This window comes from Halostagnicola sp. A-GB9-2 (genome assembly GCF_030068615.1).
Classification (GTDB): domain Archaea; phylum Halobacteriota; class Halobacteria; order Halobacteriales; family Natrialbaceae; genus Halostagnicola.
In genome coordinates this window covers 390,096-445,595 of the sequence record NZ_JASJOC010000003.1, presented here as the reverse complement: position 1 = coordinate 445,595, position 55,500 = coordinate 390,096, and the positions used below count along the sequence as shown (strand labels likewise).

Sequence of the window (55,500 nt, the reverse complement as noted above, 5' to 3'; positions counted from 1 at the left end):
TACGACGGGCAAGAAGACGTAAAGATGATGCAAGCGACGATCGACGTCGGTGACATCATCGCCGAGCGCGCGGGCCACGACCCGACCGACTGCTACGTCTACTCGGGGAACGACGACACCGACTTCTCCTCGAACCAGCATCAGGGACTGACCCTCGAGGACGAGGAGTTCGTCTGGGAGTGCCAGCAACTCCTCCGAAACGGGAGCTTCGATATCGTCATCTACTACGAAGCGAGCGCGGATCACGAGGCGATCCTCGAGGACGTGCGCGAGCTCGGCTTCGACGCGACCGGCGTCGAAGGCGAGTAGCTACCGGGCATAAAACACCAGTAGCGACTCGACTTCAACGCCAGATTTCGTCGTTTTCGACCGTTCGGTCCGTTTTCATGTGTGGCTCGTAGCCGAACACGCGGTCCCGATTCGCTTATGTGACGCGACTCCTGACGAACCAGTATGAACGCGGCTTCGGGCGTCGATCTGTCGGAACGCGAGCGAGCGGTCGTCAACGCCTTTCAGGGCGGGTTTCCGGTCATGGAACGACCGTTCGAACCGGCCGCGAGCGCGATGGGTGAACGAGGCGTCGATATCACCGCGGGCGAACTTCTCGAGACGATCGCGGATCTCGACGAGCGCGGCGTGCTCTCGCGGTTCGGACCGTTGGTCAACGCCCAAGAGATTGGCGGCGCGGCGACGCTGGTCGCCATGCACGCCCCAGAAGATCGGTTCGAAGAGGTCGTCGAGGCCGTCAACGATCACCGCGAAGTCGCCCACAACTACCGACGCGAGCATCCGCATCTCAACGTGTGGTTCGTCGTCAGCGTCGCTGACGAGGACCGTGTGGAGGAGGTGCTCTCCGAAATCGAAGCCGAAACCGAGCAGGAGACCTACAACCTCCCGAAACAACAGGAGTTCCGCGTCGAAGCGAAGTTCTACGTCGACGGGCCGTTCGGCTCGAGTGCAGACGGCTCGGGCGAGACAGCCGCAAACACCGCATCCGCCGGCGTCGACTGTTCCGATCTCGGCCCGGACGTTACGCCAGCCGACCGGGACACGCTCTCGCCGGACGAACGGGATCTGCTCCTCGAGGTGCAAGACGGCCTGCCGCTTACGGAGACGCCCTACGCGGATGTGGCCGAAACCATCGGTCAGGAGACGGGCTGGGTCCTCGAGACCGTCAAACGGTTCGATCTCGAGGGGAAGATACGCCGAATCGGCGTGGTTCCGAACCACTACAAACTGGGTTACACGGAAAACGGGATGACTGTCTGGGACGTTCCCGACGATCTCGTTTCGACCGTCGGTCCCGAAGTCGCCGGCCTGTCGTTCGTCACTCACTGTTACGAACGGCCGCGCCACGACGACGTCTGGCCGTACAACTTCTTCGCGATGACCCACGGTCGAAGCGAAGCGGAGAGCCAGCGACGGATCGAACAGGTCAGGGAGACGATGAACGAACACTGGGCGGTCGAGGAAGACGACTGGGATTCCCTGTTCTCGACGGAGATCCTCAAGAAGACCGGCATTCGGTTGGCCGAACGCGCCGACGCGAACACGACGACTCAGTAGGGAAGGCGCGAAGACAGTTTCAACTCACATATCGATGATTCCACTGCTACACGACTTTACGAACGCTCCCGTGCTCGTCTTCGGCGGTGGACCCGTCGGAGCGCGCAAATCACGCCGGTTCGCCAGAGAAGCAGACGTTACCGTCGTGAGTCCCGAATTCGTCGACGAATCGTTCGGTAGCTCGGACGAAGAGGGCGACGACGAAACAGCGAACCTCAGCGATGCGGAAACCGTGGGAAGCGTCGAACTGGTCCGCGCCGCACCGGAACCCGAAGCGGTCGAGGAGTGGATCAAGCGAGTCGATCCGGCGCTGGTCGTCGCCGCGACCGATGACGAGGCGGTCAACGAAGCCGCCGTCGAGGCGGCTCGCGACCGAGGCGTCCTCGTCAACCGCGCGGATCGGTCCGGCGAGCGAGCACCCGGAAGCGTGGTTGTCCCCGCGACGGTTCGAGACGATCAGGTCGTCGTCTCGATTTCGACGGGTGGAACCGCACCCGTCCTGAGCAAGTATCTCCGGCAAGAACTCGAAGGGACGCTCGAGGGCGCAAGCGAGATGGCGACCGTCCTCGGCGAGTTGCGAACGGAACTCAAAGATCGGGAGGTTCCAGCCGACCGACGACGAACCATCGTCTCGAACGTCGTCAATTCTTCGTCCACTTGGACAGCTTTACGTACTGGCACTTCGAACTATGGGCAAGTGATTGAGGACGTGCTGGACGAGGAATATGCGACAGAAGGTGAGCCGTGATGATGCCAGCAGGTGTCGTCACCGGCGCGCGAGTAACCCACGAAAGCGGGACCGTTGACGATCTCGCAACGGCAAGTCCCGAGAGCCAACGCTCCAGTGTCGCCGAGTTTCTCTCGATACCGGAGGTCGAAGAGGCGATCGTCCTCTCGACGTGTAACCGCGTCGAGGCCTACGTCGTCACGGGAGACAGCGCGGTCGGCCAGGCGGTACTCGAGGAATTCTTCAACGAGACCGACGAGGACGCACTCGTCAGAACGGACCACGAGGACAGTCTCAAACACCTGCTTCGAGTCGCGACGGGGCTCGAGTCGGTCGTCCTCGGCGAGGATCAGATCATCGGACAGGTTCGAACGGCCTACGAGGACGCCCGGACCGCCGGCGGCATCGGTCCCCTGCTCGAGATGGCCGTCACGAAGGCGATCCACGTCGGCGAACGCGCAAGGACGGAGACGAAGATCAACGAAGGCGTCGTCTCGATGGGGTCGGCGGCGGCCAGACTCGCGACCAGAGAACGGTCGCTGGAGGGAACGACGGGGCTCGTCATCGGTGCCGGCGAGATGGGGCAACTCGCCGCCCGAAGTCTCGCAGAAACCGGCATCGAGGAGCTCGTCGTCGCGAACCGAACCGTTTCCCACGCAGAGCATCTGGTCGAGGAGTTCGACATCGACGGACGTGCCGTCCCCCTCCATTCGCTCGAGACGGTCACCGAACAGGCGACCGTCATCGTCACCGCAACCAGTAGCGACGATCCACTACTCGAGCAACGGCATCTCGGTGATCGAGAGCAGATCGTCGTCGACCTCGGACAGCCACGCGACGTCCGCCCGAACGCGGGCGCACTCGAGTCGGTGACGGTCTTCGATCTCGACGACCTCGAGACCGTTACCGAACGAACCCGCGGCCAGCGCGCCGAGGCCGCCTCGAAGGTCGAAGCGATGATCGAGCGAGAGTTCGACCACCTTCGGAGTCAGTACAAGCGAGCGCGGGCGGACGACGTCATCGGGACGATGTACGAGTCCGCAGAGCGGATCAAGGCCCGCGAACTCGAGACGGCCATCTCGAGGCTCGAGGACGACCGCGGAGAGGGGTTGAGCGACGATCAGCGCGAAGTCGTCGAGTCGATGGCCGACTCGCTGGTGAGTCAACTGCTCGCGCCGCCGACCAAGAGCCTACGAGCAGCCGCCGAGGAGGACGACTGGCGCACGATCAACACCGCATTAGAGCTGTTCGATCCGGACTTTGGATCGGACGAGCGAGAACGCGGTGAGACACCGGATTCGCTGTTCGGGAACGCATCCCCCAAAGCGATCGGTGCAACGGACGACGACTAAGCGGTTTCTCTGCCGGTCGCCGGGTTGGCACAATCATTATTTTACTGCGTTCCGTTCGACCAATATGGCAGATCTCTTGTCCGACGACGAAATCAACGAGGAACTTCCCGAGGAGTGGGATCGCGAGGGCGACGAAATCGTCCGCGTCTACGAGTTCGACGACTACCTCGACGGCGTCAACGCCGCCCAGATGGTCGGCGAAATCGCCGAGTCGCAGTTTCACCACCCCGAGATCATCATCAGGTACGAAGAGCTCGAGGTGCGGCTGACGAGCCACGAGGAGGGCGGAATCACGGACGCGGACATCGAGATGGCCGAGCTGATCGAATCCGAGCAATCGGCGTGAGTTGGTCGAGGAGACGGCCACTGCAATTCGGACCGAGAATCCACAGATGAACGCCCGCTACGTCTTCCGCGTTCGACTCCGCCTCGAGCCCGACCGGCCCGACGTTTCCCTCGAGCCGGCGACGGTCGAGACCGTGCTTTCGCTTGAGGCACCCGAACCGGGAACCGACGGCTGGCGCTTTTTTCGAGACACGCTCTGGCGCGGCGAACTGTCGGACCAGCAGTACGGACGCCAACTCGCCGAGGAGTGGCTCGAGCAACCGGTCGACGTCGAGGAGGTCGACTTTCGCGAACTGCAGACCGACGAGGCGTACTTCGAGGCGCTAAAAGAGGAAATCGCGACCGATCTCGAAGCGTTCAACGCCGAGAACGTCTCGGAAGTCCTTTCGAAGTACCTCGGCTCGAGCATCCGCGTCGTAGGAAACGGTTCGTAGCCGCGCGAGATGCGGGTACACTAGTTCACTGCTATCGAACGGTCACGTGAGTTTCCCGACCAGTCCGTGCGGGCGACAAACTCTTACTCGAGAGTCTCGTAAGACACCGTCCAGATGGTCTCCGAATACGATTTCTGGCTCCTCGATCTCGATGGGACGCTGGTCGACGTGGAGTGGTCTTACACCCGCGACGTTTTCGATCGCGTCGGCGATAGCATCGGCCGCGAGTTTTCGGACAAAGAGGCGGACATTATCTGGAGCGGGCTCACCGGCTCGCGCGATCGACAGCTGCTGGAGTGGGGGATCGAACCGACGGCGTTCTGGAAGGCGTTCCACGCCGAGGAAGATCCGCTCGTCCGAGCCGAACAAACTTACCTCCACGAGGATGCCGAGTTCGTCGCCGAACTCGAGGAGCCGGTGGGACTGGTCACGCACTGTCAGGAGTTTCTCGCCGAACCGGTCCTTGAGCACGTGGGGATCGCGGACTGGTTCGATACGACGCTCTGTTGTACAGAACAGACGGGATGGAAGCCGGACCCGACGCCGGTCGAGCGGGTGATGAACGATCTCGGCGTCGCGAAAAACGGACATGCGGGCGTTCTCGCGGGCGACGGAGCGAACGACGTGGGCGCGGCCTGGAACGCCGGCCTCGACGCCATCCACGTCGAGCGCGTCGGTCACGATCGGCGCGGGCGGTGCGTGCTGGGCGATTACCGAGTCCAGTCGTTCGACGAACTGTTTTGATCACTCAAGCGGTGTTCGTGGTCGGGATCCGCCGTCGAATCCCCCCGGTTACTGGTTCGAGGTCGGGGGTTCGCCCGCGGGCTGAAGCTCCTCGTTGACCAGCGTCTCGTAGGCTCGCCGCAGTCGTTCGGAGAGCGCCTGATGAGAGATATCCAGCGTCGCGGCGAGTTCTTCCATTGAGATCTGGCGAGGGATCTCGAAGTAGCCCTCCTCGAGTGCGGCCTCGAGCGCCTCCTGTTGTTCGGGCGTGAGTCGCGTGTCCCGGGTCGTTTCGGAGGTGACGTCGGATACCCGGCGCAAATCGGCGGAAACGTCCTCCTCGAGGAGTCGATCCCTGATCGTCCAGAGCTCGTCCCGATCCTGCACGCGGACCCTGGCTTGCCACCACCCGTCGACCCCCCAGACTGCCAGTAGCGAGCAACTCGCCTCGAGGAACTCGTCGGAGAGGATAGGTGTCGTCCCGGCGAAGGTGACGTCGTAGAGGAGTCGGTCCCCCGCCGCGACGAGGTGCTCGAACCGTTCGACCGCCGGATCGGTGTCGAACGACGCTTCGATATTCTCGGGATCGGCCCCGATAACCCACAAACAGGGACGATTCTGCGAGACGGATGACTCGAGTTCGAAGCGAACGTCGGGGACTCGTTCGAACGTGGTTGCGAGCATCGTCTCCGTCGCTGGGAAACGGAACTCGGCAATCGTCGACATCACTACTGGTACAGCAGAGAGCGGTAAAACTCCTATTCCGAACTGACTGACAGTCTTCCCGAGTGGTTTCCAACGATGCCGTGAACGACAGCGAACGCGGACTGTTCAGACGAGAGGTGTCGTTCGACAGCTGTCGAATCCGTAATCAAGCAGTTCAAATCAACTTCACTCCTCGAGGCGCTCGACGAGTGCGCGGACGCCGGGTTTTTCGAGCCGATCCGGATCGCCCAGCACGCGAACGGGTTGGTCGCCGAGGGAGACGAACTCGAGATCGAGGTGCTCGGCCGTCTCGCGAAGGCCGACGGCGGCGTCCGCCGAACCGGCGATGACGCGTCGAGCCGGACTCTCGTGTGCTCGGAGTCCGAGATCGAATCCGTCGATCGCCTCGGTGAGTTCGCCTCGCGACGCGTCGCGTTCGTCGGCGAGGTCGTCGATCGCGCGCTCGAGACTCGTCCGAAGCCCCGAGTCAGTCGTCCGATTGACGAAACTGAGATCGCGATCGACGAGATCCGCCAGTCCCTCGATCTCTCGCGGATTGCCCGGTTCGACGATCAGGCCCCACTCGCGAGTCCAGCGGCCGAGTTCGGACGCGTCGACGTCTCGCTCAAGCGGTCCGGCGACGACGGCGAAATCCGGAACGCCGTTTCGAAGCCGCCTGAGGCCCGGTCGCGTCCCGACTGGGAGATATCGGGGATTCTCGAGGTCGTCGAGCAGGCGATTGAGCGACGGGTCGTCTTCGCCGACGCCCAACAGCGTCGGCGGTTGAACGTCCGGCGAAAAGAGCTGGACCGTGACGGATTCGCCGGCCTCGAGGTAATCCATGTCCGCCGGGACCTCGACGACGCCGTCGGCTTCGGAGAGGCTCGTCGTCGCGCCGCTTCCCTTGTCGACTGGATAGACGAGGCGCTCGCCGTCACCGTTGGTCGTGACGCCGACGGGCATGAGTCGGAGTCGACCCTGTTCGGAGCGCTCTTCCGTTGCCATGGCTCCCGAGACGGTTGCGCTCGCGGGCTCCGGAACGCCCGCTGCCTCCCGGATCGCCGGCGCGACGAACGTTCGAAAGACCATCATCGCGGAGACGGGATAACCGGGGAGGCCGACGTAGGCCGATTCACCTTCGGACGGGTTCGACCCACCTTCCGAGTCGCCAGAGCGCGGTCCGGCGTCCGCGAGTCGGCCCACGAGCATCGGTTTGCCGGGTTTGACGCCGACGCCGTGCAAGAGAAGTTCGCCCTGTTCTTCGATGACGCGGTAGATGACGTCGACGGCGCTCGCGCTCGTCGAGCCGGAGGAGAGGACGAGGTCGCACTCGGCAGCGGCCTCGCGAAGCACGCGCTCCATCTCCTTTTGGTCGTCGCCGGCGTGGGGGTAGAGAACGGGTTCCCCACCGGCGTCTTCGACACCCGCGGCGACGGTGTAGCTGTTCACGTCGTAGATCTCTCCACGAGCGCTCTCGACGCTTTCGCCCGGCCTGACGAGTTCGTCGCCGGTCGAGACGATGCCGACTCGAGGCTTCGCCCGAACCGGGACTTCCTCGCGACCGAGCGCGGAGAGGAGGCCGATATCCCGCGGCGTCAGTCGCGTTCTGGGCCCGAGCGCCCGTTCGCCCGCGGCGACGTCCGCGCCGGCGAACATCACGTTATCGCCGGGTGCGACGCTCGTTCGGACGAGTACCTCGGAAGCGGTATCCGCAGTATCGCCGTCGTCGCCGCCAACCCCCGCACCCGCCTCGTCCGTCCGCTCGACGGGAACCATCGTGTCGGCACCCTCGGGCATCACCGCACCGGTCGAGATTTCGACGGCTTCGCCCTCACCGACCGTCACGTCGGGTTCCTCGCCCGCGTGTACCGTCCCGACGAGATCCAGACGTGCCGGATCGGCCTCATCCGCGCCGAACGTGTCCCTCGCCCGAAGCGCGTAGCCGTCCATGTTCGACCGATCGAAGCCTGGAACGTCGAGTTCGGCGTCGATCCGTGCGAGGAGCACGCGGCCGCGAGCCTCCTCGAGCGGTACCCGTTCGACGCCGCCCTCGAGCGATAGCGAATCGATGGCCTCGCGCGCCGCTGCTGGCGACGCGAGGTCGCGAAATTCCTTGCGGTCCATAGCGGGTGTTTGGTCTCGGGGGCTAAAAACGTCGGTCGATTGCAGCTCCTGTCTGGAGTATCTCACTCACCGGTCAAAATGCTCGAGGAGCAACGCCGTCACCGCCTCCGGCTCCTCGTGAGGAACCCAGTGGCCGATATCGGGGAACCGCTCGAGACGGCCGTCGTCGCAGTAGGCGATGCTCTCGGGAGCCATCTCGGGCTCGAGTGCGAAGTCCTGTTCTCCCCACACGATAAGCGTCGGAGCGGAGACGATCTCGCGAGGCGGCGAGGCGGCGTGACGGACCGCGGCGCGGTACCAGTTGATCGTCGCCGTCAGCGCGCCCGGTTGGCTCCACGCGGCGCGATAGCGCTCGAGATCTTCGTCGGTGAACGTTCCCGGCGACGCGTTCGAGCGCAACGCTCGCACGAAGTATTCGAAGTTGTTCCGGCTACTGGACCACTCGGGAATCCGCGGGAGCTGGAAGTAAAAGACGTACCAACTCTTCCGTAGCTGGGAGGGGTTTCGCAGGATGTGATGCCGGAGGACGGACGGATGGGGAACGTTGACGATCCCGAGGCGATCCACGGTTGACGGGTAGCGAAGCGCGAGTTCCCAGGCGACCGACGCGCCCCAGTCGTGGCCGACGACGTGGGCCGAGTCGCGGCCCTCGCTGTGGATCAGTTCCACGACGTCGCGGGCGAGTTCGCTCTTTCTGTACGCCCGGACCCCGTCGGGTTTCTCGCTCAGGTTGTAGCCGCGCTGGTCCGGAACGAGCACGCGATACCCCGCCTCGACCAGCGGCTCGATCTGCTCGCGCCAGCTGTAGAAGAACTCGGGGAAGCCGTGGAGCAAGACGACCAGTGGATCGGATTCGTCGCCTGCGGCGACGACGTGTAGTCGAACGCCGTTTACGTCGCGATACGTCGATTCGGCGGTCGGAGCGGACAGAAGTGAGGCGTCAGTGTGCATAGGCGAGTCGGTACCGGATATCTTGGATAGGAATAGTTATGAAATTGCCAGTTGAGTCGATGATATGTCTCGATTGAGCGAGGGGGATCGACAGCGGATCGGGGAACTCTTCGACAGACAGCTCGAGGTCGGCCTTCACCACGGCGCACAGTGTGCGGTGTACGTCGACGGCCGACTCGAGATCGACCTCGCAGGCGGAGTGATGGGACTGAACAAGGACGACGCCTGCGACGTAGACGTCGAGCCGACGACGCCGGAAACGCGCCACGTCCTGTTCTCGTGTACGAAACCGTACGCGGCGACGGCGTTGCACGCCCTCGTCGACGACGGCGAACTCGAGTACGACGACCCCGTCGTCGATCACTGGCCGTCGTTCGCCGAGGAGGGTTCGGCGAAGGCGACGATAACCGTCCGGCAGATCCTCAGCCATACGGCGGGGCTCCCCTACGGCGAAATCGATCAGCGTCCCGACCTCTGGGGCGACTGGGACGCCGTCATCGAAATGCTCGAGGAGATGGAACCGATCTTCACTCCCGGAACACAGCCGGCTTACCACTCGCTAACCTTCGGCTGGCTCGTCGGCGAACTCGTCAGGAGAGTCTCTGGTCGGCCGATCGAGGCCGTCGCTGCCGATCGGGTCTTCGAACCGCTCGAGATGGACGACACCGGGATCGGGCTCCGGGACGACGAGGACGATCCAGTCGCGACGCTCACCGGATTCGCGCCGTTCGATAGCTGTCGCGAACTCGAGGAAGGACTGGGCAACCACGCCGAAGTCGCGGAGTCGTTCAACGACGAGGCGATCCATCGATCCGTGATCCCCGCCGCGAACGGGATCGGCACGGCTCGGGACATGGCTCGTTTCTACGCCTGCCTCGCGAACGGCGGCGAACTCGACGGAACACGCGTCCTCGAGCCAGACAGCGTCGAGGCGATGACGACACTCTGGGCCGCGACGGACGAGGACGGCACGCTTCACCGGCCATCGCGGTACGGCCTCGGCGTCTGGAAGGGCGGAACCAGTGCGGATCCGTTCGGGTCGCTCACGCCGTCGCGCGTGTTCGGCCACGCGGGGCTTGGCAGTAGCGTCGGCTGGGCCGACCCGGAGCGAAACGTCGCCTTCTCATACGTGACAAACGGCGTCCGAGAGGAAACCTACGAACACATCACTCGAGTGAGCACGCTCGCGGACGCGGTTCGATTAGCGCTCGAGCAGTGACCGATCGGACCAACGGATTTTCGAGCCAACCGGTCGTGGAACCCGACTAACACTCCCTCTCGATGACGGTGAGTTGCCCCGTATCCTCGTACTCGCCGTCGATCGGACTGGGCTGATAGAACCGGTACACCGTCACCGCTTCGACCGACTCGTCGTGATTCGCGTTGGCCTCTTCGCACGCCCACTCGGCATAACTTCGGGAGATCACGCCGTTCGAATCACCCTGTCCGGAGTCGCGAACTGATTCCATGAACTTCCGATCGCGGAAGGTATCGTACTCCTGCGAAGCGTCCGGCGGGCGATCGGCGGTGACGTTTCCACCCCCGAACGCGTCGACCTGCGAGCCGGACTCGAGTTCCGCTTCGACGCTGTACCAGCTGTAGGCTTCCGACGGATTCGGCGAGTACAATCCCCAGTGTTGTTCGTTGAGGTAACTCGAGTCGAGTTCGTCCGGCACGTCGTGTCCCGTCACGTAGGTCGTCCCGTACAGCAGTATCGACGCGAGAACGATAACGCCGAGGACGGTCAGCAACGCGCCGCTGTACGCGCGGACGAACGACGTTTTGGACTCGTACCCACGCCGGTCGAGCGCGTCGAGAACGCGGCGCTCGACGGGCGGTCGGCCGAGCGGCCCGAGCTGTGACGCGGACGGTCGCCGGTCCGTCAGCGCGGCAGGTGCCAGACGGGAGAGGGTCTCCCAGAACGGGGCCGTGAGAAACGGGAGCATGGTTGCCGACAGGACAAACGGGAACAGCCCGACCGACATCGTAGTCACCATCCCCGTGAACGCACCCATATAGACGAGCGCGAAAAACGCCCGGAGCCGCCCGTCGGTCAGGAGAAGGAAAACGACGGACCCGGCGAGCAAACCGACCCAAATCCAGTTGAGTACCTCGAGGAGTCCGGGATACGAGACGAGGTAGTTGCCCAGAAATACGGTCATCACGTCGTTCGAGAGCGCGATCTGGACCGCTTCGCCCTCGTACCAGGTGTCCCCTTCGTACTTGAGCACCGCGTTCTGCGAGAGCACCATCAGCGGCTGGATGAGGAGCGCGGCGGTTCCGAAGCTAAGGGCGGTCGACCGGGCCGAACCGCGACGAAGCGCGTCGATCGACCACCGCTCACCCAGCGGCGTCAGGAGCGCGACCAGCAACATGACCCGGAGCAGTCGGTCCGCGCCGTTGAGAATCGTCGGGTTTCGCGCCTGCAACGAGAGCAAGAGAAGCAACGAGACGACGCCGACCAGCCTCGTCCGATAGCCGAGCACGAACGCGATGGCGAACACCCCTGCGATACCGAACAGCAGCTGTTGCACCCACAGCTCCCCCGACATCGCATGAAGCGAAAAGTCGATGACCTGCCCGTAGGTCCCCTCGTAGGCCGCGAGGGGATAGGCCCCGTCGTCGGTGTAAAACCGCTCTATGTTTCCGGCACGGTAGAGCAGGTCGCCCAGAAGAATGAGCCCGAGCGAAATTCGAAGGGCGGCGAGTGCGCGCGTATCGATCGAGAACCGAGATCGAATCCGCCGGCGAACCGGCTCGAGGTGGGTGAGAAATCGCTGGTACCGTTCAGTATTCGGCCCGATCTGTCCCAACTTCGACGCGACGCCCATGTTAGGCGCTCCCGGTAGACGCGGCCGAGTGGCTCCACGTCGATTGTGTGCAGGCTACTCCGTTCAACGGCTCGATCATTCGTGGAATCTGATCGTTTCTGTGTCCGACTCTGAAATAAGTTTTGTGTGTAGCAGAGTACACAGACAATCCTCGAGAACCGTCGCTCGGGAGGTTTCTGACGCTATTCCCCCAACCGACCGTATCAGAGAGGGCTGCAGACAGTTATCGCGCGCAGGCAGACGGCGGCCTTCCAAACGTCGTGTCGTTCGAGCGCGAGACGGCTCGCGTGGGTTACTCCCAGCGCTGTACCGCGACGGTTTCGCCCGCCGGAATCCCCTCGCGGTCGTCGTCGACGACGACCCATCCGTCCGCGAGCGAGACGCTCGAGAGCACGCCCGAGCCGCTGGCTCTCGTCGGCACTGCGTCGAAATCCGGTTCGTTCTTGGAAGCGGTATCCGCCGCGTCGTCCGCGTCGCGTTCCTCGAGTGTGACCCGCGCGAAGGTCCGCGTCGCGGGTTCGCTGGGAATCTTGCGATCGAGTCGGGCCATCGTCGTCGGGTGGGGTTCGGGTTCGGTGCCCTCGAGCCAGCGCATCACCGGACGCAGGAACTGGACGGCGTTGACGATACAGGCGACAGGATAGCCCGGCAGGGCGAGAACGGGGGTCTCTTCGACGACGCCGAGACAGACCGGGTGGCCGGGTTTGAGCCCGACGCCGTGGACGATGACCTCACCGATGTCGTCGATGACCTCCGGGATCAGGTCGCGTTCGCCGACCGACGAGCCGCCGGACGTGACGACGACGTCTTTGGTCAGATCCCGTTCGATGGCGGCCCGGAGCGCGTCGTGATCGTCGGTCACGATGTTTCGATAGGTCGCTCGTCCGCCCCAGTCTTCGACCAACCTCGAGACAGTAAGACCGTTGGTTTCGATGACCTCTCCGGGGTCGGGATCGTGCTGGACGAGTTCCTCGCCCGTTGGGATGACGCCCACTCGAGGTTCCTTGGCGACCAGGACGCGCGCGAGTCCGACGGATTTGAGCAGGCCCAGATCCGACGGCCTGAGGCGGTGTCCCGGTTCGTAGAGCACCTGTCCCGATTCGACGTCTTCGCCCACCGGCGCGACGTTTTCCCCTTCGGCGACCGCGTCGGCGACCTCGAGTTCGCTCGAGGAGTCGAACTCTTCGACGTGTTCGATCATCACGACGGCGTCGCTCCCCTCCGGGATCGAACTCCCGGTGTGGACTCGGACGGCGGTCTCGGGGGTGACAGACTCGTCGTCGGCGATCCGGAGAACGGCGGGAGACCGGTCGCTGGCTCCGAACGTGTCCGCCGCGCGGACCGCGTAGCCGTCCATCGCCGCGCGCTGGTAGTGCGGGACGTTTCGCGACGCCGTCACCGATTGGGCGATTACGCGTCCGCTGGCCTGTTCAATGGGGAGCGCTTCGGTATCGGGTTCGCGCTCGTCGAACTCGAGAGCGTCTTTCAAAACGGTGCGCGCCTCGTCAACGGGCGTGCGTACCTTGAACCCCGCTTCGGTTCGCTCGTGGTCGGCACCTTTCATACTCGAAAACGCGCGGGCGGAGGGGAAAAACGTGCGGGACCGTCGCGGTCGCGTTTCGTGGGGCTATCGAGGTCTCGAAAACACCCTAACTCCGGAGCAAGCCGCCGTCGATCGGGATCTCAGCTCCGTTGACGTAACTTGCACGCGGACTCGAGAGATACGCGACGGTCTCGCCGAGTTCCTCGGGTTGACCGATTCGGTCCATCGGGATTTCATCGGAGAGATCGGCGAGTCCCGCCTCGTAGTCCTCGTAGGTTCCTCGCTCGATTCCGGTTTCGATCAGCTCCTCGATTCGGGGCGTCTCTATGGTCCCCGGAAGCACGGCGTTGGCCCTGATTTCGGGTGCGAACTCTCGAGAAACAGTTTTGATGAGTCCGATGACGCCCCGGCGAACCGCGTTCGAGAGGAGGAGCCCGTCCGCGACCTCCTGGACCGTCCGCGACGTGATCGAGGTGATCGTGCCGTATTCGGACTCGAGCAGGTGCGGGTGTGCCTCCTCGATCGTCCAGACGACGCTCATCACGAGCAGGTCGTAGGCCTGATACCACTCTCTCTGTTCGGTCTCGAGGAACGTCGTGCTCGGCGGGCCGCCAGAAGAGGTTACCAGGTGGTCGAGCCCGCCGAACGCGTCGACGGTCTCCTCAACCAGATCGGCGATGTCTTCGGGTACCGTGAGATCGGCCTGCACCGCGAGGACGTCTCCGGACGCTCCATCTGCGGACTCGCGGGCGTCCTCGATCGACTTTTTGGCGCTCTCGAGTTTCTCCTCGGTGCGGCCGCAGATAGCGACGTTCGCTCCCGCTTCGGCCAGTGCCGTCGCGCTCGCGAGCCCGAGACCGCTCGAGGATGCCGTTACCAGTGCCGCGTTACCGTCTACGTCCAGATCCATGCGGGGGCAAACGAGGTGGGAGGACAAAGGCTTCAGGGAAGCCGACCGAGCGCAATCGAAGGGGCGCAGCCCAAAAGGGTAGCGAACAGATTATTCCCGATGTCGAACCCGAACGAGCCCGTTCGAGGTCACACCGACGATGAGCGGGGTGGAAATCTTCCGACCTTTCACCGCCGGTCCGGCCGCATCGCTGACAACCTTCATCAGATCGGGGGCGGTGTGATCGACCTTGACGCCGTTTTCGTCGCACGCGTCGTAGACCAGCTGCGGCACGTCGTACAGGTCCGTTCCGGACGGAACCCGAACCCGCACCGGCGCTCGAAGCGCCTCTGCGAAGGCGACGGTCTCGCGGGCCTTGTTCAGGTTCTCTCGAGCGCTCGACTCGATCGAGGAGACGTTCGCCCGCGAGGTTCCCAGGGCATCAGCAATGTCGGCCTGAGAAACGTCTCGCTCCCGCAAGGCGAGGACCTGTGCCTGTCGGTGGGTCAGAATGCTCGTCTCGGACTCGAACCCGATATCCTCAAGCAGCTCCTCGATGTCGTCGATCACGACGATGGCCTCCCGAGCAGGTTCGTGAGCGTGTTCATATGGTCTACTACGTGTCGGCGGGCTCAAAGCGTCTACGATCGAATCGGGTGGCCGAACCGTATTTGGGGAGCGTGGGCGAGTGAAACGAGCATGAACGTTTCGGCGGCTACGCATACTACTAGAACCGCCTCATCTAAACAATGCCCGAACGACTCGAGAACGAACGGTGGCTGTCAGCACCTTCATAAAAACTGCCAGACGAACATCCAGAACTGTCCAATCGATCTCCGATACCGACTCCATGGAAGCAACTGTCCACGGTAAACGGCTGTCGCTGCGAGAGCGTTACGATCCCCAGAAGTTGTCGCGACTTCCGAGTCGCTCACGGTCCGGCTGCCCACTTCGGTTGTCGTCAGTCGTCTCGCTGTCAGCGCCATCGGCGCGTTCGCCGTCGCTCCCGTCCGACTCGCCGTCCTCGTCCGAGTCCATCGGAAGCCGTTCGATCTCTTCGGCTCGAGCGTGGCTGCTGTGGACGCGCTGAATTTCGACCCGAGAACGAGCTTCGGGGAGCACGCCGTCGACCATCACGATAAAGCCGTCTTCGGTTCGCCCAACTCCGGCACCACTTTCGTGCATATCGACGATGTCGACGACGACCTCTTCCCCGCGCTTGATCGGTTGGCTCTTCAGATCGTCGATCGGCTGGTTGTAGTGTTGACACCACTCCTTTCCACCACGGTCACCGTAGTGTTGACACCCCATACCCGAGATCCGCTCCGAAAAGCTCGGACAGTCGTCGGCAAGTGGACAGTCTGCCATATGATTCCCTATCAGCGGCGGCGTTAAACCGCTTGCGTCTTGGAAACGACGTTTGCTCTCGATAGCGAACTCCCGGTTTTTCCGGCGAATGACTCGAACCGAGCCGCCGAAACGGGGAGCCGTTACGATTGTCGCCGACCAGTCCAACGAACGTCCTCGCCCCCTCGAAAAGATATCGAGTCAACTGCTTGTGTATGAAACAGGGTTTCGAAAACGTTTACGGGGATGGCAACGCACGAAACAATGATGAAGATTCTCGTTACGGTCAAGGAAGTCGCGACCGTCGAAGACGAGTTCGACATCGACGGTACTGCGATCGCCGACCAGTACCTCGGTGCCGATCTCAACGAATGGGACGACTACGCCATCGAAGAGGCCGTCCAGCTTCAAGAGGACGGCGTCGCCGACGAGGTCGTCACGGTCACGATCGGCCCCGAGGACTGCGAACAGACCATCCGCCAGGCGCTCGCGAAGGGTGCCGACCGCGCCATCCGCGTCTGGGACGACTCCCTCGAGGGCGTCGACCTGCTCGACGTCGGTGCGAAAACGGATATCCTCCGAGCCGTCGTCGAAGAAGAAGACCCGGACCTCGTTCTGTCGGGCGTTCAGTCCGGCGACGACAGCTTCGGTGCCACGGGCGTTTCTCTGGCCGCGGACCTCGGCCTCCAGTGGGGAGCCGTCGTCAACGACCTCGAGCACGACTTCGAGGACGGCACCGCCTCGGTTCGACGCGAACTCGAGGGTGGCGTCGAGGAGCTGACGAATATCGAACTGCCAGCGGTCCTGACGATCCAGACCGGGATCAACGAGCCCCGGTACGCGAGCCTTCGGGGCATCCGACAGGCCCAGCGAAAGGAACTCGACGTACAGAGTCTCGCCGACCTCGGCGTCGACGAAGGCGTCGTCGAGGGCGACCTGACGCTCACCGGAATGTTCGAACCGGAAACCGAGAGCGACGTCACCGTCTTCGAAGGCGGTGCAGACAACACTGCCGGACAGCTCGCTGATCTCCTCCGCGAGAAGGGGGTGGCGCCATGAGCGATATCCTGGCCGTCGCCGACCACCGACGCGGCGAACTGCGAGACGTCAGCTACGAGATCATCACTGCCGGACGGGAACTCGCCGACCAGACCGGCGGCGAACTCCACCTCGTGATCATTAGTGGCACCGTCGACGAGTTCGCCGAGAAGGCAAACCGCGATGGCGTCGACGTCATCCACACCGTCGACCACGGCGAGGAGTTCAACCACGACGTCTACACGCAGGCAATCAGCCAGCTCTACGACGAGTGCGGCCCACAGTTCGTCCTCGCACCCAACAGCGTCAACGGACTCGACTACGCACCCGCCGTCGCGAACGAACTCGACCTCCCCATCGTCACCGACACGGTCGGACTCGAATCAGACGGCGAAACGCTCGTTGCCAACCGCGAAATGTACGGCGGAAAGGTCGAAACGACCGTCGAGGTCGATTCCGGTCCGGCCGTCGCCACCATCCGAAGCGCCGAGTGGCCCACCGCAGAGGGTACCGGCGACGCTTCGATCGAAGCCTTCGACGCCGATATCGACGAGGACGCGGTCGGCTCGAGCGTCAACGGCTTCGAGGAGGTCGGCGGCGGCGACGTCGACATCAGCGAGGCCGACGTGCTGGTCTCAGTCGGCCGCGGGATCGAAGAGGAGGAGAACCTCGACATCATCCGCGACCTCGCGGACGCGCTCGACGCGACGCTGTCATCGTCGCGCCCGATCGTCGACAACGGCTGGCTCCCGAAGAATCGTCAGGTCGGCCAATCCGGCAAGGTCGTCACGCCCGACGTCTACATCGCTATCGGTATCTCCGGCGCTGTTCAGCACGTCGCCGGGATGAAAGGCTCGGACACGATCGTCGCGATCAACACCGACGAGAACGCGCCGATCATGGACATTGCAGACTACGCGATCTACGACGACCTCTTCGACGTCGTGCCGGCGTTGACCGAGGAGTTTCAGTAGGAGCGTGGTTCGAGCGAAGCGAGAACCACGATATAGCGAGCGGGGAGGAACGACCCGCGAGTTGCGTGGTTCGAGCGAAGCGAGAACCACGATATAGCGAACGGGCGAACGCCCGTGAGCCGCGTGGTTTGACCAAAGCGAGAATCACGGTATAGCGAACGGGCGAACGCCCGTGAGCCGCGTGGTTTGACCAAAGCGAGAACCACGGTATAGCGATAAACGAGCGCTATTTTCACTGTCCGGCCGTTTGCCAATTCGTGCGAACAGTCTCGAGAAACCGAACAGCTTCGGCCACAACCGTCACGTACTTTTTTCCCCCGTCCAAAGCGCTGGCAATGGAACTTCTCGAGCGCCGCCGGGCGCTGATCGAGGAGCGTCTCCTCGAGGTCGTCGACGGCGTCGACCCCGAGACGCTCAGGTCGGAAGTTCGCCACGTGACGCTCTCGGGGGGGAAGCGAGTGCGGCCGATGGTGACGATACTGGCATGTGAAACCGTCGGCGGCGATCGGACGGACGCCGTCGACTTCGGCGTCGGCATCGAACTCGTCCACAGCGCGTCGCTCGTGATCGACGATATCATCGATCGCTCGGAACTTCGCCGGGGGACGACCAGCGCCTGGGCCGAGTTTGGCCACGGGCCCGCAATTATCACCAGCGACGGGTTGCTCGGCGAGGCGTTCGCGCTCTTTTCGGCGGATCCCAAAGCGACGCAGGTCGTCGCCGAATCGATGGTCGAACTCGGCGTCGGCGAGGCGACCGAGCTCTCCTCACAGCCATCGAACGAAGCCGAGTACATGACCCTCGCGCGACGAAAAACCGGCGCGCTCTTTCGCGCCGCGGCCGAACTCGGTGCGATCGCGGCCGACTCCGACCCATTCACGGTCGAAGCGCTCGGGGAGTACGCCGAACGCGTCGGCGTCGCCTTCCAGATCAGAGACGACGTGTTAGACGCCACGGCCGACGCGTCGGAACTCGGGAAACCGACGGGCCACGACGCCGCCCTCGAGCGACCCTCCGTCGTGCAGGTAACCGATCTGACGCCCGAAGAAGCGAACACGCGTGCACGCACGGAAGCGGATCGGGCGATCGACGCCCTGGGAACGGTCGATGTCGTCGATGCGGAGGCACGAGACTACCTGCTCGAGCTGGCGGAGTTCGTCGTCGAGCGCGAGCGGTAGTCGCTGGCCCATCCGTGGATATCGGGCTCACTCTCCTTGCCAGTAGTCGACGTCGCCGTTCATCGGATAGTACCCCTGAACGGACCGTTCCTCGCGTCCGCCCGGCGGTGCGCCGACGAACACGCCGAGTTTTTCCGAGTCCGGGTAGACGGAGACATCGGGTTCGTTCATCGTCGAGAACAGGAGGTACCGGAGGGGACCGCCCGAGTCGTTGATCACCTTGTGCCCGCCCGTTTCGTCGGCCGGGAAGGAGACGTAGTCGCCGTCCTCGAGGTCGTACATCTCGTCCGCGAGTCGAAGCGTTCCGGTCCCCGCGAGCACGTACATCGCTTCTTCGTTTGCTGTGTGGTAGTGGTACGGCCACGATTCACTCCCGGATGGGATTTCGTAGAGACTACATCCGAGCTGGTTGCCGTCCGCCGCCTCGCCCAACTGTTTTCGTCGGACGTTCATCGTTCCCTGGTTCAGGTTCGTCCACTCGAGGTCGTCCGCGTTTATCGGAGCCATAGCCGACGTACAGAAGGGAGAGAAAATAGTTTTTTGCGAACCGTGTTCGTGCCGATATCTCGGGTTCCTACGCGCTATCCGCCCGCCGGGAACCCTCCGAGAACCTCGATTCTGCGACCGCGAACGCGAGCGTGCTCACGATACCGAGCAGGGTGCCCGCGGTGAGTGCGGTCGCGAGCGTCGCGATCCCGAACTCGTCGAGGAAGAACCCGCTGACCGCATAGAGAACGACCGCGATCGCGATCACGTAAAACGGCGCGTTGAGGTATCGCCACTCGAGCCGGCCGGCGATGTACTCGTCGGTGATCTGGCCCAGGCTGGTCGTTATCCCCGCCGCTGCGAACCACTGAACCGAGCCGTAAACCAGCGCGGCGAGCATCATGGGGATCCCGAGCTCGCTCGAGGACGCCGCTCGAGTGTCCTCGAGCATGTTGACGCCGCTAACGCCGCCGAGGACGAACAACGCGGCGGCGACGACGTACGCGAGCAGGGTCGTTCGACCCGCGTACAGCGATCTGCGGCCATACTCGACGGTCGCATCGAGGTACTCGCCCAGCCCGAGACCTCGGGAGATGAGATACAACCCGAGCAACGTCGAGGTGACGCCGAGGACGAGCCCCGGGAGCTCGAGGAGCGCGCCGATCAGCGCGAGCGGGTAGATCAGCAGGAGGATCCCGATCGGAATCAGGACGGTTCCGCGCGTCTCGGGGTCGTTTAGCACCTGCTTGATTGTGTAGTACATCGACTCGAGGTTCTGTGCCTGGCGGACGACGACCCGCCGAACGCCGTCGATGGGGGCCCTCGAGCGGATGATCGGGATAACGGACTCGTCCTGTGCGCCGTCGGTGATGACCAGCGTCGTGACGTCCTCTGCAGTCGAGAGGCTCGCGAGGACTGTATCGACCTCGTCGCCGACTTCTCGGTTCGCGTCGACGTCGCCGCCATCGTTACCCGTCACGACCGCGACCTCGACGCTCTCGTCGCGCTCTGTGAGGTCGTCGTAGACGTGGATCCCCTGAAAAATGACGTTGACGTCCGAGTCCTCGGGATCGGCGGTCGCCAGCGCGACAGCCGCCTCCTCGACTGGCTCGCGGCCGATAACTGGCGTCGAGAAGCCGGTCTTGCGGCCGAGATCGTCGTCGAGATCGACGCACAGGACCAACAGCATCGCCTCGGGGTACGGGGGCGTGGTATTTCCATCTTCGGGGTACGGCCCCTCGAAGGGAGGTGAAGCGACGGACCGCCAATCGATCGAACCACGGTCGAAAAGACTCCCTCGAGGGGCCGGCGATCGGGCAGACAGCAGCCGATCGGGCGAGGGCCCCCGGTCGAAGCGTTCAACCCATCGACCCGCCAAGAGCCGGTATGAACCTATTCGCGAGCGACCGGCCGGTCGCACTCCTCCTCATCGACGTGCAGAAGGGATTCGACAATCCCGTCTACGGCGAGCGGAACAATCCCGACGCCGAGGCGAAGATCGGGGAGTTGCGCTCGCGGTGGCGCAAGGCCGAACAGCCGATCGTCCACGTCAAACACAGCTCGACCGAACCCGAGTCGCCGCTTCGACCGGACGAACCCGGCAACGCGTTCAAGCCAGTGGGCGAGCCTCGAGATGACGAACCCATCGTCGAAAAGCGGGTCAATTGCGCGTTCGTCGGAACGGAACTCGAGTCGTGGCTCCGAGAGCGCGACATCGAGACGATCGTCTGCTGTGGGTTTACGACAGACCACTGCGTGTCGACGACGACCCGGATGGCCGAGAACCGCGGTTTCGACCCAATCGTCGTCGCGGACGCCACCGCGACGTTCGACCGCGAAGGGAACGACGGAACGACCTTCGACGCCGAGACGACCCACCAGCACGCGCTGGCACATCTTCGAGGCGAGTTCGCGACGGTTCTCGAGACCGCCGCCCTCCTCGAGTAACGACCCGCCCAGAGCGGGAATCGACGGCCGCTTTCGGACGCGAGCGACGACCGCGGCGTGAACATGCAACACACCCATTGCACGTTTCGCACGGCTTTTGACCCTCGAGACAGTATGAAGAGTCGAATGATTTCGAAGGGCTGTGAGCAGTGTGCGAAAGGCGGAAAGATGGTGCTGTTCGTCTACGGCTACTGCGACCAGCGCGACTGCTTTTACTGCCCGCTCGGCGAGAACCGCAAGAACGTCACGGACGTTTACGCGAACGAACGGCTCGTCGAGGACGACGAGGACGTGCTCACCGAAGCCCATCGGATGGACGCGCTCGGAACGTCGATCACGGGCGGGGAACCCCAGGAAGCTTTAGAGCGCACCTGTCACTACCTCGAATTGCTCAAAGACGAGTTCGGTGAGGACCACCACACCCACCTCTACACCGGGATTCCGGGCGGCCGAGAGAACATGCGCCGACTCTCCGAGGCGGGTCTCGACGAGATACGGTTCCACCCGCCGCTCGAACAGTGGGGCGACCTCCACGGGACTGAATGGGAGGATATTCTCCACATCGCGCGTGAGGAAGGACTCACACCCGCCTTCGAGATTCCGGGCATCCGCCCCGAACCGGAGTTCCTCGAGTTCCTCGACGAAGGCGCGGCCGAGTTCTGTAACATCAACGAGTTCGAGATGAGCGACGGGAACTTCCGCCGGATGCAAGAAGAGGGGTACGAACTCAAAGAGGATCACATGAGTGCGGTGGACAACGACCGCGAGAAGATCCTCGACGTAATGGGCGATCACGAACGGACCTACTTCTGTACCTCCGTGTTCAAAGACGCCGCCCAGCACCGACGGCGACTCAAACGAGTCGCACGGAACGTTCGCAGGGAGTTCGACGACGTCACCGACGACGGCACGCTCGTCTACGGAAAAACGTACGCCGAACCGGATCGACTCGCGGATCTCGGCGTTCCGGAGGAGTTCTACACCGTCAAGACGAACCACGTCGAAGTCGCCTGGTGGCTCTTAGAGGAGATGATCGACGAGGGCGACCTCGAGGACGGGGAAATCGTCGAGCAGTATCCCACGTATGACGGACAAGTGGTCGAACGAACGCCGCTCGCGTAGTGTCTTGGACCGCGACCGGCCGGTAGACGAGCAACTTTTTGTCGACGGTTGGATGTGATAGTTGGGTAAAATTCCGTTCGAAGCGCCAGCCGTTCGTCAGTCGATCTCGGTTGGGTCGACTTCAGGATGCGTGATCAGGTTCTCGCGACCGATTCGGAGTTTTTCGATCTCCTCGTCGTCGTCCATCTTCGAGAGCAGTTGGGAAACCTTCGCGTTCGACCATCCGGTTTCTTTGACGATCGTCGCCTGTTTCATTCGACCGCCGTTATCACTGAGCATTCTGTGGACGCGTTCCTCGTCACTCAACAGCGACGGATCGACATCCTCGACCTCGTCAAACTCGAGTTCGGCGTCGCGACGGCCGTCAGAAACCGGAGTCTCGCTCGCTGGCGGAACCGAGCGATTCGTCCCGAAAGAGTTGCCCTCCGCACCGGCATCACCGTCCGCGCCGCCCGCAGTTCCCGGCAGTGAAGCCCACGGAACGCGTTCGGAAAGCTTCTCGAGATCCGAGCGGCGCTGAGCGAGAAGATAACCGCCGATGCCGAACACGAGCGCGAACAGGAGGAGTCCACCCCCGATCCATCCGACGTCGAAGCCACCACCGTTCGTACCGACCGACGACAGGAAGACGAGGTCGGGTTCGTTGTCTAATTCCGTGGGACCGGTCCAGGTGTAGACACCGTCGTCCTCGCCCGGGGTCGCCCCTTCGTAATTTGGCGGGACCTGAATAACGAGTTGTTGGTTGCTGTTGAGGAAGGAGAACAGACTACCGTCATCGTTCTGGAACACATCGTCGACGTAGATACGGTCACCGTCGACCTTCCCGAAATTCGTCCAGGTAAACGAATAGGATATGACTCCGATTTTCGCGTCTTCGACATCGAGGTCGTCATCGGCCTCGATCGTGTCGTGTTCGTCTTCTGTCGGTGCCTCGGTACGGGGCTCGTTCCACTGGTCGTCCTCAATCGACATCTCTCGATCGACCGCCTGCTCGGCGTTTGCTCTGGCCTGATCGAACGCCGTTATGGGGTAGTCGTCGTTGGAGACCCGGTCGGTAGCGAACTGCATAAACCGTTCAGTCTCGTCGTCGTCTTCCAGAATGAAGCGACTTTCGACGGTCCATTCAGCGTCTCCAGATTCGGTTATGTTGATGGTGAAGACCTGTTTCGGATCCGCGGCCCCGAAACTGTCCGAGTGTTGGACAGTCGTTGCGGTGAAAGCGTGGACGGCGGTTCGATCGTCCACCGTCGGTGCGGGCGTAGATGGAGAGGCGGCCACTGCTCCGAGCGTCGACGTAACGAGGAGGGCTGTGAGGGCAAGCGTGAAGGCGGTCGATAACCGCATACGTACAATCGGTGGTTTCCCAGGGGAAAAAACACTTTCCATCGGAAAATCACGTATTACTTCGTCGGGTGCGTTCGCAGTCTGGTGGTAGTCCGCGATTACTATCGATCGTCACTTGTCGACTCATTTTTGTACCAGAGGGTTATAGAGTAATGTAATGACGAACGCGATGCCCGCCCTCCTCGCGTTGCTTCTCGTCTTCTCCCTCCCAGCGATGGCCGTCAGTGCGGCGAATCCATCAGCCGCTGGTAGCCACGTTGATGAGAGATACGAGGCGACGACCGTCCAATCCGTCGAACCGACGGCCCTCGACGGCACGACGAACCGCCTCGAACTAACCGGGGAGACTCGGACGGACACGGTCGACTATAGCACAACATTAGGGACCGAACTCGCGACCGCTGACGACGAACTGCGGAGCGAATACGATCGATACACAATCCTCGACCACGAGTTCGACGAAGCGACGAGCGACGAGCAGATCTCGATGATCAGGTCGGCAAGAGAGTACGTCCAGAACCGAACGAACGAGCTCGAGGACCGCTCGCACACGGCCGCCGCCGCTCACGCGAACAACGAAATCTCTAGCGAACAGTTCATCCAAAAGCTCATCAGGAACCACAACGAGGCGAACTCGCTCGCTGACACGATCGACGAAATTGACGACAAAGAGGACCAGATTCTGGGCTACAGCATCGACCTCACCGAAGACGAACATCGACTCGACATGCAACAGGGGTCGGTTCGATCGCTAGCCGATGGAACGACGCAGGAAACTGCAACGGGACAGACTATCGAGATCGAAACCTCCGAAAACGGGTATCAACTCGAAACGATAGTCGATGACACGTACGTCGTCGAAACGACTCGCTTCGACAACCGAGATAGAGATGGTTGGGACGAGTTCGATGAAACGATAGATGCGTTCCATCACACGGAAGACCTGTACCCGTGGGCGGCAGAAGACGGTGAAACGAGCTTCCGCGATCGCAACGAGGACCCAGCGAACTTCTATCACGCCGAAATATCCCACAGTCAGGGAGTCCTCTCTACGTTCCTCGACAGTAACTCCGGCGAGATCTACCACGAGGTCCAGGAGTTGAGCCTCGATTCGTTACCGATTTCCGAAACGACGACGGAGACAGACAACGGCCTGGTTCTCACGCACAACGAGACGCCGTCGAACGGTCCGATCGAGATCATCGTCAACGACTCGGAGTCAGATGATCCCGTCGAGTCTGCAACCGTTTCTATCGACGGAATCGAGGCCGGTGAGACCGACGACGAAGGGACAATCTGGCTCTTGCCACCGGACGAAGAGTACACCGTCGAAGTCGAGGCAAACGGTGGGGAAGTCGAGCTGACGATACCCTAGTTGGCCGAGGGTTTATTCCGGATAACGGATCCATCGTTCCATGTGGCTTCGAACGATAGGGCGTTCCAAACGCGAAATTCAGACTTTCCGCGGGGAACGAAAGCGGAGACTCGAGCGGTCAGCTCGCTCGTCGGGATACTGACGTTGCTCGTCGTTACCATCGTTCTCGCAGCCGTCGTCGCAGCCGGTGCAAACTCGATTGGAACGGCACCGTCTCCGCCGGCGGCCGGATTCGATCTCGCTGCCGACGGTCAGCAGTCGACGATCGTACTCGAACACATCGGCGGAAACTCGATCGACGTCGACAAACTCGCGATAACCATCGAAATAAACGGCGACCCCCTCGAATCACAGCCGCCCGTTCCGTTCGTCGGTGCGGAGGGGTTCGATGAGACGCCGACCGGACCGTTCAATGCCAGAAGCGATTCGATCTGGCGCGGAGGAGAATCTGCGAGCGTCCGACTGGCGTCGACGAACGAACCGCGATTAGGGACGGGTGATACGGTTACCGTGACGCTCGCTGTTGACACCCATCGAATCGCGGTACTCGAGGAGACGGCAACCTGACGGCTTCGAGAAGATGGCAACCTAACAGAAAAGAGAATGCGACGCCGATCGATGCAAGCTAGAGACCAAACGCGACGCGGTAAGCGAAACGCGTCGAGTCAATTCTCGGGGGCACGACCGATCGTCGTGATCGCAACGTCGGGTTCGTAAGACGGCCCCATGAACTTGTGTTTGACCTCCTCGAAGCCGGCGGTCTTGAACATCCGGTCGGCCTCGTACTCGTCGTAAAAGAGCATCATCGCATCGGCGAGTTTCTGTGCGACGAGGCGGTCGGGATAGTTCGGTCCGACGACGAGGACCTGTCCGCCCGGTTTCAGGACGCGACGGAACTCTCGAAGCGCCAGGATCGGATTCGGCCAGTATTCGATCGATCCCGAGGACCAGACGACGTCGAACGTATCCGTTGCGAAGGGGAGCCGCTCGGCGTCCCCACGGTGGAACTGGACGGACGGATTTCGTTTGCCGAACTTTCCGTAGGCCTTCTCGAGTTGGTGTTCGCTCTGATCGAGCGCGTAGACGTGATCGACTTCCTCGAGTAATCCCTCGGTCCCGAACCCGGTCCCACAACCGACATCGAGCACCGTCATATCCTCCTCGAACTCGAGCAAATCGAGGGCCTCGGTTCGCATTTGTTCGTTCCAGATGAACGGGTTGATCCGGTCGTACACCGTCGAGAGGTACTTATAAAAGAATCGAGCCCTGGCTTTGTTCTCGAGGATTCCCATTAGTCGTGAGGTTTCAGTTCGAACGCAATATGCTTGCTGTTCTATCCTTTTGGACGAATTTCGGGATTGTGTATTGAGTAACCATGTCATGATTTAGGCGTTTTGACGGCCCAATCAGTGGATCACTTTCGCAACTACCATATACGCGCTTGAGCAAACGTTCGCTTGCTTAGATTATGCCGAGGCCAGAGGTTCTCGAACGACTTCAGTCGGCCGAACACGAGGCCGACGACATCGTCGCAAAGGCAGAAAACGACCGCGACGAGCGAATAGCCGAGGCCCGGGAACGCGCCGAGGAGATTCGCACAGACGCTGAACAGGAAGCGCGTGAACTCAAAGAGCGCCGGCTTGAGGAGGCGCGCGAACAAATAGACGACGAGTGCGAACGCGTCCTCGAGGAGGGGAAGGCGGATCGCGAGGCACTCGTCGAACGAGCCGAAGAGCGGGTCGACGACGTGACCGATCACGTCGTTTCCCTGTTCCAGGAGGACGTCCATGCTCAGACCTGAGCAGATGAGCAAGATCTCGGTGACCGGCTCGAAGGGCGTCATGCCCACGGTCATCGAGACGATTCACGAGCTCAACCTGGTCCACCTCTCGGACTATGACGGCACCTGGGAGGGGTTCGAAAACGGCAACCCCATGGAAGGAGCCGACAACGTCTCCGAGAAGCTGGTGACGGTTCGAGCGCTCGAGAGTACGCTCGATCTGTCGGCCGACGACGTCGCCCCGGGAACGCTCGTTGACGACTGGGAGGCGCGCCTCGAGCGCGTCCGGACCCGTGTAAACGAGCTCGACGACGAGCGAAGCGAGGTCCGCGAACAGCTCCGGCAAGTTGAGGAGCGACTCGACCGGGTCGGTCCGTTCGCCGAACTCGGAATCGACCTCGATCTGCTTTCGGGCTACGAGCACGTCGACGTGCTCGTCGGCGAAGGAGCGCCCGAGGAAGTCGACGCGGTGCTCGACAATGCCGAGGAGATCGGCGCCTACGAGACGTTTACGGGCGGCGACATCGTCGCAATCGTCGCGTCACCTGCAGAGGGTGACGAGCCGGCGGGAATCATCGACGACGCGCTCGTCGGGATCGAGTTCAATCGCTACGCTGTCCCGGACACCGAGAAGAGTCCACAGGAGTACGTCAGCGAACTCGAGGAGCGCAAAGCAACCCTCGAGGACGAACTCGACGCGACCGACGCCGAACTCGGCGAGATCAAACTCGAGGAAGGCGGATTCCTCCTGCGGATCGAGGAGGAGCTTCGCATCGAAGCACAACGGGCCGATGCCCCGCTCCAGTTCGCGACGACGCGTCGAGCGTTCATCGCTGAGGGATGGATTCCCTCCGGGGAGTACGACGAACTCGTTACATCGTTGAACGACGCGGTCGGCGACAGCGTCGAGATCGAAGAGCTCGAGCGCGCCGAGTACGATCGACACGGCGCGCCGACGCACTCGGCTCCGGTTCCAGCTGAGGAAGGAGGCGTCGTCGGTGACGAAGAGGACACCGACGAGACGGCCGCCGAAGAAGACGGCGAGAAACCCAAGGCGGCAACGGACGGCGGCACGGCGAACCGCGACGACGGTGCCGTGACGATGGACGAGGATCCACCGGTCGTCCTCGACAATCTCACGCCAGCCAAGCCGTTCGAGATGATGGTGCAGATGGTCAGCCAGCCAAAATACAGGGAGCTCGATCCGACGCTGCTCGTCTTCCTAACGTTCCCGGCCGCGTTCGGGTTCATGATCGGGGACATCGGTTACGGTATCCTCTACATGGCTATGGGCTGGGCTTGCTGGAAGTTCTTTGACTCGGACGCGATGAGCGCGATCGGGTCGATCGCAGTCTGGGCCGGCGGATTTACCGTCTTCTTCGGTTATCTGTTCGACGATATCTTCGGCGTCCACATGGCCGATCTCGGCCTGTACTTGCCGCTCGCTGGCTCGCTCTCGAAGGGTATCCAGACCGTCGAGTGGGTCCTACTGTGGGCGGTCGTGAGCGTCATCTTCGGCCTCGTCCACTTGAACATTGGGCTGATCATCGGCTTCATTAACGAGCTTGATCACGGCCTGAAAGCCGCGATCTTCGAGAAGTTCTCGTGGATCCTCGCGCTCAACGGGCTGTTCATCTGGATCTTCAGCCATCAGGACGCGGGAACTCTCGGGCTCGGCCCAGACCTGACGGCAGCGGAGTACAAACCGCCGTTCCTCGTCGGTAGCGGCGAGGAAGCGGTGCTCCACAGTTCCGATTACTTCATGGATCTCGGCTTCGCCGGGTTCCCCGAACTCGTCGGTGTGATCGGCCTCGTCGCGTTCCTCGTCGGCTTCGTCATGGTGGCCGTCGGTGAGGGAATTGCAGGTGTCGCCGAAACGCCAGCCTGGGCGTTCGGTCACGTCCTTTCGTACCTACGAATCGTGGCCGTCTTGCTCGCAAAGGGTGTCATGGCGTTCGTCGTGAACCTCCTGGTGTTCGGTGCCTACGAGGCTCCCAACGGCTACATGTACTTCGACATCCCAGGCGTTGGGGCAGAAACTGTCGCAGGGACAGGAGACCTCTCCCAACAGTTCGTCGGACTCATCCACCTCGGTGACGGGATCGCGCTCTCGGCTCTCGGCATCATCCTCGGTGTCATAGTGTTCGTCGTCGGCCACATCGTCGTCCTCCTGCTCGGCATCACCGCGGCGGGCATTCAGATGCTCCGCCTCGAGTATGTCGAGTTCTTCCAGAAGTTCTACGAGGGCGGCGGCGAAGAGTACGAGCCGTTCGGTGACGATCGAACACACACAGCCGATTAAGCGCGTTTGCGTCGAATCTCGTTTTTCTCATCGTTCGTTCGAAGTCACGGAACGACTCGAATCAATACTCGTGTTACTCCCAAACACAGCGGTCTAAGGCCTAATGAGAGAGCTTAGCTATGTCGAATTCTTTCGGGGGATTTATAGTGTCCGCGTGGCGAGAATAGCCTGTTCGAAGCCGTTGAACGACACCGAGAACTACCTAACACATGATTGAAATTGGAGCCGCACTTACCGAGGTCGTACTGCAGAACGGAGCCGTCGAAGAATCGCCGTTCCTCACTGACTACGGTGCCGCAGCGATCGCTGTCGGACTGGCAGCGCTTGCATCAGGATACGCAGAACGTGGTATCGGCGCCGCTGCCGTCGGTGCTGTCGCCGAGGACCGAGACATGCTGATCCCAGGGATCATCCTGACGGTGCTTCCGGAGACACTCGTTATCTTCGCGCTCCTCATCGTCATCCTCGCCCTGTAATCGCCCCCCTTTTCTCACAATGAGTTTGGACACAGTCGTTGAAGACATTCGAGAAGAAGCCCACGCGCGTGCGGAAGACATACGCGCAGAGGGTGACGCCCGCGCCGAGGAGATCGAATCGGCAGCCGAGGCAGACGCCGAGGAGATCACAGCCTCAGCAGAGCACGAGGTCGAACGTGAGATTGAGCAGCTTCGCGAACAGCGACTCTCCAGTGCGAAACTGGAGGCGAAACAACAGCGCCTGGAGGCGCGACGCGACGTCCTCAACGACGTTCACGAAACCGTCGAAGACGAACTCGCAACGCTCGAGGGAGACACCCGTGAAGAACTCACGCGAACACTCCTCGACGCCGCGGCAGTCGAGTTCGACGATGGCGAAGACGTGAGCGTTTACGGTCGATCCGACGACCAGGAGCTTCTCGAGTCGATCCTCGAGGAGTACGACGGCTACACGTTCGCCGGAGACTACGATTGTCTCGGTGGCGTCGTCGTCGAGAGCGAGCAATCGCGAGTCCGCGTGAACAACACGTTCGACTCGCTGCTCGAGAACGTCTGGGAAGACAACCTCCGGGAGATCAGCGACCAACTATTCGAGCAATGAGCGCAGGTGCCTCAAATCCGGAATACGTGAACGCACGTGTTCGGTCACGCCGAGCCGCGCTGTTCGCAGACGAGGATTATCGGAAGTTGGTCCGGATGGGGCCGAGCGGGATCGCACGGTTTATGGAGGAGACGGAGTACGAACGCGAAATCAACCAGCTCGGCACGCGGTTTTCCGGCGTCGACCTGATCGAATACGCGTTGAACCAGAACCTTGCAAGACACTTCGAGGACTTGCTAGACTGGTCGAACGGTCGCGTCTACGACCGTATCGCCCGCTACCTCAGAAAGTTCGACGTCTGGAACCTGAAGACGATCATCCGCGGCATCTACACGGACACGCCCGCCGAAGAGATCGAAACCGACCTCATCCGCGCCGGCGAACTCGAGGAAGCGACGATCGATCGACTGCTCGAGGTCGACGAGATCGAAGACGCGATCGAGGTGCTCGGTCGAACGATGTACTACGAGCCGCTTTCTGAAGCCTACGAGGTGTACGAGGAGACCGGCGTTCTCGTTCCGCTCGAGAACGCACTTGACAGGGAGTTTTACGAGCACTTACTCGACGACCTCGGACGACCGTCCGAAGGGCCGGACGCCCTCTACGTCGAGTTCCTGCAGGCGGAGATCGACTTCCGGAACGCTCGGAACGCGCTTCGGCTCGCACGAAGTGGCTCCGGCCTCGATCCGGCGGAGTACTACATCGAAGGCGGCGTCCTGTTCGACGAGTCCGAACTCTCCCGACTCGTCACGGACTACGACGAACTCGTCGATCACATCGCAGAGAGCGGCCGATACGGCGATCGCCTCTCGACCGCGCTCGGACGACTTCGTAACGCAGAGAGCCTCATCCAGTTCGAACACGCACTCGATGCCGCACTCCTCGAGTACTCGGATCGACTCTCGAGTATTTACCCGGTCTCGGTATCGGCAGTGTTGTCCTACATCCTCGCAAAAGAACGCGAAGTCGAGAACATTCGCGCGATTGCACGAGGTCGCGAAGTCGGACTGGACGAAACCGAGATCGAAGAGGAACTGGTGATCCTATGAGCCAGGAAATCGCAGTCGTCGGCAGTTCGGAGTTTACCACCGGCTTTCGGCTGGCGGGTGTCCGCCGGTTCGAGAACGTGCCGGACGACCAGAAGGGAGAAGACTTAGACGACGCCGTCACCACAGTCTTGAACGACGACGGCGTTGGCATCGTCGTCATGCACGACGACGATCTCGAGCACCTCTCTCGAAACGTCCGACAGAACGTCGAAACGAGCGTCGAACCGGTCGTCGTCACCATCGGAAGCGGTACCGGTGGCGGCGGACTCCGCGACCAGATCAAGCGCGCGATCGGTATCGACCTGATGGAAGAGGACGAAGACGATAACGAGAACTAGTATGAGTCAGGCAGACAATACGGAAGCCGCCGAATCTGGCGGTGTCATCGAAAGCGTGAGCGGTCCAGTCGTGACCGCCGCGGACCTCGACGCCCGGATGAACGACGTCGTCTACGTCGGCGACGAAGGGCTGATGGGCGAGGTTATCGAAATCGAAGGGAACCTGACCACGATTCAGGTGTATGAAGAAACCTCCGGCGTCGGCCCCGGCGAACCCGTCGAGAACACGGGCGAACCGCTCAGCGTCGACCTCGGACCGGGAATGCTGGACTCCATCTACGACGGCGTCCAGCGCCCGCTCGATGTCCTCGAGGACAAGATGGGGACGGCGTTTCTCGACCGCGGTGTCGACGCCCCCGGTATCGACCTCGAGAAAGAGTGGGAGTTCGAGGCCGAAGTCGCGGAAGGCGATTCGGTCGAACCCGGTGACGTCGTCGGCGTCGTGCCGGAGACGGTCACCATCGAACACAAAGTGATGGTCCCGCCGGACTACGAGGGCGGAGAAGTCACGAGCGTCGAAAGCGGCGAGTTCACGGTCGAGGAGACCGTCGTCGAACTGGACAGCGGCGAGGAGATCCAAATGCACCAGGAGTGGCCGGTCCGTCAGGCCCGACCCGCTGGTGACAAGGAGACCCCGACCGAGCCGCTCGTCACTGGACAGCGCGTTCAGGACGGACTCTTCCCGCTTGCAAAAGGTGGGACGGCGGCGATTCCCGGTCCGTTCGGATCCGGGAAGACCGTCACCCAGCAACAGCTCGCCAAGTGGTCCGACGCGGACATCGTCGTCTACATCGGCTGTGGCGAGCGCGGCAATGAGATGACCGAGGTCATCGAAGACTTCCCGGAACTGCCCGACCCACAGACCGGGAACCCGCTGATGGCCCGGACCTGCCTTATCGCCAATACGTCGAACATGCCCGTCGCGGCGCGTGAATCCTGTATCTACACGGGAATTACGATCGCAGAGTACTACCGCGACATGGGCTACGACGTTGCGCTGATGGCCGACTCCACCTCACGGTGGGCAGAGGCCATGCGCGAAATCTCGAGTCGACTCGAGGAGATGCCCGGCGAAGAAGGGTATCCGGCGTACCTCGCCGCGTCGCTCTCGGAGTTCTACGAGCGCGCCGGCAAGTTCCAGCTGATCAACGGCGGCGAAGGATCGATTTCGGTCGTCGGTGCGGTTTCGCCACCCGGCGGGGACTTCTCCGAGCCGGTCACCCAGAACACCCTGCGTATCGTCAAGACGTTCTGGGCGCTCGACGCCGACCTCGCGGAACGTCGGCACTTCCCGTCGATCGACTGGAACGAGTCCTACTCGCTGTACAAGGACCAGCTCGATCCGTGGTGGGAGGACAACATCGCGGGCGACTGGTCGGACGTTCGCCAGTGGGCGGTCGACGTCCTCGACGAGGAGGGCGAACTTCAGGAGATCGTTCAGCTCGTCGGCAAGGACGCCCTGCCGGAGGACCAGCAGCTGACCCTCGAGGTCGCACGCTACCTGCGTGAAGCATGGCTCCAGCAGAACGCGCTCCACGACGTTGACACCTACTGCGAACCCGAAAAGACCTACCAGATGCTCGGAGCGATCAAGACGTTCAACGACGAGGCCTTCGAGGCCCTCGAGGCGGGCATTCCCGTCGAAGAGATCCAGGACGTCGACGCCGCACCGCGGCTCAACCGAATGGGAACGGCCGAGGAGTACGAGGAGTTCATCGACGAGATTCAGAACGATCTCAAAGAACAACTGCGAGCACTGTACTAACAATGAAAGAGTACCAGACTATCACGGAAATCAGCGGTCCGCTGGTGTTCGCCGAGGTCGACGAGCCGGTCGGTTACGACGAGATCGTCGAGATCGAGACCGAGGACGGTCGAACGCTGCGCGGTCAGGTGCTGGAATCGAGCGAAGGGATCGTCTCGATCCAGGTGTTCGAGGGGACGGGCGGAATCGACCGCAACGCCTCCGTTCGCTTCCTGGGCGAGACGATGAAGATGCCCGTCACCGAGGACCTCCTCGGACGGGTGTTAGACGGTTCCGGCAACCCGATCGACGGCGGTCCGGAAATCGTCCCCGACGAACGACACGACATCGTCGGCGAAGCGATCAACCCCTACTCCCGGGAGTATCCAGAGGAGTTCATTCAGACCGGCGTCTCCGCCATCGACGGCATGAACACGCTGGTTCGCGGCCAGAAGCTTCCGATCTTCTCCGGATCGGGTCTGCCGCACAACGAACTCGCACTCCAGATCGCCCGTCAGGCGACCGTGCCTGAAGAGGAGGAAGGAGACGACGAGGACGGATCGGAGTTCGCAGTCATCTTCGGCGCGATGGGAATCACCGCAGAAGAGGCAAACGAGTTCATGCAGGACTTCGAGCGAACGGGCGCACTCGAGCGCTCGGTCGTCTTCATGAACCTCGCGGACGACCCGGCAGTCGAACGCCAGGTCACGCCGCGGCTCGTCCTGACGACCGCCGAGTACCTCGCCTTCGAGAAGGACTACCACGTGCTGGTCATCCTGACGGACATGACCAACTACTGTGAGGCGCTCCGAGAGATCGGTGCCGCACGTGAGGAGGTTCCGGGTCGACGTGGCTACCCCGGATACATGTACACCGACCTGGCCCAGCTCTACGAGCGGGCGGGTCGAATCGAAGGCCGTGAGGGATCGGTCACCCAGATTCCGATCCTCACGATGCCCGGCGACGACGACACCCACCCGATTCCGGACCTGACCGGCTACATTACGGAAGGCCAGATCATGATGGATCGGGATCTGAACAGTCAGGGTATCGAACCGCCGGTCAACGTACTTCCGAGCCTCTCCCGGCTGATGGACGACGGTATCGGCGAGGGCCTCACTCGAGAGGACCACGGCGATGTCTCCGACCAGATGTACGCCGCGTACGCGGAGGGTGAGGACCTGCGCGACCTCGTGAACATCGTCGGTCGCGAAGCGCTTTCGGAACGAGACAACAAGTTCCTCGACTTCGCCGACCGCTTCGAGACGGAGTTCGTCCAGCAGGGCTATGACACCAACCGTTCGATCGAGGAAACCCTCGAGATCGGCTGGGATCTGCTCTCGATGCTGCCGAAAGAGGCTCTCAACCGTATCGACGAAGACCTCATCGAAGAGCACTACCGCGAAGAAGAAGACGGCGAAGAAGCCGAAGCCGTTTCGGCCGACTAAATTCGCTCTATTTCGATTCCGATTCTGCTTGTTCTTGGGTAGATATCGACCAACAGGAACCCTATTTGTCCCGATCAGGTGAACGGACGGCATCAGTCCACGCCTCGGTAATCGTCTCGAGAACCGCCTCGGCGTCGTCGATCACGAGACGATCACACCGGATATCGAACCAGCGGCGGCGCTCGATTACGAGTTTGGTGTCGGTCAATCGAATATCGTCGACGACAGACCACGGGACAAACGTACGGCGCATCGGCCGCTTGAGGACTATTCCCGCGTCGTGTATCTGCAGTTTCGTTGCCGTCTCGAGAGTGCCGGAACCGGCCATCCCCCACTCCGCGTCGAGGACGCTGCGACGAGGCGGACTGGACCGGATCGCCTCTCGAATGCCACCCCTTCTGTTTACCCTGATCGAGACGCCGAAGAAGATGGAGAACGCTCCGATGAGTACGGACCACCACAGCGGGCGTCCTCGAAGGATCGATCCATCTCGAAGGACGAACAGCCCGGCGATGGCGAGACAGACCACGCCGAATCCGATCCAGTAGAGACCGCGGTTCGGGAGTAGCCAGGGCACCGTCACGATCGGGTTCGTCGAGGTTACCGCTCGAGCGTACCGAGTCTTCGCCATCCTCGCGACGACCGCGGCGACGGAGCCGGTGACGACGGCGCTGGCACCAGCCGCGAGCGTCACGAGTCCGGAAACCGACGAAAAAACAACTCCTGCGACCGCGACGACGGCGAACAGTCCTGGAATCACGAACGGGAGCGCCACCGATCGCGTTCTGCGACCGAGTCGCTCGGGAAAGCCGTTCGCTCGGCGTGCGAGCACGGCACCGGCAATGAGTCCGACCGTTCCGGCGGTCGAAATACTCCCGACGATAGCCGGAGCCGACGCGCCGACTGCGAGTCCGCCGGTGACCAAGAGTGCCAGCAGGACAGCACCTGCGTAGACGCCCGCGATAGCGACGAATCCGACGTCGGGTTCCTCAAGCGTCTCCGGAAGCGTCCCGGTCTGTGTTCGACGTGACACGGAGTGTGGTAGTTCGTACGAGTGATGATTACAAAATCTTTGCTCGAGGGCAGTTCATCTCGAGATTATGAGGAATTGCCTCGCCGGAGAGGCTCTCGAGCGAGTGGACTGACCGAAACAAACGTGCCAATCGATAATGATGGTTACTGTGCATGCACAAACCACTGCTCGTGACGGAGTTCCTCGACCGGGCGCGGAGCCACTACGGAGACGAAGAGGCGGTGGTCGCTACGACCGGCGAGCGACTGACCTACGACGAGGTCGGATCGCGCGCCGACGGGTTCGCCGCGGCCTTGCAGGAACGAGGTATCGAGAAGGGAGACCGCGTCGCGGTGTTGGATCCGAACACGCACTATCACCTCGAGGCGGCCTACGGGATCATGCAGGTCGGTGGGGTTCACACGCCGCTGAACTATCGGTTGACGCCAGACGATTTCGAATACATCCTTTCTGACGCGGGCGTCGACGCGATTTACGCGGACTACGAGTTCGCAGACGCCATCGAGGCAGTTCGCGATGAGGTTCCCACGGAGACGTTCATCACGAACGACGCGGAGGAGGTGGGTGGGGATGGAGCGTGGGAAGAGTTCGATGAGGTCATCGAGTCGGTCGGCACCGAGTACGACCGCCCGAAGATGGACGAAGACGAGATCATCACGATCAACTACACCTCCGGAACGACGGGCGAACCGAAGGGCGTCTGTCGAACCCACCGCTGTGAAACGATTCACGCGTATCTGGTGGTCGCCCACCAGGAGATCAGCGACGACGACACCTACCTCTGGACGTTGCCGATGTTTCACGCCAACGGCTGGGGCCACATCTTCGCCGTGACCGGCGTGGGGGCGACCCACGTCTGCACGCGCGGCGTCGACGCCGGAGACATCTTCGAGGCGGTCCGAACCGAGGACGTCTCCTACATGTGCGGCGCGCCGACGGTTCTGAACATGCTGGTCGACTACTACGGCGAACATGAACTCGAGACGACCGGCGAATCGGACGTTCGACTCGCGACAGCCGGGAGCGCGCCGCCCGAGGCGACCATCCGAACCGTCGAGGAGGAGTTCGGCTGGTACTTAAAGCACGTCTACGGGGCGACCGAGACGGGGCCGCTGATCACCACCTCCGACGCGCGCCGACACTTCGAGGACGACAGCGACGATCGGTTCCGAATCAAGAAACGACAGGGGCTAGCTTACTTGGGAACCGAGATTCGGGTCGTCGGCGAGGACGGAGCGGATGTCCCGCGGGACGACGAGACGCTCGGCGAGGTCGTCGTCCGGGGGAACCAGATCATGGAGAAATACTGGAACAAACCCGACGCGACCGAGGAGGCCTTCTCCGATCGCATCGAAGGCTACTACCACACGGGCGACCTCGCGACCATCGACAAAAACGGCATGATCTCGATTCAGGATCGCAAAAAAGACATCATCATCTCCGGGGGCGAGAACATCTCGAGCATCGAACTCGAGGACACGCTGTTCGATCACCCCGAGGTCGCAGACGTCGCGGTGATCCCTGCGCCGAGTGACGAGTGGGGCGAGACGCCGAAAGCGTTCGTCGTCCCCGAAAGCGGCGACCTCGAGGAACCGGGAGTAACTACCGAGGACCTCCTCGAGTTCACGCGGGACAATCTGGCCGGCTACAAGGCAGTTCGGCGGACGGAGTTCGTCGAGGAACTGCCGACGACCGCGACCGGCAAGGTCCAGAAGTACGAACTTCGCCAGGAGGAGTGGGAGGACGAGGATCGGATGGTCGGACAGGGGTAGGCCACAGAACGCGTTAGGACCCGCTCGAGAACGTCGCCCAAGCGGCTACGGCCAACCGGTCGTCGATGATACTGGTTCGCGCGGTCGCCAAGCGCCGACTTCGAGTTCCGGACGGTCGGTCGAAAACCGAGTTACTCGCCCGGAAACAGCGCGAAACCTAATAGTACCTGGCCTGCGGGGGAAGCGATATGGACATCGTAACGGTACTCATCGGGGTGGTCATCGCCGGACTCGGTATCGCCGGTCTCGTAGTGGGGGGAAAGGCGCTCCGGCAGTGGCGACAGCTCAGCGCGAACGATCCGGTCCCGATCAATCAGGCGATCACCGCATCCGGAACGGTCGAAGTCGAGGGCGATATTCGCGGCCACGATTCGACCCTCGAGTCGGTCCACTTCGGCGAGGACTGCGTTGCCTACGAGTACGAAGTCGAAAAACGTCGTCACAGCTCGAACAACTCGGGCTCGAACTGGCGAACGATCGATTCCGGACAGGCGTTCCGGCCGTTCGTCCTCGAAGACGAGTCGGGGACAGCGTACGTCGATCCCGAGGGAGCGCTGTTCTCGCTCGAGAAGGAGCGAACGCGAAAGACGAACGCGCAAGGCGAGCCGGTTCCGGACGACGGCTCGTGGAATCTCAACGTGTCGGCTAACATTCCCGGGTTAGGAAGCGTCGGCATCGGAAACAAACGATACACTGAGAAACGACTCGACGTCGGGGGCCACTGCTACGCGGTCGGGACGGCCGAACGGCCGCCCGCCGGCGTCGACGCCGATGTCGCGATCGTCGGCACCGGGGCACCCACGTTTATGCTCTCGGACGCCACCGAGAAAGAAACGCGAATGCGACTCCTGATGCGCGGAGCGGGCTACGCTCTTGCAGGACTCGCAGCGAGTGCGTTTGGCGTTGTGATCGTGGGCGCGGAATTGTTGTGACCGATCGGTGTCGCTGAAGCTGACCACTCTCGAAACAGCCTCCCTCGAGAGCAACTGTAAACAGTTATCCGACTGGGGGCGCAACCTCTCCACAACATGGCCAAGGACGTCAAGCCGACCCGCAAAAACTTGATGGCGATCGAGGATCGCATCGAGCTTTCCGAGCGCGGCCACGGCACTCTCGAGAAGAAACGAGACGGTCTCATCATGGAGTTCATGGACATCTTGGACAAGGCCCAGGACGTCCGCGGCGAGCTTTCCGAGGACTACGACGAGGCACAAAAGAAGATCAACATGGCTCGAGCCATGGAAGGCGACGTCGCCGTCCGCGGAGCCGCGGCGGCCCTGCAAGAGCACCCGGAGATCACGACCGAGTCCAAGAACATCATGGGCGTCGTCGTGCCACAGATCGAATCCTCGCGCGTCTCGAAGGATCTCGGTCAGCGAGGCTACGGGATCATGGGCACCTCCGCGCGCATCGACGAAGCCGCGGAAGCCTACGAGGACCTCTTAGAGAGCATCATCCTCGCCGCCGAAGTCGAAACGGCGATGAAGAAGATGCTTCGAGAGATCGAAACCACCAAACGGCGCGTCAACGCCCTCGAGTTCAAACTCCTACCGGAGCTCTACGAGGGCCAGGAGTACATCGAGCAGTCGCTCGAGGAACAGGAACGCGAGGAGACGTTCCGCCTGAAGAAGATCAAGGAGAAGAAAGAACAGGAAGAAAAAGAAGAAGCCGAAGCGGAGGAAGCCGAAGAAGCAGAGGACCTCGAGGGCGGACAGGCGCCGCCGGTCGGAAGCGCGGCGGGCGGCAACTGAGGACCTCGATTCCGTGCCGTGCGTTCGGCTCGGGACTCGATCTGCGGATACCCGAAACCTATGCGCTGTTGTACCTGCGGTTCGTCGACCGTTTCGTTCGCCGTTCCGGAATCTTATCGTAAGTTTTCGCAGTCAGAAGCACCTGCGGCCGCGATCTGCTCGCAGTGTCTGACCGTCGATGCACTCGAAAAAGATGACGAGACGGATTCATGGACGGTTTCTCGGAATCCGACCGACTTTACGAGCGTCAGCGACGCGTTTCCGACTCGTGCGGAGCCGGCCGCCGGGATCGCACTCGTAATCGGATTATGCTCGTCGCTCGCGCGCAATCGGACCGCCCTCGAGGAACTACTTACCGACCTCGAACGGACGGGAACGGATCCGTTACTGACGCTCGAAAGAGTGTGTAAGGATCCTTCGGTTGAGCCGGCGATCGATCTCGAGCGTCGGCTCCATCAGCTCGAGCAGCTCGTGTACTGAATCGGCCAGCAAAACGAGGTGAGTGGCGATCTGTGTATCCGCTATCTCGCCGTTGGCGTGACGTTGTTGCTCAGCGCCTGTTTGACCTGGAGCGCGGCGCTCGCGGCGAGCCCGCGAGCGACCTCGTCGCGCTCGTCGGCGTCGATCACTTCTTCGGCGGCGTTCTCGATATCTGCCTCGAGGTCCGGCGTAAAGCCAGCGCTGACGGCGTGACCGACGGGTGGTCGGACGGCGACGGTTACCTGCGGACCGCCGGTACCGTGCGAGATATCGGAATCGACGATGTACTCGTTCGGAAGGAACTCCCGCGTTCGGGCGGCGATCCGCGAGACGTCGCGGTGAAGCGTTCGTTTTTGTGTGTTCGACAGATCGGGGATATCCGCCGCTGCACGCTTTCCAGCCCCAGTGACACCCGGCAAGCCCGCGTACGGCGTATTTCCGTTCATGAGAAGTCCTACCTGTCTAATGGGGACGGGCAATAAAAAGGATTCGGCTTCCGACAATTCAGCAAATCGGCTCGCTCGTTCCGTAGACCGCCAACACGACTGCCGTCGTGTACGTCCCCGTGTTCGCTTGCGCGCTCTCGACGTGAACTCGAGGATCGGCAAACTCCCACTCCCGAAGCTCTTGGCCGGCCGCGAGTCCCTCTCGGACTCGAGTTTCGACGTCCTCGCTGTCGGTTTCGCCGGCGGCTTCGTAGAAGATCCCCGGCCCGTCGTCGGCTGATTGGGACCAACCCAATCCCGCGCTTACCCGCCCCGGTCCGGCGGTCGTGGCTCGAGCTTCGACGACGGTGAGCCGGTCGCCGGCGGGGCCGAGATCGGGCGCGGTGCCGACGGCCTCGACGGCAGTGTCTGCGGGAACAACGGAAGAGACAGCGACGAGGTTGTAGTTCTCGATGCCGGCTTCGGCGAGTGCGGCGTCGTAAGATGCCATCGCCGTCGGGGCCGACGCGGTCCCCCAGACGACACGAATTACGCTCATAGTCGCGTTCGGGGTTCGACGGCGTAAGGCGTTGCGATTCGCAGGTGACGGCATTTCGGCTCGCGACGAATCGATCGAATTCGTGTCGCGAATCCAGCAAACGTAGATGGCAATGAATATTAGTTAATATCTATATAAATTTTCCATGGATATACGAGCATACTCGAGGTGGTTGCTACGAGGATCAGACACATCGAACCGTCCTCGGTCAGTCTGGCGAATTCTCGTTCCGATCGTCCTCACGGTTCTCGTCGGTGGGATCGCCATTCCAGGTATCGTTTCCGAGACACTTTCGCTCGGTTCTCTGTCGATGGCGTTCGTCAGCAATGCCTCGTTTGCCCTCGCTACCCTCGGTGCTATCGCCGTCTCCGCGTGGTATCTCGATCACCGACCGCTTCGGGCATATGGATTTTCCCTGTCTCGGGCGTGGTGGTTCGACTTCGTCGCCGGCGTCGTAATCGGTGGTATTCTCGTCGGGACAGCGTTCATTTTCGCGTACAGTCTCGAGTGGGTTACCGTCCTCGAGATGTGGTCGACCGGGGATGGCAGTACCGTCGTCGGCGGACTCGTACTCATGGCAATCGTATTTTTGTGTGTCGGGTTCTGGGAGGAGACGATTTTTCGGGGCGTCGTCGTGACGAACGTTGCTGAGGGGTTGCGGACACGGCTGTCTTCCCGGCAAGCGCTGTTCGGGGCCTGGGCGGTGAGCACCGTTCTGTTCGGTGTCCTCCACCTCCCGCTCGGCACCGTTCCGGGAGAGGCGTCAACCGTCGGCATGCTCGGTGTCTGGCTCTCTCTGGGTGGACTGTTGGGTCTCGCGTACGTCCTCTCTGGCCAGCTAGCTCTTCCCATCGGACTACATTTCGCCGTGAACTATGCGACGAACAGCATCTTTTTCGGCTCCGACCTGTTCCCGACCGTTCTCCGGACAGAGATCACGGCTCCGGAACTGTGGCATCCGATCGCCGGTCTCACGATGGTCCCCGGTCTCCTCGTCGCCTTTGGGCTCGTGATCGCGTGGTGTTACTGGCGGAGAGGTGAATCGGTGCTCGCCGTTCACATCTCGGAGCGGCCGTCGAAAACGTCGTAACCGTCCGATTGCGATTACTGGTAGAAGTATCCGGCCGAGGAGATCACGTCGCTCGAGTCGTCGTCTTCGATCTTCTCGATGGCGTCGGTGAAGTCTTCGTGACGGACTTCGGTGCGGTCGTCTCGAACGGCGAACATGCCGGCTTCGGTCGCGAGACTCTCGATTTCGGCACCCGAGTAGCCGTCGGTTTCGTCCGCGAGATCGGCGAAGTCGATCTCCTCGGAAACGGTCATATCCCGCGTGTGGATCTCGAGGATCCGTTCGCGGCCCTCCCGATTCGGTTCGGGGACTTCGATGAGGCGGTCGAAGCGCCCCGGACGGAGGATAGCGCGGTCGAGCATATCGAAGCGGTTTGTTGCGGCGATGATGCGGATTTCGCCGCGGGCTTCGAAGCCGTCCATCTCCGAGAGCAGTTGCATCATGGTCCGCTGGACCTCGGCGTCGCCGGAGGTCTTCGATTCGGTTCGGGTCGCCGCAATGGCGTCAATTTCGTCGATGAAGATAATTGCCGGCTCGCGCTCGCGAGCCATCTCGAAGAGGTCCCGAACGAGGCGGGAGCCTTCGCCGATGAACTTGCGGACGAGTTCCGAGCCGGCCATCTTGATGAAGGTGGCGTCGGTTTCGGTCGCGACGGCCTTCGCGAGCATCGTCTTGCCCGTCCCCGGCGGTCCGTGGAGCAGGACGCCACTCGGCGGATCGATACCGACATCCTCGAACAGTTCGGGATCCTCGAGGGGTTGTTCGACCGCTTCGCGGACCTCCTGAACCTGTTCGTCGATTCCGCCGATTTCGTCGTAATCGACATCGGGTTTTTCGGAGATTTCCATGGCCTGTGCGCGGGCGTCGGTTTCCGCGTCCAGAACCGTTTGAATGGAAAACGAGTCGTTGACGGCGACGCGGTCGCCGCTTTCGACTTTCTCTGCGATTCGTGGAGAGACGTCCGTGAGGACCTCCTGATTGTTTCCATGCTGTTTGACGACCACTTCGTCGTCGTCGAGAACGTCTTCGACCGTCGAAATGTACAACGAGGAGCTTTTGAGCGTCTCGTTTTCGCGTTCGACGGTGTTGACTTTCTCTTGTAACCGTTCGCGGCGCTCCTGTGCAGAATCGAGCTGCTCGGACAGCTGATCTCGAACGTCGGTGAGATCTTCGAAGTGTCCACGGAGCGCCTCGAGCCGTTCGTCATCGGAGAGATCGGGATCGATCTCTCGATGTGGTCGCTCAGGAACAGATGGGCTTCGAGACATCGTGATGTACATCGATAAGATACCCACGATAAATGTGCCTTTGGGTCGCGGTTGGTTTTCGGGTGGACGACAACCGGGAGGCATGTTGTCACGAACCAGTCGAAGATGAGGCTCGAGCGGTTTCGGGCGGAACTGGCGTCTCAAGGAGGCAACCGAGCCTACCAAAAGTGCGTGCTAGAGGAGTCAGATCGGCGTCAACGAACGGCTGTGACAAGAGAGAAACACCCGTCGTACCGATATTTGAACGCGTAATAGAGCGTGTAGACGGCGGTGAACGTTCCGATAATCGCCGCGACGGTGGACGGGTCGAATATGAATGAGATCCACATGAAGACTGACCAGCCAGCAAACAATGCGAAGAAGAACACGTTCGATTGGTGAAGGCCGTCTACGAGCGAGACAACGAGAATTAGCGCTGTGACGTACAATGCGGCCAACGAGAGGGCAATGTCGTCCGGTTCGCCGCCGATGGTTCCGTAGAATACCGTGATCTGTACCGCCATGAGTGCGGCGAGCAGGATGGAGACAGGCGTCCACTCGAGTGAGGCTATCAAAGCGCGGAGACGTTTCGAGGTGGGCATACCGTGCTATAGTTGGTTAAGTGACTAAAATACAACCATTGGGTCGTCGGTTCGTCCTACTCGAGCAGGGTCGCCATCTCGTCGAGTCGGTCGCCGTAGGTCGAGAGCGCGCGGTCGATCGGATCGCTGGTGCTCATGTCGACGCCAGCGATTCGGAGGAGCTCAAGGGGATACTCTCGAGAGCCCCGCTGGAGGAACTCGAGGTAGTTTTCTGCCGCGGCGCAGTTCGGGTCGCTACCGGGACCGTCCGGAAGGATATTGTCCACGATCGCGAGTGCGGCGGAGATCCCTGTCGAGTACTGGTAGACGTAGAACGCCCGGTAGAAGTGCGGAATGCGCATCCACTCGCGGGCGATGCGATCGTCGACGACGGCCGGATCGTAGTACTTCGCTTTGAGCCCGTGGTAGAGTTCGTCCAGACGGTCGGCGGTGAGTGGCTCGCCGTTCTCCTCGAGTCGGTGCGTTTCGTGCTCGAACTCAGCGAACAGCGTCTGGCGATAGAGCGTCGAGCGCACACGCTCTAAGAACTCGTTGAGGACGGCCTTTCGGAACGCGGGGTCGTCGACGGTCTCGAGCAGGTGGTTCGTCAGCAGTGCCTCGTTAACCGTGCTAGCGACTTCAGCCACGAAGATCTCGTAGCCCGAGTAGACGTAGGGCTGTTCTTCCTTCGTGAGTTCGGAGTGCATCGAGTGACCGAGTTCGTGTGCCAGCGTGTACATCGAGGTGATGTCGTCCTGATAGTTCATCAGGATGAACGGCTGCGTGTCGTAGGTCCCCCCGGAGTACGCGCCCGCCTGTTTGCCCTCGTTTTCGTAGACGTCGACCCAGCGTGACTCGAGTCCCTCGGCGACGCGGGACTGGTAATCCTCACCCAGCGGTGCGACCGCCTCGACGACGTGGTCAGTTGCATCGTCGTAGTCGAGGTCAGGCCCTTCGCCGCCCGTCAGCGGCATGTAGATATCCCACATCTGGAGGTTTTCAACCCCCAGCGCGTCCCGTTTGAGTTCGGCGTGGCGGTGGAGTTTATCGAGGTTGTCGTTGACGCTGTCGACCAGCGTGTCGTAGACGTCGACGGGGACGTTTGGTCCGTCGAGTGCGGCCTCGCGAGCGGTGTCGTAGTTTCGAGCCCGTGCGGTCTTGACATCCGCTTTGACGCTGTTCTTGTACGACGCCGCGACGGTGTTTCGCACCGTTTCCCACTCGTCAAAGTAGCCCTCGTAGACGCGCGTTCGGAACTCGCGGTCGGATTGTTTGAGCAGGTTCGTGAAGTTGCTCTGGGTTATCTCGACGGCGTCTCCGTCCGGATCTTTGACGGTTGGGAACGTCATGTCCGCGTTCGAGAGCATATTGTACACCTCGCCGGTGGCACCCGTGACCTCGCTCAGGTCCGCGAGGAGGGCCTCGACCTCGGCCGAGCGCGTGTGGGGTTTCATCCGCAACACGTCGTCCACGTAGTGTTCGTAGGTCTCGAGCGCCGACTCAGTCTCGACCATCGACTCGAACTCCTCCCGGGTGAGCGTCTGGAGTTCAGGTTCGATGAACGACGCCGCGGACTGGGCCTCGGCGGCAAGTGACTGCGAGCGCGCAGTCAGCGCCTGGTACTCCTGGTCGGTCGTATCCTCGTCGCGGCGCATTCTGGCGTAGGCCGCGACGGTCGACACTTCGCGCATGATGTCGTTGCGAAGCTCGAGAACGGCGTAGAGCGTCTCCGCGTCGTCGGTCGTCTGACCCTCGTAGTCGGCCAGTTCGTCGACGCGCTCGCTCACCGTCGCGTAGGCCTCCTCCCAGTCTTCGTCGGTCGCGTAGATGCTCTCGAGATCCCAGGTATATTCCTGGTCGATTTCGGAGCGGTTGGGTACAGAACTCATACACCGTATTTCGGAACGAAGCTGTGAAAAGCTACCGAAGCCGGTCAGCGGGAGAGACCAAACGTGCATCTCGATCGTTCGTTTCGGCTTCCCGAGGAAGAACTTCCGTTCTCGGAAACGACAATCGCACCACCTTTCACCGGCAGCGTATTGCCGTTCGTCGTGCAATTCGGGATATGAACGAGAGCATTCAGCTCGAGCGCGTCCTCGGGCGGGCGTGGCACGACGATCGGCCGTGGGAGCTCCTCACTGAATTGACCGAACTCCCGCATCGAATGGCCGGTTCGCCGGGCGAACGGCGCGCGGCGGAACTGGTCGGCGACTCGTTCAGGGACGCCGGCCTCGAGGAGGTTCGTCTCAGGGCGTTTTCGATGCCCTACTGGGAACGCGGAGAAACGTCGTTCGCCGTTACGAAACCCATTGAGCGATCGTTCGACGCGATTTCGCTTCCCTACTCGCCGTCGGGCGATCTCGAGGGGCCGCTGGTCGATGTGGGCCACGGAACCCCCGAAGAGATCGATGCCGCGGGAGACGCGGTACAGGGGGCGATCGCGGTCGCGAGTACGACGACGCCGCCGGGTCAGCGGTTCGTCCATCGGATGGAGAAGTACGGCTACGCCGTCGACGCGGGAGCCGAGGCGTTCGTCTTCGCGAATCACGTTTCTGGCCAGTTGCCCCCAACCGGCGCGCTTTCTTTCGACGGCGAAGTCCCTATCCCCGGGATCGGCGTGAGTAACGAAACCCGCGACTGGCTTCGCGAGTACGCCGACCGCGACGGCAGTGCACGTCTCGAGGTCGAGGCGACGACGATCGACGGCTCGAGTCAGAACGTCCACGGCGTGGTAAAACCCGACCGAAAGAACGCAGACGGGGAAGAGACCGAAGCGGCCGAGACGAACGAACCGACAGCGGAGATCCTTCTGCTCGCCCACTACGACGCCCACGACATCGCCGAGGGAGCACTGGACAACGGCTGTGGAATCGCAACCGCCCTCGGCGCGGCGTCCATCCTCTCGGCTCTCTCCACAGACCTCGAGTGTCGGGTTCGGGTTGTCGCGGTCGGCTGCGAAGAGGTCGGGTTGCTGGGAGCCGAATCCCTCGCGACGAGGACGGATCTCGAGTCGGTTCGGGCGGTCGTCAACGTCGACGGGGCCGGACGATACCGAAACCTGCGGGCGTTCAGCCACGGATCGGAGTCGATCGAGGAACTTGCCGAACGGGTCGCCGACGAGTTCGGCCAGCCGATCGGTCACGTTCCCGAACCGCATCCCTTCAGCGATCACTGGCCGTTTCTTCGAGACGGCGTGCCGGCGTTGCAACTTCACAGCGAACCTCCCTCGGGGAGCGAGCGCGGACGCGGATGGGGTCACACCGAAGCCGACACCCGCGATAAAGTCGATTCGCGGAATCTCCGCGAGCACGCGATGGTGACCGCCCTCCTAATTCGGGAACTCGCATCCGCTCGAGCCGACATCCCTCGAGTCGGGAAAGAAGTTCTCCTGAGCGCACTCGAGGAACAACACTACGAGTCGGGCATGCGCGCGGCGAACATCTGGCCCGACAGCTGGGACTGATAGTGAATAGCCGGAAATGACGGACAACCGACCATATGAACCGTCGCAGAGGTAGGCGGATGGGAGTTGTGAGGAACAGGCACAAAACCTCGCCTCAGGGCGGGGAGGATTCAACCGCGCATCTCGGCATCGACGGCAGTCCGAACCGTTCTGGCGACGCCGAGCGTAACGAGATAGCTCCCGGCGACGATGAGTGCGATCAGCAAGAAGAGTCCGAACAGCGTGGCACCTGCCTCCGAATGCGTCAGAAGGGGTGCGGCGACGCGATAACCGAGATAGCCGACGAGCACACCGGCGGCGACCAGAAGCGACGCTCGCCAGTACGCGCCGTACTCCTCGGGCGACAGTTCCATACCCCGTCGTCGTCGCCCGAATCTAATAAACCCACTCGCCAATCTGTCTCCGAGCAGTACCCCGCCTCAAATCGGACGGGTCATAACTGATCCCGACCCGCGCTCACATCCCGTCACGAAGCTGTCTCGAGACCCGATCCGCGGTTCGCTGTTCGATTCGACGCCGCTCGAAGATCTGTCGTGCGCTCGTCGCCGCCTCCTCATCCACACGAAACTTGAGGTCCGGGTAGTCGACGGCCGTCAGCACGAGCGGTTCCGGCGGTGCGGGGGCGATACCCTCGTGGCCCGGTAACTGTTCGCCCTCAAGCGCTCGCTCGATTTTCTCGAGCGGGGCTTTTCCCGTCCCGACTGCGCGTGCGAGCGAGACGAGTCTGCGGACGAGTTCGCGCGAGAAGCCGCCCGCCGAAACGGTGACGACGAGAAAATCGTCGTCGCGAGCCGACTCGAGCGTCGGCGACCGCTCGGTGTTTCGCTCGTCCGGTGTGAGATTGTGGAAGTCATGCGAGCCCGAAAGCGCCTCGAGCGCGGCGTCGAATCGGTCATCTTCGATCCGTACCGCCCTCTCCAGTACCCCTTCAGAAGGAGGTGATTCGTCGTCCGCCAACCCCCTTACAGGCGGTGCGTAGAGGTGGTAGGTGTACGTTCGCCTGGTCGCGTGATGCGTGGCGTGAAATTCTACAGGAGGATCGGCAAACGACCAGGCTCGCACGTCCGCGGGGAGTTCGCTGTTGATCACTCGAGGGGTGAGCCAGTCCGGGGCTTCGAAAGCGATCGTTTGCTCGAGGGCCGAAACGCCGGCGTCCGTGCGACCGGCGGCGGCGTAGCCGTCGGGTTTGTCGGCATCGGCTGGGAGTACCTCGAGACGTCGGAGTGCGTCGAAAATCGTATCCTCGACGGTGTCCACGTCGGGCTGGCGCTGAAAGCCGAAGTAGTCAGTGCCGTCGTAGGCGATCCGAAAGGCGCGCATCACTGTTCGATTCGACCGAGAACCCCCTGTCTGTTAGCTCCGTCGGGTGCCGGCCCTCATACTGTCGGCTGTCCCTCTGTGAAGCGTTTCACATCCACGGGGGCAACGAGAATTGTGAACGACGTACAGTCGACAGTATCAGCGCGGATGGAGCGCCACTACTGATTCGCCAACATCGCTATCGAACCCACCAACGCCCGAACGAGTGGCAATATCGGGCGTGTTCGGCGAGCCGCAAGGCCGATTTGGTATGAGCGGCCTGCACACTCCGGGTCGGTGACCTTCCCCCAGGGAGGTGGAGGGGGAACAATGGAGTCACAAGCTGACAGTGATCCGGAGCCACATGAGCGTTCGCGAAACGTCGTCTTCGTCGTCCTCGATACCGCTCGAGCGACGAGCGTGAGTGATCGGACGATGCCGGCCCTTTCGAAGCTCGCATCGGCGGGTTCGTCGTTCGAAAACGCGTTCGCGACCGCACCCTGGACGCTTCCTTCCCACGCGTCGATGTTTACCGGAACGTACCCCTCGGAGCACGGAACACACGGAGACCACCCGTTTTTGAACGAATCGCTGCGGACCCTTTCCGAGGCGTTTTCCGACGCCGGCTACGAGACCGTCGGCGTTTCGAACAACACCTGGATCACCGAAGAGTTTGGCTTCGACCGCGGGTTCGACCGCCTGCGGCGAGGCTGGCAGTACATTCAATCCGACGACGATATGGGCGCGGTCGTTCGCGGTGAGGACCTTCGCGAGAAACTCGACGCGACTCGAGACAATCTCTTCAACGGCAATCCGCTGGTCAACGCCACGAACATCCTCTACAGCGAGCTGATTCAACCGGCCGGAGACGACGGAGCCGACCGAACCACGTCGTGGGTCGAGAACTGGCTCGAGGGACGAGACGACGACCGACCGTTCTTTCTGTTCTGTAACTACATCGAACCACACGTCAAGTACGATCCGCCGAAGGAACTCGCCGAACAGCACCTTCCGGACGGCGCGAGCTACGAGGAAGCCGCGACGATTCGACAGGACCCTCGAGCCTACGACTGCGGCGACTACGAGATCGACGACCGAGAGTTCGCCATGCTTCGCGGTCTCTATCGGGCCGAACTCGCCTACGTCGACGAACAGATCGCGCGATTGCAACGCGCGCTCGAGCGGACGGGCCAGTGGGAGGACACGCTCCTGGTCGTCTGCGGAGATCACGGCGAACACGTCGGCGAACACGGTTTTTTCGGACACCAGTACAACCTGTACGACACCTTACTTCACGTCCCACTGGTTCTTCACGGCGGCGAGTTCACCGGCGGCGGGAAACGCCGCGATCTCGTCCAGTTGCTCGACCTGCCGGAAACGCTGTTCGAGGCGACCGGCGTCGAGGATCGAGCGTTCGTCGAGCAGAGTCGAGGTCAATCGATGCATCCGGCCTCGGAAACCGATTCACGGGACGCCGTTTTCGCGGAGTACGTCGCCCCACAACCATCGATCGACCGACTCGAGGCGCGGTTCGGCGACGTTCCGGATCGGGTCCGCTCGTTCGACCGCCGGCTACAGACTGTTCGGACCCAGGACGCGAAGTACGTCCGCGGCGACGACGGATTCGAGCGGTTCCACGACCTCGAAATGGATCCGCACGAACAGCGGAATTTACTCGAGGAGCTGACAGCCGGAGAAGCCGAAAGCGGTCGACAACAGGGTAAACGCCAGCAACACGACCGACACCAGTCCAAAAGGCACCAACACCACGAGCCGTCGTGTCGCGACCGACTCAAGGAGTTGCGCCGCCGTCTCGATGACCAACTCGGAGACATCGATTCGATCGGGACCGAGGCGGGCAGCGAGAACGTTTCGATGCGTGCAGGGACCAAAGAGCGACTGGCTGACTTAGGCTATCTCTGAACACATCCAGCCTCGAGAAGCCAAGATCATCCCGACCTGGTCGAGCCGTAGAGAAACTGAACGCCGATTGAAAGCTGTTCGCGGGGTTTTATACGATTATCGAGAGTGACTGTGTACTATGACAACCATTCGAACAGAGATCGCCGAGGACGAACCGTACGCGACCGTCGTGATCTCGAACCCGGAACGGGAAAACGCGGTGAGCGAGTCGGATACTGAGGAACTCGCGGCCGCCTTCCGTGAACTCGATGCAAACGACGACGTCCGCTGTCTCGTCCTGACCGGCGACGGAGACGCCTTCTGTGCGGGCGCGGACCTCACCTCGGTCGGCTCCACACCCACCGCAGAATCCATCGATCGCGGCTTTCACGCCGCAGTCGAGGCGATCATGACCTGTTCGAAGCCGGTGATCGCGAAAGTTGACGGCGCGGCGATCGGCGCAGGGGCATCGCTCGCGACGGCCTGTGACTTCGTCTACGCCGACGAATCCGCACGAATCGGCTTCTCGTTCTCGAACATTGGGCTCACGGCGGATACGGGGGCGACGTTTATCCTCCCGCGACTGGTCGGCGTCCGTACCGCCGCGGAGTTGTTGATGAGCGGGGACATCCTTCCCGCACCCGAAGCCGAGGAGGCAGGACTCCTGACCGAAGTCGTCGATGATGGCGACATCGACAAACGAGTGCACGAACGGGCAACAGATCTCGCGAACGGACCGACTCGAGTCCACTCCTCGCTTCGGCGGCTCCTCCTTCGATCGAACGCCAACACCCTCGAAGAACAGCTCGAACTCGAGGCGCGCGAACAGGAGCGGATGTTCTACACGCAGGACATGATGGAAGGTGTCGCGGCCTTCACCGAAGACCGCGATCCGGACTTTCAGGGGCAGTAGTTCCGACGACCGCAGGTCAGCTGTTAGCCGACGCCGACTGGTAGTGAGATACCCCCATAGTTAAGAGATCACGTCAGTGAGATAAACCAACATGATCGAACGGTCTCTGTCTCGCTCTCCAGAGGAAGCCCTGTCGGGACGACAACGCTCGAGACGGCAGTTACTCGCCGGCGGTCTCGGCGTTGCCGTCGCCGTCGGAACCGCAGGCTGTACCGATACCCTCCTGGGAAACGGAGATGACGATACTAAACCAGTAGCCCTCGAGGAGATCGTTCCGGCGGAGACGGAGCTGCTCGCCGAACTGAACGGAGGCGCGCTCGAAGCGGACGAATACGACCGACTGCTCGAGGAACTCGATGATATCGAAGGCGGAGCGATTGGCATTGTGGAAACGCTGGATGGACTCGAGGCCGAGACGGACATCGACACTCGGAGTGCAACTAGAGTGTTGGTATTCGACGACGAGTCCGGAGGCGAATCCGGTGGCGAATCTGAAGCCGAATCTGGTGACGAGTCTGAAGATGGGGCCAGTGGCGGGCCTTCGTTCCTCGATTCCACGACGGTCACCGCGGCCGTGGACGGAGACTGGAACACCGACGACGTGATCGACAGTATCGAAGCTCGGCAGGGCACCGAATACGAGGCCACCGACTTCGACGGGAACCTGTACGAGCCAACCGGCGAATCGGGGTCGGCGACCGCCCCCGCCGTCGGCGTCATCGGGGAGGGGCAATTCGCCCTCGGCAACGAAGCCGCCGTTCGCGACTCCCTCGAGGTTCGATACGGCGACGACGACCCGGTCTCGGGACAGGTCCTCGAGGCCCACGACGAGCAGGACGCTCAGTTTACGGTGGTGACACGAGCGGACGGGACACTCGATCCCGACGAACTGGATGCGTTCGACATTCCGATCCCGGTCAGCTTCGACATCCTCGAGGAAGTGGCCGTGGTCAGCAGGGCGTACGACGTCGTCGACGATGGCATGCGTCTCGAGGCCGGTCTCTACACCGACGCCGAAAGCGACGCCGAGGAACTCGAGGAGGTCCTCAGGGGTGCCATCGCGGCCTTGCGATCGACCAGCGACGACGAACTCGGCAACGCACTCGAGGAGGTCGACCTCGAGCGAGCGGAAACCGTCGTCAGCATACGATACGAGGGCGACGAAGCGGCCGTCATCGACCTGATCGAAGAGGTGTAGCGTGGATCTACTGGCCCTCTTGTCCAAGGAGGCGATCGCGGTCCGACGAAACCTGGGCCTCGTCGTCGTTCTGTTGATACTGATCCCCGGTGCACTCGCCGGCGGGACAGTCGTATTCGAGCAGACGATTCCCCAGGACGTTCCAGTCGGCCTCGTCGCCGAAGGTGACGCCTCGAGCGACGAAGTGGATATCACTCGAGCCGGAATCACCGCGTTTTCGACCCCCGAGACCTACGACAGTTCCGAGGAAGCGACCGAAGCGCTCCAGCGTGAGGAGGTCTACATCGTGGTCCACGTACCGGGTGATCTCATGGAACCGGGTTCGGAGGCGAACTACACCGTCACTTCCGACCGCGCGTTCGTACCGTTCGAGGAACCGGTCAACGAGAGCGCCGGTGTTATCGAATCCGAGTTCGACAGCTCGCTCCCCGCGGACGTGGCTGTCGAAAGCGAGGGCATCGGCGAGGAACGAAGCCTCTCGGAGTTCCTCGTTCCGACCGGCCTCTTTGCATTTGTCGCGCTCTACGGACTGGTCTATCTCCCCTATCAGCTTCACTCCGAGCGGCTGGTCCTCGATCGGTTGCAGACCGAATCGCGACTCGAGACGGTCGTCGCCAGCAAACTGCTGTTCTACGGCCTGTTACTGGTCGTTCCGGTCGGGGTTATCACCGCCGTAACGTCGTGGCTCGGTTACTCCGTCGCGGCGTTTTCGCCGATGGCGCTCGGCGTCGTCGCGCTCACGTTCGTTTTGCTGGCGTCAACCGGACTCGCCGTCCTCTTCTTGCTGAAGCTCCGGAAGACCGCGCTATTCGTCAACCTCGGGCTCACACTCGGCGTCTTCGCGCTCTCGAGTCTCGTCTATCCCGTCGGGTTCTTTTCCTCAACCCAGACGACCATCTCGCGGGCGCTCCCGACACACTACTCGGCGATCACGTTGCGAAGCGCGCTGTTGCGTGACACACCGCCCTCGGTGTACGCCGATTACCTGCTGTGGCTCGCGGGCAGTGCGGGCGTCTCGTTGATCGTACTCCTGCTAACGATCGCGCTGTATCGACGGAGGCGATGACGATGGCAGAACCCGATTCAAGCCAGCAAGCCATGCCAACGACACCCCTCGAACTCACGGACGTGACGAAACGCTACGGCGAAACGACGGCGCTCGATCTCGAGGGGGCCACGCTCGCGTTCCGCCCCGGCGAGTTCCACGGCCTCGTCGGTCCGAACGGCTCCGGCAAGACGACGCTGTTTCGGTTACTCACCGGCCTTTCACGGCCGACGAGCGGAACCCTCGAACGGGGCGAGGCCACCGTTGGATACAGCTTTCAGGAACCCCGGTTCTATCCCTCCCTGACCGCTCGAGAGAACCTCGAGGTGTTTCGCGGGTTCGTCGGCGATCCACCGCCCGACTCGTGGATCGAGACGCTCCTCGAGGAGCTTCGACTCGAACCCGCCGCCCACCGACGGGCTGACGAGCTCTCCGGCGGTTTCCGGAAGAAGCTCGACCTCTCGCTGGCGCTGGTCAAGCGCCCGCAGTTCCTCCTGCTCGACGAGCCGCTGGCCGACGTCGACGACCACTCGAGGCGGCGTATCAGAGCGTTCCTCGAGTCGTACCAGTCGGGAACGATTGAGGGTGGGCGCGGAGACGAGTCGGCGTTGGAGCCGAACTCGGGCGATCGAACCGTCGTCATCTCCACGCACAACGTCGACGCGTTCGAATCGGCGCTGGATCGCGTGACGGTCCTCGTCGACGGAACACTGCGCGCCGACGGCGAACCCGAAGCCGACGTCGTCGAGCAGTATCGGAACGCACTCGAGTGAGTCGGATCAGTAGAGTGAGCCAGATTACTCGACTCAGTCGAGTAACCCGTTAGTCGAGTAACTCGGATAGACGGTCCGAGGTTTGCTCCTCGAGCCACCGATAACACGTGAGATCGTCGTCCTCGACGGTCGCGACGATCCTGTCGCGTTCCTCGAGACACGGGTACTCCGACGAGGGAACGACGATCTGGCCGACGGTCTGGGTGCCGTCCTCGAGCAAGATGACGACGTGTTCGCCGTCGACGACGCGGTCAACGGTCGAGACGTACGATTCGGGCGGGTTCGCCGCCGCCTCGGTCACAGAGGGAATGTCGTCGCAATCGGCTCCGGTTGCCCGTGACTCCGAAGCGTTAGAATCCGATGGAGCGTCGTCGGTTGCACCGGCACTCGAGGCAAGTGCGCCCCCGGCGATAGTGCTCGAGCCGATGGTTTGCAGGACGGTTCGGCGGTCGACGGTCGGTCGTTCTGCCATGGGCTCGTTGGCCGCGGTTTGGTATATAAACGGTCGGACGAAAGAGCGGCGGTCGGTGAGTCAACCGTGCTGGCGGAAGTCGCCGTTGCCGAGAGGTTACAATCGCCGAGTGGAGTTCAGACCGCCTGCCAAAGACGCACGTATTCGGACGTCAAACGCTGGCTGGGCGTTTAAGCGCCCGTCGAACGTAGAAAACACCGATGTCCCGCGCAACGTATCGATGCGCCTGTGGCGCGCTTCTCGAGTACAAACAGGATATCGAATCGGACCGCGGCGCGACGAGTCGAACGTGGCGATGCAAAGACTGTGCGACGCCAGTGCCGGGGATGATCGGCGAAAAACTCAGTCACCAACACCCGTCCTGAGGGGGCGTTCATACTGCCGGCTGTAACTGTGTGAGTATTTTCGAACCCGGGGCGACGAGAATTGTGAACGACGTACAGCCGGCAGTATCAGTCTTCTTCGGACTCGGCCCCGGTCGCCGGATCCGGATCGTCGATGTATCGGTTTCGCCAGGTTCCTCGAGCGAACCAGCCAGCGCCGACGATTGCGCCGAGGACGTTCCCGACGGCCATCCCGATCCAGATTCCTGTCGCGCCCATATCGAGGACGAAGACGAGAACGAAGACGCTCGAGACCCGCCCGACCCAGAGGGTCAGAATGGAGATGACCATCGCGGTCTTCGTGTTTCCGGCTCCCCGGAAGGCACCGAGAACGACCTGCGAGACCCCGATGAACGCGAACTCGACCGAGCGTATCTGCACGTACTCGACGCCCAG

The 55,500-nt window shown here is 62.0% G+C and carries 57 protein-coding genes (2 of these 57 running past the window's edge); 35 read left to right on the top strand and 22 right to left on the bottom strand.

Annotated elements, in window-relative coordinates; translation table 11 throughout:
• The 7 genes from QNM96_RS10740 to QNM96_RS10710 form a co-directional block, all read left to right on the top strand.
• Nucleotides 1–309 carry the 3' portion of a DUF5778 family protein gene (locus QNM96_RS10740; protein WP_283836252.1) on the top strand. It extends 96 nt beyond the left edge of the window, so only the last 309 of its 405 coding nucleotides appear in the window; its start codon lies beyond the left edge, outside the window; the stop codon is at nt 307–309.
• Nucleotides 310–453: 144 nt separating this feature from the next.
• Nucleotides 454–1,566, top strand: coding sequence for an Lrp/AsnC family transcriptional regulator (locus QNM96_RS10735; RefSeq protein ID WP_283836251.1), 1,113 nt, complete (start codon nt 454–456; stop codon nt 1,564–1,566).
• A 34-nt stretch (nt 1,567–1,600) separates the two neighbouring features.
• Nucleotides 1,601–2,314, top strand: coding sequence for a bifunctional precorrin-2 dehydrogenase/sirohydrochlorin ferrochelatase (locus QNM96_RS10730; RefSeq protein WP_283836250.1), 714 nt, complete (start codon nt 1,601–1,603; stop codon nt 2,312–2,314).
• On the top strand, nt 2,314–3,645 hold the full coding sequence (gene hemA, locus QNM96_RS10725; protein WP_283836249.1) for a glutamyl-tRNA reductase: 1,332 nt from the start codon (nt 2,314–2,316) through the stop codon (nt 3,643–3,645). The genes QNM96_RS10730 and hemA overlap by 1 nt, the downstream gene beginning before the upstream one ends.
• A gap of 64 nt (nt 3,646–3,709) precedes the next feature.
• Nucleotides 3,710–3,991, top strand: coding sequence for a 4a-hydroxytetrahydrobiopterin dehydratase (locus QNM96_RS10720; RefSeq protein WP_283836248.1), 282 nt, complete (start codon nt 3,710–3,712; stop codon nt 3,989–3,991).
• A gap of 46 nt (nt 3,992–4,037) precedes the next feature.
• Complete coding sequence (gene lwrS / locus QNM96_RS10715) at nt 4,038–4,424, top strand: LWR-salt protein (protein WP_283836247.1); 387 nt, start codon at nt 4,038–4,040, stop codon at nt 4,422–4,424.
• A gap of 114 nt (nt 4,425–4,538) precedes the next feature.
• Nucleotides 4,539–5,168, top strand: a complete 630-nt coding sequence (locus QNM96_RS10710; protein ID WP_283836245.1) for an HAD family hydrolase — start codon at nt 4,539–4,541, stop codon at nt 5,166–5,168.
• 48 nt (nt 5,169–5,216) lie between these two features.
• On the opposite strand, the gene QNM96_RS10705 is transcribed toward QNM96_RS10710, so the two are convergent.
• The 3 genes from QNM96_RS10705 to QNM96_RS10695 all read right to left on the bottom strand — a co-directional run bounded on the left by QNM96_RS10705 (nt 5,217) and on the right by QNM96_RS10695 (nt 8,927).
• On the bottom strand, nt 5,217–5,873 hold the full coding sequence (locus tag QNM96_RS10705) for a helix-turn-helix domain-containing protein (RefSeq protein ID WP_283836243.1): 657 nt from the start codon (nt 5,871–5,873) through the stop codon (nt 5,217–5,219).
• 165 nt (nt 5,874–6,038) lie between these two features.
• Entirely contained in the window at nt 6,039–7,976 is a 1,938-nt protein-coding gene (locus QNM96_RS10700) for a molybdopterin biosynthesis protein (protein WP_283836241.1), read from the bottom strand.
• A 66-nt stretch (nt 7,977–8,042) separates the two neighbouring features.
• Nucleotides 8,043–8,927, bottom strand: a complete 885-nt coding sequence (locus QNM96_RS10695; protein ID WP_283836239.1) for an alpha/beta hydrolase — start codon at nt 8,925–8,927, stop codon at nt 8,043–8,045.
• 64 nt (nt 8,928–8,991) lie between these two features.
• Between QNM96_RS10695 and QNM96_RS10690 the strand changes: the two genes are divergently transcribed.
• Nucleotides 8,992–10,146: a serine hydrolase domain-containing protein gene (locus QNM96_RS10690; protein ID WP_283836238.1), complete on the top strand. Its 1,155-nt coding sequence runs from the start codon at nt 8,992–8,994 to the stop codon at nt 10,144–10,146.
• Between the two features lie 46 nt (nt 10,147–10,192).
• On the opposite strand, the gene QNM96_RS10685 is transcribed toward QNM96_RS10690, so the two are convergent.
• The 5 genes from QNM96_RS10685 to QNM96_RS10665 form a co-directional block, all read right to left on the bottom strand.
• The gene (locus tag QNM96_RS10685) at nt 10,193–11,758 is read right to left on the bottom strand and encodes an HTTM domain-containing protein (RefSeq protein ID WP_283836236.1); all 1,566 of its coding nucleotides are present in this window, start codon (nt 11,756–11,758) and stop codon (nt 10,193–10,195) included.
• Nucleotides 11,759–12,050: 292 nt separating this feature from the next.
• Nucleotides 12,051–13,322: a gephyrin-like molybdotransferase Glp gene (gene glp / locus QNM96_RS10680; protein WP_283836234.1), complete on the bottom strand. Its 1,272-nt coding sequence runs from the start codon at nt 13,320–13,322 to the stop codon at nt 12,051–12,053.
• Nucleotides 13,323–13,407: 85 nt separating this feature from the next.
• Nucleotides 13,408–14,211, bottom strand: coding sequence for an SDR family oxidoreductase (locus QNM96_RS10675; protein WP_283836231.1), 804 nt, complete (start codon nt 14,209–14,211; stop codon nt 13,408–13,410).
• A gap of 90 nt (nt 14,212–14,301) precedes the next feature.
• Nucleotides 14,302–14,760, bottom strand: a complete 459-nt coding sequence (locus tag QNM96_RS10670; RefSeq protein WP_283836229.1) for a Tfx family DNA-binding protein — start codon at nt 14,758–14,760, stop codon at nt 14,302–14,304.
• A gap of 324 nt (nt 14,761–15,084) precedes the next feature.
• The gene (locus QNM96_RS10665; RefSeq protein ID WP_283836227.1) at nt 15,085–15,558 is read right to left on the bottom strand and encodes a TRAM domain-containing protein; all 474 of its coding nucleotides are present in this window, start codon (nt 15,556–15,558) and stop codon (nt 15,085–15,087) included.
• Nucleotides 15,559–15,804: 246 nt separating this feature from the next.
• Here QNM96_RS10665 and QNM96_RS10660 point away from each other — a divergent pair, with 246 nt between their 5' ends.
• From QNM96_RS10660 to QNM96_RS10650, 3 genes are all read left to right on the top strand, one after another.
• Nucleotides 15,805–16,596, top strand: coding sequence for an electron transfer flavoprotein subunit beta/FixA family protein (locus QNM96_RS10660; protein WP_283836226.1), 792 nt, complete (start codon nt 15,805–15,807; stop codon nt 16,594–16,596).
• Entirely contained in the window at nt 16,593–17,549 is a 957-nt protein-coding gene (locus QNM96_RS10655) for an electron transfer flavoprotein subunit alpha/FixB family protein (protein ID WP_283836225.1), read from the top strand. The genes QNM96_RS10660 and QNM96_RS10655 overlap by 4 nt, the downstream gene beginning before the upstream one ends.
• Before the next feature lie 335 nt (nt 17,550–17,884).
• Nucleotides 17,885–18,727: a polyprenyl synthetase family protein gene (locus QNM96_RS10650; protein ID WP_283836224.1), complete on the top strand. Its 843-nt coding sequence runs from the start codon at nt 17,885–17,887 to the stop codon at nt 18,725–18,727.
• A gap of 27 nt (nt 18,728–18,754) precedes the next feature.
• Here the strand turns inward: QNM96_RS10650 and QNM96_RS10645 are convergent, their stop codons facing one another.
• Both QNM96_RS10645 and QNM96_RS10640 read right to left on the bottom strand, forming a co-directional pair.
• The gene (locus QNM96_RS10645; RefSeq protein WP_283836223.1) at nt 18,755–19,234 is read right to left on the bottom strand and encodes a cupin domain-containing protein; all 480 of its coding nucleotides are present in this window, start codon (nt 19,232–19,234) and stop codon (nt 18,755–18,757) included.
• A 67-nt stretch (nt 19,235–19,301) separates the two neighbouring features.
• The gene (locus QNM96_RS10640) at nt 19,302–20,402 is read right to left on the bottom strand and encodes a DUF373 family protein (RefSeq protein ID WP_283836221.1); all 1,101 of its coding nucleotides are present in this window, start codon (nt 20,400–20,402) and stop codon (nt 19,302–19,304) included.
• Nucleotides 20,403–20,599: 197 nt separating this feature from the next.
• Here QNM96_RS10640 and QNM96_RS10635 point away from each other — a divergent pair, with 197 nt between their 5' ends.
• Together QNM96_RS10635 and QNM96_RS10630 are read left to right on the top strand one after the other, a co-directional pair.
• Entirely contained in the window at nt 20,600–21,160 is a 561-nt protein-coding gene (locus tag QNM96_RS10635) for a cysteine hydrolase family protein (RefSeq protein ID WP_283836220.1), read from the top strand.
• Between the two features lie 126 nt (nt 21,161–21,286).
• Entirely contained in the window at nt 21,287–22,282 is a 996-nt protein-coding gene (locus QNM96_RS10630) for a radical SAM protein (protein ID WP_283836382.1), read from the top strand.
• A gap of 96 nt (nt 22,283–22,378) precedes the next feature.
• Here QNM96_RS10630 and QNM96_RS10625 read toward each other — a convergent pair whose 3' ends face one another.
• Entirely contained in the window at nt 22,379–23,626 is a 1,248-nt protein-coding gene (locus tag QNM96_RS10625) for a hypothetical protein (protein WP_283836219.1), read from the bottom strand.
• A 157-nt stretch (nt 23,627–23,783) separates the two neighbouring features.
• Between QNM96_RS10625 and QNM96_RS10620 the strand changes: the two genes are divergently transcribed.
• Nucleotides 23,784–25,001 carry a hypothetical protein gene (locus tag QNM96_RS10620; protein WP_283836218.1) on the top strand — a complete coding sequence of 406 codons (1,218 nt, stop codon included), beginning with the start codon at nt 23,784–23,786 and terminating at the stop codon, nt 24,999–25,001.
• 42 nt (nt 25,002–25,043) lie between these two features.
• Nucleotides 25,044–25,568, top strand: coding sequence for a type IV pilin (locus tag QNM96_RS10615; protein ID WP_283836216.1), 525 nt, complete (start codon nt 25,044–25,046; stop codon nt 25,566–25,568).
• Between the two features lie 98 nt (nt 25,569–25,666).
• Here the strand turns inward: QNM96_RS10615 and QNM96_RS10610 are convergent, their stop codons facing one another.
• On the bottom strand, nt 25,667–26,293 hold the full coding sequence (locus tag QNM96_RS10610; protein WP_283836214.1) for a methyltransferase domain-containing protein: 627 nt from the start codon (nt 26,291–26,293) through the stop codon (nt 25,667–25,669).
• Nucleotides 26,294–26,469: 176 nt separating this feature from the next.
• On the opposite strand from QNM96_RS10610, the gene ahaH reads away from it, so the two are divergent.
• The 8 genes from ahaH (at nt 26,470) to QNM96_RS10570 (ending at nt 34,739) form a co-directional block, all read left to right on the top strand.
• Nucleotides 26,470–26,802: an ATP synthase archaeal subunit H gene (gene ahaH, locus QNM96_RS10605; protein WP_283836212.1), complete on the top strand. Its 333-nt coding sequence runs from the start codon at nt 26,470–26,472 to the stop codon at nt 26,800–26,802.
• Entirely contained in the window at nt 26,789–29,083 is a 2,295-nt protein-coding gene (locus QNM96_RS10600) for a V-type ATP synthase subunit I (protein ID WP_283836210.1), read from the top strand. The genes ahaH and QNM96_RS10600 overlap by 14 nt, the downstream gene beginning before the upstream one ends.
• A gap of 209 nt (nt 29,084–29,292) precedes the next feature.
• Nucleotides 29,293–29,559 carry a hypothetical protein gene (locus tag QNM96_RS10595; RefSeq protein WP_283836209.1) on the top strand — a complete coding sequence of 89 codons (267 nt, stop codon included), beginning with the start codon at nt 29,293–29,295 and terminating at the stop codon, nt 29,557–29,559.
• Nucleotides 29,560–29,578: 19 nt separating this feature from the next.
• Nucleotides 29,579–30,160, top strand: a complete 582-nt coding sequence (locus QNM96_RS10590; protein ID WP_283836207.1) for a V-type ATP synthase subunit E — start codon at nt 29,579–29,581, stop codon at nt 30,158–30,160.
• Entirely contained in the window at nt 30,157–31,209 is a 1,053-nt protein-coding gene (locus QNM96_RS10585; protein ID WP_283836205.1) for a V-type ATP synthase subunit C, read from the top strand. The genes QNM96_RS10590 and QNM96_RS10585 overlap by 4 nt, the downstream gene beginning before the upstream one ends.
• Nucleotides 31,206–31,547: a V-type ATP synthase subunit F gene (locus tag QNM96_RS10580; protein ID WP_283836203.1), complete on the top strand. Its 342-nt coding sequence runs from the start codon at nt 31,206–31,208 to the stop codon at nt 31,545–31,547. Before QNM96_RS10585 ends, QNM96_RS10580 begins: the two co-directional genes overlap by 4 nt.
• A gap of 1 nt (nt 31,548) precedes the next feature.
• Nucleotides 31,549–33,312, top strand: a complete 1,764-nt coding sequence (locus QNM96_RS10575) for an ATP synthase subunit A (protein WP_283836202.1) — start codon at nt 31,549–31,551, stop codon at nt 33,310–33,312.
• A gap of 2 nt (nt 33,313–33,314) precedes the next feature.
• Entirely contained in the window at nt 33,315–34,739 is a 1,425-nt protein-coding gene (locus QNM96_RS10570; protein ID WP_283836201.1) for an ATP synthase subunit B, read from the top strand.
• 61 nt (nt 34,740–34,800) lie between these two features.
• Here QNM96_RS10570 and QNM96_RS10565 read toward each other — a convergent pair whose 3' ends face one another.
• Nucleotides 34,801–35,772: a PH domain-containing protein gene (locus QNM96_RS10565; protein ID WP_283836199.1), complete on the bottom strand. Its 972-nt coding sequence runs from the start codon at nt 35,770–35,772 to the stop codon at nt 34,801–34,803.
• Nucleotides 35,773–35,924: 152 nt separating this feature from the next.
• Between QNM96_RS10565 and QNM96_RS10560 the strand changes: the two genes are divergently transcribed.
• From QNM96_RS10560 to QNM96_RS10545, 4 genes are all read left to right on the top strand, one after another.
• Entirely contained in the window at nt 35,925–37,544 is a 1,620-nt protein-coding gene (locus tag QNM96_RS10560) for a long-chain-fatty-acid--CoA ligase (RefSeq protein ID WP_283836197.1), read from the top strand.
• Between the two features lie 188 nt (nt 37,545–37,732).
• Entirely contained in the window at nt 37,733–38,476 is a 744-nt protein-coding gene (locus tag QNM96_RS10555; protein WP_283836196.1) for a GIDE domain-containing protein, read from the top strand.
• Between the two features lie 96 nt (nt 38,477–38,572).
• Nucleotides 38,573–39,295 carry a V-type ATP synthase subunit D gene (locus tag QNM96_RS10550; RefSeq protein WP_283836195.1) on the top strand — a complete coding sequence of 241 codons (723 nt, stop codon included), beginning with the start codon at nt 38,573–38,575 and terminating at the stop codon, nt 39,293–39,295.
• A gap of 60 nt (nt 39,296–39,355) precedes the next feature.
• Nucleotides 39,356–39,775, top strand: coding sequence for a DUF6276 family protein (locus tag QNM96_RS10545; RefSeq protein WP_283836194.1), 420 nt, complete (start codon nt 39,356–39,358; stop codon nt 39,773–39,775).
• A gap of 41 nt (nt 39,776–39,816) precedes the next feature.
• On the opposite strand, the gene QNM96_RS10540 is transcribed toward QNM96_RS10545, so the two are convergent.
• Nucleotides 39,817–40,221 (bottom strand): DUF5811 family protein, encoded by a 405-nt coding sequence (locus QNM96_RS10540; RefSeq protein ID WP_283836193.1) that lies wholly within the window; start codon nt 40,219–40,221, stop codon nt 39,817–39,819.
• 58 nt (nt 40,222–40,279) lie between these two features.
• Nucleotides 40,280–40,759 (bottom strand): pyruvoyl-dependent arginine decarboxylase, encoded by a 480-nt coding sequence (locus tag QNM96_RS10535; RefSeq protein WP_283836192.1) that lies wholly within the window; start codon nt 40,757–40,759, stop codon nt 40,280–40,282.
• Nucleotides 40,760–40,904: 145 nt separating this feature from the next.
• On the opposite strand from QNM96_RS10535, the gene QNM96_RS10530 reads away from it, so the two are divergent.
• Complete coding sequence (locus QNM96_RS10530) at nt 40,905–41,849, top strand: type II CAAX endopeptidase family protein (RefSeq protein ID WP_283836190.1); 945 nt, start codon at nt 40,905–40,907, stop codon at nt 41,847–41,849.
• 14 nt (nt 41,850–41,863) lie between these two features.
• Here the strand turns inward: QNM96_RS10530 and QNM96_RS10525 are convergent, their stop codons facing one another.
• The 3 genes from QNM96_RS10525 to pepF all read right to left on the bottom strand — a co-directional run bounded on the left by QNM96_RS10525 (nt 41,864) and on the right by pepF (nt 45,545).
• On the bottom strand, nt 41,864–43,096 hold the full coding sequence (locus QNM96_RS10525) for a proteasome-activating nucleotidase (protein WP_283836188.1): 1,233 nt from the start codon (nt 43,094–43,096) through the stop codon (nt 41,864–41,866).
• A gap of 194 nt (nt 43,097–43,290) precedes the next feature.
• Nucleotides 43,291–43,677: a hypothetical protein gene (locus QNM96_RS10520; protein WP_283836186.1), complete on the bottom strand. Its 387-nt coding sequence runs from the start codon at nt 43,675–43,677 to the stop codon at nt 43,291–43,293.
• 56 nt (nt 43,678–43,733) lie between these two features.
• Nucleotides 43,734–45,545: an oligoendopeptidase F gene (gene pepF / locus QNM96_RS10515; protein ID WP_283836184.1), complete on the bottom strand. Its 1,812-nt coding sequence runs from the start codon at nt 45,543–45,545 to the stop codon at nt 43,734–43,736.
• Between the two features lie 176 nt (nt 45,546–45,721).
• Here pepF and QNM96_RS10510 point away from each other — a divergent pair, with 176 nt between their 5' ends.
• A complete protein-coding gene (locus tag QNM96_RS10510; RefSeq protein WP_283836183.1) occupies nt 45,722–47,119 on the top strand; it encodes a M28 family metallopeptidase in 1,398 nt (465 codons plus the stop codon).
• 110 nt (nt 47,120–47,229) lie between these two features.
• Here the strand turns inward: QNM96_RS10510 and QNM96_RS10505 are convergent, their stop codons facing one another.
• Nucleotides 47,230–47,472, bottom strand: a complete 243-nt coding sequence (locus QNM96_RS10505) for a hypothetical protein (RefSeq protein WP_283836182.1) — start codon at nt 47,470–47,472, stop codon at nt 47,230–47,232.
• 103 nt (nt 47,473–47,575) lie between these two features.
• Nucleotides 47,576–48,439: a tRNA pseudouridine(38-40) synthase TruA gene (gene truA / locus QNM96_RS10500; protein WP_283836181.1), complete on the bottom strand. Its 864-nt coding sequence runs from the start codon at nt 48,437–48,439 to the stop codon at nt 47,576–47,578.
• Nucleotides 48,440–48,748: 309 nt separating this feature from the next.
• Between truA and QNM96_RS10495 the strand changes: the two genes are divergently transcribed.
• The 5 genes from QNM96_RS10495 (at nt 48,749) to QNM96_RS10475 (ending at nt 54,249) form a co-directional block, all read left to right on the top strand.
• A complete protein-coding gene (locus QNM96_RS10495; RefSeq protein ID WP_283836180.1) occupies nt 48,749–50,341 on the top strand; it encodes a sulfatase in 1,593 nt (530 codons plus the stop codon).
• Nucleotides 50,342–50,459: 118 nt separating this feature from the next.
• Nucleotides 50,460–51,233 carry an enoyl-CoA hydratase-related protein gene (locus QNM96_RS10490; RefSeq protein ID WP_283836178.1) on the top strand — a complete coding sequence of 258 codons (774 nt, stop codon included), beginning with the start codon at nt 50,460–50,462 and terminating at the stop codon, nt 51,231–51,233.
• Nucleotides 51,234–51,324: 91 nt separating this feature from the next.
• Complete coding sequence (locus tag QNM96_RS10485; protein ID WP_283836176.1) at nt 51,325–52,431, top strand: hypothetical protein; 1,107 nt, start codon at nt 51,325–51,327, stop codon at nt 52,429–52,431.
• Nucleotide 52,432: 1 nt separating this feature from the next.
• Entirely contained in the window at nt 52,433–53,497 is a 1,065-nt protein-coding gene (locus tag QNM96_RS10480) for an ABC transporter permease (RefSeq protein ID WP_283836174.1), read from the top strand.
• Nucleotides 53,498–53,499: 2 nt separating this feature from the next.
• A complete protein-coding gene (locus QNM96_RS10475; protein WP_283836173.1) occupies nt 53,500–54,249 on the top strand; it encodes an ABC transporter ATP-binding protein in 750 nt (249 codons plus the stop codon).
• Between the two features lie 49 nt (nt 54,250–54,298).
• On the opposite strand, the gene QNM96_RS10470 is transcribed toward QNM96_RS10475, so the two are convergent.
• The gene (locus QNM96_RS10470; protein ID WP_283836172.1) at nt 54,299–54,721 is read right to left on the bottom strand and encodes a hypothetical protein; all 423 of its coding nucleotides are present in this window, start codon (nt 54,719–54,721) and stop codon (nt 54,299–54,301) included.
• 200 nt (nt 54,722–54,921) lie between these two features.
• Here QNM96_RS10470 and QNM96_RS10465 point away from each other — a divergent pair, with 200 nt between their 5' ends.
• Nucleotides 54,922–55,086: a hypothetical protein gene (locus tag QNM96_RS10465; protein WP_283836171.1), complete on the top strand. Its 165-nt coding sequence runs from the start codon at nt 54,922–54,924 to the stop codon at nt 55,084–55,086.
• An 87-nt stretch (nt 55,087–55,173) separates the two neighbouring features.
• Here QNM96_RS10465 and QNM96_RS10460 read toward each other — a convergent pair whose 3' ends face one another.
• Nucleotides 55,174–55,500: the 3' portion of an MATE family efflux transporter gene (locus tag QNM96_RS10460; protein WP_345782530.1), read on the bottom strand. 1,389 nt of this gene lie beyond the right edge of the window; 327 of the gene's 1,716 nt are visible here — the last part of the coding sequence; its start codon lies beyond the right edge, outside the window — the gene reads right to left on this strand; its stop codon occupies nt 55,174–55,176.

What these genes read in the sequence shown, in the direction of transcription:
- QNM96_RS10735 (WP_283836251.1), top strand. Translation starts at nt 454, where the DNA reads ATGAACGCGGCTTCGGGCGTCGATCTGTCGGAACGCGAGCGAGCGGTC.
- QNM96_RS10730 (WP_283836250.1), top strand. Translation starts at nt 1,601, where the DNA reads ATGATTCCACTGCTACACGACTTTACGAACGCTCCCGTGCTCGTCTTC.
- hemA (WP_283836249.1), top strand. Translation starts at nt 2,314, where the DNA reads ATGATGCCAGCAGGTGTCGTCACCGGCGCGCGAGTAACCCACGAAAGC.
- QNM96_RS10720 (WP_283836248.1), top strand. Translation starts at nt 3,710, where the DNA reads ATGGCAGATCTCTTGTCCGACGACGAAATCAACGAGGAACTTCCCGAG.
- lwrS (WP_283836247.1), top strand. Translation starts at nt 4,038, where the DNA reads ATGAACGCCCGCTACGTCTTCCGCGTTCGACTCCGCCTCGAGCCCGAC.
- QNM96_RS10710 (WP_283836245.1), top strand. Translation starts at nt 4,539, where the DNA reads ATGGTCTCCGAATACGATTTCTGGCTCCTCGATCTCGATGGGACGCTG.
- QNM96_RS10705 (WP_283836243.1), bottom strand. Translation starts at nt 5,873, where the DNA reads ATGTCGACGATTGCCGAGTTCCGTTTCCCAGCGACGGAGACGATGCTC.
- QNM96_RS10700 (WP_283836241.1), bottom strand. Translation starts at nt 7,976, where the DNA reads ATGGACCGCAAGGAATTTCGCGACCTCGCGTCGCCAGCAGCGGCGCGC.
- QNM96_RS10695 (WP_283836239.1), bottom strand. Translation starts at nt 8,927, where the DNA reads ATGCACACTGACGCCTCACTTCTGTCCGCTCCGACCGCCGAATCGACG.
- QNM96_RS10690 (WP_283836238.1), top strand. Translation starts at nt 8,992, where the DNA reads ATGTCTCGATTGAGCGAGGGGGATCGACAGCGGATCGGGGAACTCTTC.
- QNM96_RS10685 (WP_283836236.1), bottom strand. Translation starts at nt 11,758, where the DNA reads ATGGGCGTCGCGTCGAAGTTGGGACAGATCGGGCCGAATACTGAACGG.
- glp (WP_283836234.1), bottom strand. Translation starts at nt 13,322, where the DNA reads ATGAAAGGTGCCGACCACGAGCGAACCGAAGCGGGGTTCAAGGTACGC.
- QNM96_RS10675 (WP_283836231.1), bottom strand. Translation starts at nt 14,211, where the DNA reads ATGGATCTGGACGTAGACGGTAACGCGGCACTGGTAACGGCATCCTCG.
- QNM96_RS10665 (WP_283836227.1), bottom strand. Translation starts at nt 15,558, where the DNA reads ATGGCAGACTGTCCACTTGCCGACGACTGTCCGAGCTTTTCGGAGCGG.
- QNM96_RS10660 (WP_283836226.1), top strand. Translation starts at nt 15,805, where the DNA reads ATGAAGATTCTCGTTACGGTCAAGGAAGTCGCGACCGTCGAAGACGAG.
- QNM96_RS10655 (WP_283836225.1), top strand. Translation starts at nt 16,593, where the DNA reads ATGAGCGATATCCTGGCCGTCGCCGACCACCGACGCGGCGAACTGCGA.
- QNM96_RS10650 (WP_283836224.1), top strand. Translation starts at nt 17,885, where the DNA reads ATGGAACTTCTCGAGCGCCGCCGGGCGCTGATCGAGGAGCGTCTCCTC.
- QNM96_RS10645 (WP_283836223.1), bottom strand. Translation starts at nt 19,234, where the DNA reads ATGGCTCCGATAAACGCGGACGACCTCGAGTGGACGAACCTGAACCAG.
- QNM96_RS10640 (WP_283836221.1), bottom strand. Translation starts at nt 20,402, where the DNA reads ATGCTGTTGGTCCTGTGCGTCGATCTCGACGACGATCTCGGCCGCAAG.
- QNM96_RS10635 (WP_283836220.1), top strand. Translation starts at nt 20,600, where the DNA reads ATGAACCTATTCGCGAGCGACCGGCCGGTCGCACTCCTCCTCATCGAC.
- QNM96_RS10630 (WP_283836382.1), top strand. Translation starts at nt 21,287, where the DNA reads ATGATTTCGAAGGGCTGTGAGCAGTGTGCGAAAGGCGGAAAGATGGTG.
- QNM96_RS10625 (WP_283836219.1), bottom strand. Translation starts at nt 23,626, where the DNA reads ATGCGGTTATCGACCGCCTTCACGCTTGCCCTCACAGCCCTCCTCGTT.
- QNM96_RS10620 (WP_283836218.1), top strand. Translation starts at nt 23,784, where the DNA reads ATGACGAACGCGATGCCCGCCCTCCTCGCGTTGCTTCTCGTCTTCTCC.
- QNM96_RS10610 (WP_283836214.1), bottom strand. Translation starts at nt 26,293, where the DNA reads ATGGGAATCCTCGAGAACAAAGCCAGGGCTCGATTCTTTTATAAGTAC.
- ahaH (WP_283836212.1), top strand. Translation starts at nt 26,470, where the DNA reads ATGCCGAGGCCAGAGGTTCTCGAACGACTTCAGTCGGCCGAACACGAG.
- QNM96_RS10600 (WP_283836210.1), top strand. Translation starts at nt 26,789, where the DNA reads ATGCTCAGACCTGAGCAGATGAGCAAGATCTCGGTGACCGGCTCGAAG.
- QNM96_RS10595 (WP_283836209.1), top strand. Translation starts at nt 29,293, where the DNA reads ATGATTGAAATTGGAGCCGCACTTACCGAGGTCGTACTGCAGAACGGA.
- QNM96_RS10590 (WP_283836207.1), top strand. Translation starts at nt 29,579, where the DNA reads ATGAGTTTGGACACAGTCGTTGAAGACATTCGAGAAGAAGCCCACGCG.
- QNM96_RS10585 (WP_283836205.1), top strand. Translation starts at nt 30,157, where the DNA reads ATGAGCGCAGGTGCCTCAAATCCGGAATACGTGAACGCACGTGTTCGG.
- QNM96_RS10580 (WP_283836203.1), top strand. Translation starts at nt 31,206, where the DNA reads ATGAGCCAGGAAATCGCAGTCGTCGGCAGTTCGGAGTTTACCACCGGC.
- QNM96_RS10575 (WP_283836202.1), top strand. Translation starts at nt 31,549, where the DNA reads ATGAGTCAGGCAGACAATACGGAAGCCGCCGAATCTGGCGGTGTCATC.
- QNM96_RS10570 (WP_283836201.1), top strand. Translation starts at nt 33,315, where the DNA reads ATGAAAGAGTACCAGACTATCACGGAAATCAGCGGTCCGCTGGTGTTC.
- QNM96_RS10560 (WP_283836197.1), top strand. Translation starts at nt 35,925, where the DNA reads ATGCACAAACCACTGCTCGTGACGGAGTTCCTCGACCGGGCGCGGAGC.
- QNM96_RS10555 (WP_283836196.1), top strand. Translation starts at nt 37,733, where the DNA reads ATGGACATCGTAACGGTACTCATCGGGGTGGTCATCGCCGGACTCGGT.
- QNM96_RS10550 (WP_283836195.1), top strand. Translation starts at nt 38,573, where the DNA reads ATGGCCAAGGACGTCAAGCCGACCCGCAAAAACTTGATGGCGATCGAG.
- QNM96_RS10545 (WP_283836194.1), top strand. Translation starts at nt 39,356, where the DNA reads ATGCGCTGTTGTACCTGCGGTTCGTCGACCGTTTCGTTCGCCGTTCCG.
- QNM96_RS10540 (WP_283836193.1), bottom strand. Translation starts at nt 40,221, where the DNA reads ATGAACGGAAATACGCCGTACGCGGGCTTGCCGGGTGTCACTGGGGCT.
- QNM96_RS10535 (WP_283836192.1), bottom strand. Translation starts at nt 40,759, where the DNA reads ATGAGCGTAATTCGTGTCGTCTGGGGGACCGCGTCGGCCCCGACGGCG.
- QNM96_RS10530 (WP_283836190.1), top strand. Translation starts at nt 40,905, where the DNA reads ATGGATATACGAGCATACTCGAGGTGGTTGCTACGAGGATCAGACACA.
- QNM96_RS10525 (WP_283836188.1), bottom strand. Translation starts at nt 43,096, where the DNA reads ATGTCTCGAAGCCCATCTGTTCCTGAGCGACCACATCGAGAGATCGAT.
- QNM96_RS10520 (WP_283836186.1), bottom strand. Translation starts at nt 43,677, where the DNA reads ATGCCCACCTCGAAACGTCTCCGCGCTTTGATAGCCTCACTCGAGTGG.
- pepF (WP_283836184.1), bottom strand. Translation starts at nt 45,545, where the DNA reads ATGAGTTCTGTACCCAACCGCTCCGAAATCGACCAGGAATATACCTGG.
- QNM96_RS10510 (WP_283836183.1), top strand. Translation starts at nt 45,722, where the DNA reads ATGAACGAGAGCATTCAGCTCGAGCGCGTCCTCGGGCGGGCGTGGCAC.
- QNM96_RS10505 (WP_283836182.1), bottom strand. Translation starts at nt 47,472, where the DNA reads ATGGAACTGTCGCCCGAGGAGTACGGCGCGTACTGGCGAGCGTCGCTT.
- truA (WP_283836181.1), bottom strand. Translation starts at nt 48,439, where the DNA reads ATGCGCGCCTTTCGGATCGCCTACGACGGCACTGACTACTTCGGCTTT.
- QNM96_RS10495 (WP_283836180.1), top strand. Translation starts at nt 48,749, where the DNA reads ATGGAGTCACAAGCTGACAGTGATCCGGAGCCACATGAGCGTTCGCGA.
- QNM96_RS10490 (WP_283836178.1), top strand. Translation starts at nt 50,460, where the DNA reads ATGACAACCATTCGAACAGAGATCGCCGAGGACGAACCGTACGCGACC.
- QNM96_RS10485 (WP_283836176.1), top strand. Translation starts at nt 51,325, where the DNA reads ATGATCGAACGGTCTCTGTCTCGCTCTCCAGAGGAAGCCCTGTCGGGA.
- QNM96_RS10475 (WP_283836173.1), top strand. Translation starts at nt 53,500, where the DNA reads ATGGCAGAACCCGATTCAAGCCAGCAAGCCATGCCAACGACACCCCTC.
- QNM96_RS10470 (WP_283836172.1), bottom strand. Translation starts at nt 54,721, where the DNA reads ATGGCAGAACGACCGACCGTCGACCGCCGAACCGTCCTGCAAACCATC.
- QNM96_RS10465 (WP_283836171.1), top strand. Translation starts at nt 54,922, where the DNA reads ATGTCCCGCGCAACGTATCGATGCGCCTGTGGCGCGCTTCTCGAGTAC.